Source organism: Herbidospora yilanensis (assembly GCF_001570565.1).
GTDB classification, from domain to species: domain Bacteria; phylum Actinomycetota; class Actinomycetes; order Streptosporangiales; family Streptosporangiaceae; genus Herbidospora; species Herbidospora yilanensis.
In genome coordinates this window covers 1-56,336 of record NZ_BBXE01000040.1, presented here as the reverse complement: position 1 = coordinate 56,336, position 56,336 = coordinate 1, and the positions used below count along the sequence as shown (strand labels likewise).

Below are 56,336 nucleotides of genomic sequence, written 5' to 3'. Positions count from 1 at the left end.
CCATATGACCACGATCCCCGCCATAGCGGCCAGAAACTGTCCTCTTCTCCATGGCGGTGCCGCGCCCGCCGGAAGGCGGGCGCGGCACCGGTGATCAGAGGGACTCGTTGCGGGTGAAGCGGAACAACGCGGTGTGCGAGGCCGCCGCGCCCTCCCCGGTGTCGACGTGGAGCGTCAGGCACTTGTCGAGGTAGGACGGCGGGGTGCGCCAGACCACCTGGTAGCTGCCGTACCCGAGGACCTGGAGCACCGAGGCGCCCTCGGCGGGCACCCGCTCCTGGCCGGTGGGCAGGCCCGTCCGGCAGTCGAAGGGGCTGACCGTCAGGGCCGCCGTGGTGAGGCCGTTGACCGGGGCGCCGGTCGCGTCGGTCAGCCGCCACTTGACCTGGATGCCCTGGCCGGCCTTGGCCACGTTGACGACGCCGTCGTTGCGCACCGGCGCGGCGAAGCCCGTGAAGACGTACACCACCGAGTAGGTCGCCGACACCGGCGGGGTGACGTTGCCCTCCTTGTCCTTGGCCCCGGCGCACGTGGCGGTGTAGACGCCGACCCCGGCGGCTGTTCCGCCGGTGAGCGTCAGCGTGGCCTCGACGGCCACGCCGGAGCCCCGGTCGACGGTGACGCAGCCGGCGGTGGGCGCGCCGCGCAGCCGGTAGATCGCGCCGTCGGTCACGCCGGTCACGCCGACCTGCGGTCCGGCCGAGTCGGGGCCGGTCCACCGGACCGTGAGCGTCTTCTCCACGCCGTCGGCAACGGCCCGGCCGCCGTGGTCCTGGAGCAGCGGGTCGACCACGACCTGCACCTCGCCGGAGCGCTTCTCGCCGGTGAACCGGAACGCCATGGCCAGCTTCTCGGCCGGGTGGGGGTGACCGGCCGGCGGGAGCTGCGGGGACACGGCCGTCCACTGGCCGCCGACGGCCGCGCCGTCGGGAGTGGTGACCGTGAGCGCGCCGGAGAGCGCCTGGGCCACCCTGGTCGGCTGGCTCATGGTGACCGTGAGACCGGTGTCGTCGGCCTCGATCCTCTCGACCTCGGCCGGTTCCGCGCGGAACAGGTTGACGTCGACGTCGGTGTGCGGGGGCAGCACCTTCAGCACCCGCGACTCGGCCGGCAGGTAGCCGTCCTTGGTGTAGACGACCTTCCACCAGCCTTCGGGCACGTCCCAGCCGTAGCGGCCGTCGGCGTCGGTGACCTGCGGGTTCTGATCGCCGTAGACCGCCGCGTCCCACGGCCGCCACGGCCCTTCCGGGGCGGGGGCGCGCAGCAGCGTCGCGGTGACCCCTTCGACGCGGCGGGCGTCCAGACCCTCGTAGAGGTGACCGGACGGGTCGAAGCGGTAGTCGATGTCGGCGTCCGGCTGGGGGGCGTGCGGGTCACGGTAGGAGGCGTCCCGCTCGGACCACCGGCATTCCTCGTCGCTGTTCATCTCGCGGCGGAGCGCCTCGATGTCGTTGTTGAGCGGGATCTCCAGTCCCTTGCCGATGCCCCAGCTCACCGCCCAGATCGCGACGGTGCCCAGGCCGAAGGTCGCCGGGGCGAGCGCCAGGCCGACCACGGCCGACACCCCGGTGTAGACGTCGAGCATGACGGCCCGCCGCATCAACTGCTGCAGGTGGTGGCGGTAGACGGCGCCCTGCGACCCGTCCCTGCACCGGTTGGCCATGTCCATCATCTTGTTGAGCTCGGTGTACTTCTCGTCGCTGCTCTCCGCCGAGTTGACGGCGTCGATGTTGGTGATGTTCCAGAAGGCCGTCTGGAAGACGACGCGTGCCGGTCCGCTGACGAACCCGGCGGCGTTCAGCGACCTGACCAGCGGCGAACCCGGCGACTGGCTCGCCAGCACGCCGATGTCGACGATCGCCGCCGCCTCGCTGGTGTAACGGCCGGTCGTGGCGATCGTCAGGGGGTCGCTCCCCGACAGGACGGGCTCGTAGACGGGCACGCCGGAGGCGCGGGCCGCGGTGACGGCGGCCGGGCCGGGCTCGTAGTCGGGCAGCGGCTCGACGATCAGCTTGACGCGCCCCTGCGCGGCCGGGCCCATTTTCGGCACGGGCACGGTGAACTCCTGGCTGACGGCGTCGCCGTCGGTCACCGGGTCGCCGAGCACCGCCGCCCGCGGATCGAAGAGGCCGTCGTCCGGGCCGGGCGCCGGGGGGATCGGCAACAGGGGCCGGTCCTGCTCCGCCGCGTAGCTGATCGTCAGGTCGCCGACCTCGTGCGCCTTGGTCTTGGTGGTCAGGGTGTAGACGTTCTCCCGGCCCTCCACGGGCGTCAGGGGGAGGTCGAGTGTGCCGAGCCGGGCCCGGGGGTGGGCGACCGGGCCGCTGAACTCCGCCCGGACGGTGACGGCCAGGGACGGGTTCCACACCCAGGGGAACCGCGCGACGCCGTCGGCCGGGCGGAAGGTCTTGGTCATGCCCGTCTGGGACATGGTCACCTTCTCCAGCACGCCGGCGTACGGGTCGACGACCACGGTCACCGGGTCGGCGGTCAGCACCGCCGAGCCGACGGCGGCGGAGGCGCGCAGGACGTGCCGGACGGCCTCGTCACCCGCGCCGAGGTCCACGATGGCGTGCCACCGGCCGCCGTCGCCGGCGTCGGCCTCCGCGACCACCGTGTCGCCGTCGCGCACGACGACGCGCGCACCGGCGGGCGCCAGCCCAGAAGCGGTCAACCGCCCGGTCTGGCTCGCCGACGGCGCCCGCAGCGTGACCGTGCCCACCCGGACCCCGGCCGATCCCACGACCTCGGTGAGCTCGCCGGAGGACACCGACAGGGAGAACGGCGACTCTCCCCCGGCGGTCGCCGGAGTGCGGACGTACACGTCGATCGTGCGGGCCGGCGCGGCCGGGAACGGGATCACCACGGCGTTCTCCTCGCGGGTGAACGCCACCGGCTTCCCGTCCCGCAGCACCGCGTCGTCGGGCACCGTGACACCCGGCGGAAGCGTCAGCCGGGCGTCGCCGCTCCGCGTGGTGTTCTGGAACTCGACGTCGGCGCGCAGGTGGGCCAGCTCGCCGGGCAGCACGGCGTCGGTGACGGCGTCGAAACCGCTGCGCTCACCCCGGACGAGGGTCGACATCGGGGCGAGCCGAAGGTCGCCCAGGTCGAGCTGCTCGCCCGCCTTGACCGTCACGAGCCGCTGGACCGAACCGCTGAGCTTGTCCCGGCACGCGACCACGGTGAGCACGTAGGTGCCCGCGGCGGGCGCGGAGACCCCCAGGCCCGGACCGGCGAAGTCGGCGACCGCCGAGGCGTGCTCGCCCTCGATCCGCGAGCAGGTCCGGCCGGTACGCGGGGTGCCGTCCGGTTCGAGGACACGCGCGGTGATCCTGGATGTCTCGTGGATCTCCACGGTCAGCGGGATGTCGGGCGACTCCCCCGCGACGGCCTCGGCGCACGCTTTGCTCAGGCCCCGGTAGGAGCCGTCGGCGCAGAAGGTCACCGCCGAGCCCGGGGGCACGTCGACCGGGACCTCGCCGTCCCAGGCGATGAACCGGCGGCCACCGGCCAGGACCTCGGGCCTGAGGGGACCGGCGGTCTCGGTGTTGAGCTCCTGCTCGGTCCGGTCGCCGTCCATCGAGACGATGAAGACCTTCGGCCGCACGACGTAGCCGGACACGTCGGGGAAGACCAGGTCCACGGGGGCGTCCGGCCCGGCCGCGACCTCGGCGGTCGTCCGCCCCGCACGGGTGGCCGTGGCGACGGTGCGCGTCGCGAACACCTGGGCCGACCAGGTGCCGTCGGCGGCCGACTCGACACGCGTGGGCACGCCGACCCCGGCGACCGTCTGCCGCAACGTCACCGCCGCCCGGAGCGGGCGGCCGTCGTCGTCCTCGACCGTGCCGCGCACGGTCACCTTGGGCAGCGCGGCGGCGGTCACCGCGACCGCGTTGGCGCCGGGCACCAGGGTCACCGTCCGGTCCGGCACGGCGGCCAGGCCGTGGGTCGCGAGCGTCTGGGCGGGCACGCCGACCTCGGCGGTCACGTCGGTGGCCGCGTCGAGGGCGCCGAACGTCACCCGCCCGTTCCCGTCGGTACGGCCCGACCGGGCCCCCGTCCTGGTGGTGAGCACCACCGGGACGTCGGCCAGCGCCACGTCGCCGGCCCGGCGCAGCGTCAGGGTCAGCGACGCCGGCGCGTGCGGCGCGGCGGTCACGTCCACCGCCTGCCCGGAGGCGACCGCGACCGTCTTCGGCGGGGTGCCGTCGAGGCCGTCGGAGCGGCGCGTGGTGATCTGGTGATCGGCGGCCGGCGCGACCGGCACGGCGAGGGTGCCGTTCGCCTTCAACTGGGTCACGTACCCGGTCCGGGTGGTGTCGCTCCACACCTGGAGGCGGACGCCGTCGGCCTCCCCGCCGGGGACGGTGACGCCGATCCGGACCAGCCCGCCGACCGTGGCGGGCAGGCCGGCGACCGGCTGGGAGAGCGAGTGCCCGGCGCCGTCGGCGAGCCGCGTGACACCGGAGACGATCTCGGTCACGCCTTCGGGCAGCGGCCACGAGCCCCGGTACCGCCCGGCCCGCTCCTCCGCGAGCGGCACCGTCACCGGCTTGGCGGGGTCGTCGGCGGTGCGCACGACGAGCTCGGCGGTGGCGGTGAAGCCCGCCGCGCCGACCACCGCGAAGGTGGCCTCGCGGCCGAGGGCCAGCACCGCCGACCCGGCCACCTTGGGCAGGTTGGCGGCCGTCTCGTCGACGGTCAGCCTGTCGACGCGCACCCGCGCGTCCTTGGTCAGCCGGAGCTGCTCGGTGCCGCGCAGCACCGCGACGGCGTAGGTGTACTCCGTGTCGGCGGCGACCGTCGTGTCGTGGTGGGTGGTCGCGCCGGGGGCCAGGTCGACCAGCTTCACGCCGTCGCGGAGCACCCGGTAGCCGGTCAGGCCGGCCGTGTCCGACGCCTCCCACTGGAGGCGCACCATCGCGCCGGGCCCGGCCACCGCGGAGAGCGGGGCCTCGCCGGGCGGCACGTCGCCCAGCAGGGTGACGCTCCTGGTCAGCGGGGCCGAGGCCCGGCCGGCCGTGTCCCTGGCGACGACCGCGACCTCGACGGTCGAGCCGGGGGTGAGTCCCGACGGCGTCGCCCGCGTCGTGGGCGCGGTCACGGTGGCGACCTTCGTGCCGTCCACGCTGACGTCGTAGGTCGCGACCGTGGCGCCGGCGGGCGGCCACGAGAGCGCGACGCTGGTGGTGCCGGGTTCGGCGGCCAGCTCGGCGTTCTGCGGCCAGACCGGCGCGGGGGCGTCGGCCGGGACGGCGCGGTAGAGGCGCGAGGGCTGCGGCGTGTCCGTCCGGGGCGCCACGAACGCGGAGCTCGCGGACAGGAAGACCAGGGTGGCGGCGTCGCCGCTCATCGTGTACGCGTTCACGTAGTCGGGGTAGGTCACCATCTCGCCGGGGAGGGGGTCGGCGATCCGGCCGTCCAGACCGGCGCTGACCAGCACGGGAGCCTGGCCGGCCTGGGCCTGTTGGGTCCACATCGCGCCCGCGCGCCGGAACGCGACGGTGCCGCCGTCGGCGCTCAGCAGCGCGGCCGTGGGCGGGTCGTCGGAGGAGAAGGCCGCGTCGCCGGAGACGTACGGGGCCTTCTCCGAGGCCGCCAGCGTCACGTCGGCCGACGGGCCGGTGACGAGGTCGGCCACCACGACCCCCGCGCCGACGCCGCCGAAGGCGGTCCGGCGTCCGGCCTGGTCGAGGTTGGGGACCCAGGCCGTGTGCTGGGCCTGGCTCAGTTCCCGGCCGCCGGGCAGCCGGTCGCCGGAGGCGGCGTCGAAGCGCAGCAGCGCCCGTTCGTCGCCACCCACGTTGACCGCGAGCACCTTCCCGTCACCGGACAGGGCGAAGCCCTTCAGGTCGGCTTCGCCGTCCGAGAGGTCCTCCGGGCGGACGACGTGCGGCACCGGCGCGGCGTCGGCCGGCAGGGTGACCAGGAGCACGCCCTCGGGCGAGGTGCGGTCGTCGTACTCCGGCAGCGGCAGCGAGAGGCCGGCGGCCAGCCGCCTGCCGTCGGCGCTCAGGGCGAGGTCGCGGAGCCTGTGGTGCGAGACCGGCACGCCGAGGTCGGGGAGCTGGACCCATACGGTGGCGTCGGTGAGCCGGTCCCTGACGAAGATCGCCTCCCCGATGAAGGGGTCGGCCGAGGGCGGCAGCCGCAGGTCGGCGGCGTTGGACCCACTGGCCACGAAGGCGACCGTCCGGCCGTCGCCGCTGATCGCGGCGTCGATCACCTGGGGCACGGGCAGCCCTTCGAGGTCGAGGCCGACGACCTCCTCTCCGCCGTCGCGCAGGTCGGTGGCCACCAGGACCGGTGGATCGTCTCCTCGTGGAGACAGGTGTAAGGCGGTGGCGCCGTCGGCCGACAACGCGAGCCGTCCGGGATGGATCTCCAGGTCGGGCACCTCGGCCCGGTTGTCGATCTGGTAGGCCCTGGCCGACGGCTCGGCGGGCGCGGCCGCCAGGGCCGCCTGCGGCACCGTTCCGAGCTGGACGACGGTGCTGAGCACCAGCGTCCCGACGAGAAGCGGCAGGGCACGAAAGGACTTTCGCACGGGAATCTCCTTGTGATCGGCGATCACCGCGACGATGTCAAGCAACCCTTGGGACCTGATTGGACGAGACTTGGGACCGTTCCCAGACGCTCCAAGCGTCAACAAGGGGTTGACGATTCTCGTAGCGTCAACCTACTGTTGACGCATGAGCGATTACCCCATCGTACGGCTGGACGATCTCATCACCGGGATCAAGGCGGCCAACCCCAACGTCCTCGAACAGCTCTCCGGCGCCGTGCTCATGGCCGAGCACATGAGCGACGTCGCCGACCATCTCATCGGCCACTTCGTCGACCAGGCCCGCAAGTCGGGGGCCTCCTGGACGGAGATCGGCCGCAGCATGGGCGTCACCAAGCAGGCCGCGCAGAAGCGGTTCGTGCCCAAGCTGGAGGAAAACCAGCAGCAGTTCTCGCGGTTCACCCCCCGCGCGAAGACGGCCATCGGCGAGGCCCAGCGGCTCGCCAAGGACGTCGGCCACTTCACCGCCGGACAGGAACACCTGCTGGTCGCGATGCTCGCCGACGCCGACGGCCTCGCCGTGAAGGCCCTGGTCTCGATCGGGGTCGACCTCGACGCGGCCCGGGAGGCGGCGCGGAACGCGCTGCCCGAGACCGGCGAGGCGCTGCCCGTCAACGCCGAGCTCGGCGAAGACAACAAGCGCCTCCTTGAGCTCACGTTCCAGGAGGCCCTGCGGCTCGGGCACAACTACATCGGCACCGAGCACATGGTGCTCGCCCTGCTGGGGGGCGGGAATCCGGTGCTCACCGGACTCGGCGTGACCAAGGAGCGGTTCGAGGAGGCGGTGGTCGGCCTCCTCAAGGGCTTCACGCCGAAGTAGTCCCCGGATGACCGAACCCCGGCAGGGGGTGATGGCGTCCAATGGGATTGTGGACATGGCGTTGCGGGCCGGGGATCCCCGGTCGATCGGGCCCTACATGGTGGTCTCCCGGCTCGGCGAGGGGGGTCAGGGCGTCGTCTACCTGGGCGAATGGAACGGGGAGCCGGTCGCGGTCAAGGTGCTGCGGCACGGCGCCGACGACGCGGCGGTCCGGGAGGTGAACTCCACCCGGCAGGTCGCGGGGTTCTGCACCGCGCGCATCATCGACGTGGCGCTCGACCACGATCCCCCCTACATCGTCAGCGAGTACGTCGCCGGGACCCCCCTCGACCGGGTGCCGCCCCGCAGGGGGGCCGAGTTGCAGCGGATCGCCATCGGGACCGCCACGGCGCTGGTGGCGATCCACCGGGCGGGGGTGGTCCACCGCGACTTCAAGCCGGGCAACGTGCTGCTGGCCCCCGACGGGCCGAGGGTCATCGACTTCGGCATCTCGCGGCTGAGCCACAGCGAGACCACCGGGCGGGCCATCGGCAGCCCGCCCTACATGGCGCCGGAGCAGTATTCCGGGGAGCGGGTCACGGCCGCGGCCGACGTCTTCGCGTGGGGCGCGACCATGGTGTTCGCGGCGACCGGGCGGGTGCCGTTCGAGGGCGACAACATCGCGGCCGTCGCCTACCGGGTGCTGCACGCCGAGCCCGACCTGACCGGGGTGCCGCGCGCGTTGCTGCCGCTGGTGCGGCGCTGCCTCGCCAAGTCGCCCACCGAGCGTCCCACCTCGAAGGAGGTGCTGCTCAGCCTGCTCGGGCACGACGAGGAGGACGACCTCGACGCGCTGGAGTCGGGCCGGTTGGAGGCGACCCGGCCGGTCGCGGGCCGGGCGGTCCCGTGGCGGGCCGGGGCGGCGGTGCTGGCCGGCCTCGCGGTGATCGCGGCGGCGGTCGTGTTCTGGCCGCACGGCGACCGGCCGCCGGAGACCCAGGCCGAGCTCGCGGCGGCCCTGTCGGAGGTGTACCGCAGGACGCCGACGGCCTCGTTCACGAGCGAGGGCGGCATGGGACAGGGCGACAACCTCGCCCGGTCGCGAGGCGCCGTCACCGTCGCGGGCGATCCCGGGTTGCCACACGACGACTTCGTCGCCGACATCACGTACGGGAGCGAGGAGACCCGGCGCTACACCATCACGGACCGGCGGGTGGTGGAGACCGGGGAATCGCTCGGGGAGTTCGGCGACGGGAGCAACGAGCCGCCGATCCTGCTGATGGCCTCGGCGGGGCTCACCATGATCCGGTCGCTCGTCGTGCAGGGCAACGTGACGTTCGAGCGCGAGGGCCGGGTCTACCGGGGGATCGTCCCGGGCAACCTGACGGGCGACGCGCTGAAGCTGCTGCTCGTCGAGTACGCCGGCGACGCCGTCGACCGGTCGCTGGTCACCTACACGCTGACGATCGACGAGCACGACCGGCCGGTCTCGTTCGTGCTCGACGTGGGCCGGCCGCTCGGGGACGCGGGGCTGTTCACGACGACCTTCCGGTCGACGTACACCGACTTCAGGAGTCGGTGAGCGCGGCCGAGGTCGCGACGACCGCCTGGAGGTGGCGGCGCATCGCCAGGGCGGCCATCTCGGCGTCGCCCTCCTTGATCGCCTCGTAGATGGCCCGGTGCTCGGCGCGGGCCTGCGCGGCCCGGCCGGGCGAGGCCGACACGGCGAGCGCCTGGTCCTGGAGGACCGCGCGCAGGTCTTCGACCAGGCGGGAGAAGAGCGGGTTGCCGGTGGCCTGGGCGATGGCGATGTGGAACCGGGCGTCGATCTTGTTGCGCTCGGCCGGGTCGTCGTTGTCCTCGAACGCGGCGACCAGCTCGGCCAGGCCGTCGAGGTCCTCCTGAGTACGTCGTTCGGCCGCCAGCCGGGCCGCCGGGACCTCCAGGTAACGGCGCACCTCGTTGAGCTGCGACGGCAGGTACTGCCCGCTGAGCAGGTGGGACTGCACGCGGGTGGCGGCGACGAAGGTGCCCTTCCCGGCGTAGGACTTCGTCAGGCCCAGGGCGTTCAGGCTGTGCAGGGCCTCCCTGATGACCGAGCGGCTGACCCCGAACGACGCCGCGAGCTCGGCCTCGGAGGGCAGGCGGTCGTCGACCGCGAAGTGACGCGACTCGATCAGTTCGATGAGCTGCGTGCGCACGTGCTCCGCCGCGCTCTTCTGCTCGACAGGGACGACCTTCATTCCGGGTAGGTCCTTCTTCATCTCGGGGCCAGGGTTCTCGTCTCCCACCGTGCCACGCAGGGCCGCCCCGCGGCGATATGCATCGTACGGCCGGACACGTCCATGATCACACCGGCGATCGTCGCGGTGCGCTCACGTTCGTGCACATTCTCGTCGGGATGCTGGCAGACGCTCGACGGTCTGTCCTGGTGGTCGGCGAGCACCTTCTTGAGGTCGTCGACCGACAGGCTGGGCCGTTCGCCCAGGCTCTCGGTGACGTTGCGCAGCCGCGTGAACGTGTGGGGCTTGCGGCGCGCGTACAGATCCTCGCCTGTCAGGTCGGCGGATCGGAAGTGGTTGGCGTGCGTGATCTGGCCGTCTTCGGGGGTGAGAATCCGCACACCGTCGGGGCGGGGGACCGTTTCGAGGTCGGCGGCGAAGCCGGTGTCGTCGGCGAGCAGGTAGTTGGCCGACAGGGCGCGCTCGGCGGCGGCGATCGTGGCGGCGGCCTCCCGGCCCGACCCGCTGTCGAGGGCCGCGCGCAGCAGCACGTGGTAGGGCACCCCGATCCGGCCTTCGTCGCCGTCGCTGACCAGGGTGTTGGTGCACAACCCGACGCCCGCCTCGTTCATGCCGACCTTGGCGAGCAATCCGGCCTCGACCAGCGTGACGAACGAGGGGCCGTCGTCGCGGGTGACCTCCAGGAGCATGGCGGTGTCCATCGAGTGGAGCAGCCAGTCCCAGTTCTGCGCGATGAGCGTGGTGCCGGTGGCCGAGCGGTCGGGGAGCAGCGTCAGCGACGTGCACTCGTGGGGCATGTCCCGGTCGCCGGCGTGGAACATGATCTCGCTGCGGGTGTTGAGCGCGAGGATCTCCTCCACGTCGACGCCGGCGCCTTCGGCGATGCCCCGCATCTCGGTCAGGGACGCCGGCGAGAAGTCCCCGACGACGTCGCGATATCGGGCGGCGTGGGCGCACACGGTGGCCCAGTCCCATCCGGCGTAGTGCTCGAAGACCCGCTGGTAGGCGGAGATCGAACGGTGGATCCGGGTGCGGGCCAGCGCGCCGTACCGCCTGCCGCGCTCGGCGGGCGGTCCGGCCACGCGGACCACTGGGAACTCCCCAGGAAAGTGCATGGAACGGGCCGCTCCCTCACGTGAGGCTGGACAACCGTCCAGGGTGCCTGGCTGTCAGACATGTTGATTGTGGGAGCGCGGGTCCAAAAGTGTCAACTCGCCGGTTTTTCGGGCATAACGCCTTGCCAGAACTCAAAACACAGGTTCATGATGTCAGGCAGCCCTACAGGTTGGAGTTGTGGTGACATCTGTGCTGATAGCCGGTGGCGCGAGCGGCATCGGGGCCGCCACGGCGGCCCGGCTGCGCGCGGCGGGCGCCGACGTGCACGTGGCCGACATCGACGCGGCCGGTGCCGCCGAGGTCGTCAAGGCCCTCGACGCCCACCCCGGTTCGGGGACGGCGAGCCACGTCGACCTGGCCACGGCCGACGGACCCGCCCAGGCGGTCGCCGACGCGGTCGGGGCGCACGGCCGCCTGGATGCCATCGTCTTCTGCGCGGGGCTTCTCGTCGAGACCGAATTGGCAAATTTCTCCGCGTCCGAATGGGACCGGACGATGGCCCTCAACCTCCGGGCGCCCTTCTTCATGACCCAGGCCGCGGCCCCCCACCTGGCGGCGTCCGCTCATGGCCGGGTGGTGCTCACCGGCTCGACCGCCGCCTTCCGCGGCGGCGGCGGAAGTTTCGCGTACGCCGCCTCCAAGGGTGGTCTCGTCGCGCTGACCAGGTCACTCGCGGTCGCGATGGGCCCCGATGGCGTCTGCGTCACCTGCGTCTGCCCCGGCTGGATCGACACCCCGTTCAACGACCCCTACTGGAAGCGCGTGGGCGGCAAGGACGGCGGGAACGTCGCGGCGCTGGAATCGCGCATCCCCCTGGGCGGCCAGGGGGTTCCGGACGACGTCGCCGCCGTCATCGAGTTCCTCCTCTCCCCCGGCTCCCGCTACCTGACCGGCCAGGCCGTCGTCGTCGACGGCGGCCTCCTCGCCTCGTGAGGCCCCCGGAAATGACCCGCACCCGACTCGCCGTCCCCGAACGCCCGCTCACCTCCTGAGGCCGCACAGATGATCCGCACCGAATCCGTCGTGACCCTCGAACTCGCCGAACGCCTGATCAAGGCCGCCCGCGACGACGCCGGGAAGCCGATGGCCATCGCCGTCACCGACCGCCACGGCAACCTCGTCGCCGCCGCCCGGATGGACGGCGCCTCGCACGTCGCGCTCACCCTCGCGATCGACAAGGCGTTCACCGCCGCCGCGTTCAACGCGCCCACCGACGCGTGGGGCGAGGTCACCCAGCCCGGGGCGGCCGACTGGGGCCTGACCTCGGCGCTCGCCGGCCGGATCGTCATCCTGGCCGGCGGGTTCCCGCTGCGGTCGGACGGCGAGCTCATCGGCGCCATCGGGGTGAGCGGCGCCGCTCCCCAGGTCGACAACGAAACAGCGCTGACGGCCCTGCGGGCCTGCGCCGAGGTCGTCGACTCCTTCGCCTCATCCCATCCCGCCGATTAAGGAGTCCGAAGAATGTCGCTGGCCCAGCAGAAGGTCGTGGTCCTCGCCTACCCCGGCTACCAGGAGCTCGACTTCTGGTATCCGGTGCTGCGCGGCCGCGAGGAGGGCGCGACCGTCCACATCGTGGCCGCCGCCGCCGCGGGGGCGGAGAGCATCCTCGGCTACCCCGTCATCCCGGACGCCGACGCCGCCGACCTCGATCCCGCCTCGGTCGATGTGGTCATCGCCCCCGGCGTGGCGCCGTGGGACCTCCCCCAGCCGAGCGGCGCGCAGGTCGCCCTGGTCACGGCCGTGCACGCGGCCGGCGGGCGGGTCGCCTCCGTCGGCAACGGCGCGTCGGTGCTCGCTCAGGCCATCGGCGACCAGACCGAACGGGTCCTCTCCGCCGACGGCACCAACGACCTCGCCGAGTTCTTCGCCACCATTCGCAGAGGAGTCTGAATCCGATGGAAGTCTTCAGGACCGTTCTGGGCGACGTCTCACCCGAGACGTCGGGCCGGTTCCTCACCCACGAGCACCTCCTCTACGGCTACCCGGGCGCGGAGCTCGACCACCGGACCGTGCTCGACTACGAGAACAACGTCGCCTTCATCGCCAAGCAGGTGGCCGACGGCATGAGGGACTGGGGTTTCGGCACGCTCGTCGACATGACCCCGCCGGAGGTCGGCCGCCACCCCGAGCTGATGGCCGAGGTCGCCCGCCGGACCGGCATGAACGTCATCGCCATCACCGGCTTCTTCCCCGAGCGGATGGGCGTCCCCTACTACTGGCGGCGGCAGACGGTCGAGGAGCTGACCGACTTCTTCGTGAAGGACCTGACCGAGGGCATGGTCTTCGCGTGGCGGCAGACGCCCTACAAGGCGGGCGCCATCAAGATCGCGACCGGGCAGGAGAGCGTCACGCCGCAGCCGAGCCCGATCGGGCCCAACGGCCGCCGCATCCACGACGTCGAAGACCGGGTGATCCGGGCCGCCGGGCGGGCCTCCCGCATCGTCGGCTGCGCGATCAACACCCACACCGACCCGATGGACTACCGCGTCACCAACCCCGGCATCGAGCAGCTCGACATCCTCGAAGAGGAAGGCGCCGACCCGGCGAAGGTGATCATCGGGCACGCCTTCGTCGAGCCGGACGAGGGCCAGCTCCACGAGATCCTCAACCGGGGCGCCAACCTCCAGCTCGACCACATCGGCATCCCGTGGCGGGTCGACACCGTCGAGGAACTCGACGAGCGCATGGCGAACGCGTTCGTGGGCCTGATCAACGAGGGCTTCACCAGCCAGCTCGTGCTCTCCTACGACCGCTGGTTCTACAACCCGCGCTCCGACGTCACGGAGTCGGACCCGCAGCTCGCCAACGAGCGCGTCGACCTCGGTTACATGTGGACCTCGTTCATCCCGCGCCTGAAGAGCAAGGGCGTGACCGACGAGCAGATCGACGCGATCACCCGCGACAACGCCGCCCGCATCTTCTCCATCAAGGTCTGAGGGACAACGTGGAACTGTCACAGGCACGGATCGTCGTGCTGGTCGAGAACCTCTACCAGGAGCTGGAGCTCTGGTACCCGGTCCTGCGTTTCCGCGAGGACGGCGCGCAGGTGCGGGTGGTGGGCCCGTCGACGGACGAGGTGTACGCCAGCAAGATCGGCTACCCCGCCCGCGCCGACCTCACCGTGCAGGACATCGACCTCGACTCGGTCGACGCCGTGATCATCCCGGGCGGCTTCTCGCCCGAGTACCTGCGGCGCAACCCCGACATGGTGAAGCTGGTCAGGGACGCCGACGCCCGCAACCTCGTCGTGGCGGCCATCTGCCACGCGGGCTGGATGCTGGCCACCGCCGGGATCGTGTCGGGACGGCAGGCGACCTGCGTGGCGACCATCAAGGACGACGTCGTCAACGCCGGCGCCCTGTTCAGGGACGAACCGGTCGTGGTCGACGGCAACCTGATCACCTCCCGGCTGCCCAACGACCTGCCGGAGTTCTGCGCGGCCATCAAGGACGCGCTCGAAGCGCGGGAGCCGGCCAAGGGCGGCCCGCTCCCGGCCCTCAACGAGCCGCCGAACTCCTCGCCCGCCTACACGGCGACCGCGATCATGAAGAACCGCGCGGCGGGCCCCGGCTCGTCCAACTACCGGGCCTACGCGGTCCTGGACTCCTAGTCATGCGCGTCGACGTCCACCACCACGCGATCTTCCCGGCCTACGCCGAGGTGCTGCGGGGTCTCGGGATCGGGGCCCAGCCGGGCATCGGCCTGCCCGAATGGTCGGTCGGCGCCTCGCTCTCGATGATGGACGACCTGGAGATCGACCTGGCGGTGTTGTCCGCCGGGTCGCCCGGGTTCTTCTTCGACGGCGACCAGGCGCTCGCCCGGGAGTTGTGCGAACGCACCAACGCCGACCTGGCCGCGACGGTCGCCGAGCACCCGGGGAGGTTCCGGGCGTTCGTGGCGGTGCCGCTGCCGTCGGTGGGCGACGCGCTGCACACGATCGAGCGGTGGGCCGGTCACGACGCGTTCGTCGGCGTCGGCCTGCTGACCAACTACGCGGGACGGTATCTGGGCGATCCCGCCTTCGAGCCGGTGCTGGCCGAGCTCGACCGGCGGGGGGCGGTGGTGCACGTCCACCCCCAGCTACCGGTCCACTACCCGGCCGCCGAGATCGGCCTGCGCCCCTCGCTCATCGAGTACGTCTTCGACACCACCCGGGCCATCGTCAACCTGACCCTGAACGGCGCCCACGACCGCTATCCCGGCATCACCTGGATCTTCTCCCACTGCGGCGGAACCGCCCCCTACCTGGCCGGACGCCTCGCCATCGCCGAACCGCTGCCGGAACTGGAGCAGGTCGGCGAGGGTGGCACCTACCGGGCGCTGCGGGCCTTCCACTACGACTTCGCCCTCGCCACCACCCCGTACGCGCTCGGTTCCGCGCTCAAGCTGGCCGGGCCCGACCGGTTCCTCATCGGCTCGGACTTCCCGTTCGTCGACGCCAAGACGGTCGCGGCCTGCCTCGGCGAAGCGGCGGAGGTCCTGGGCCCCGACCTGACCACCGTCGCCGAGAGCAACCCCGCCCGGCTGTTCCCGAACCTGAAGGGGTGAGACAGTGCCGCAGTTCGACCTCCCGCTCCCCCAACTCCGCGAATACCGCTACCCGGAACCGGAGCCGGCCGACTTCGACGACTTCTGGGAACGCACGCTCAAGGGACAACCGCCGCTCGACGTCGCCTTCGACCCCTTTGACGCCGGTCTGACCACGGTCGACACCTGGGACGTCACGTTCACCGGCTACGGCGGCGACCCCATCAAGGGGTGGCTGCTGCTGCCCGGCAACAGGTCGGGTCCCGTTCCGACGGCGGTCGAATACCTCGGGTACGGCTCGGGCCGCGGCATCCCGATCGAGTCCCTGGCCTACGTGTCGTCGGGTTTCGGCCACTTCATCATGGACACCCGGGGTCAGGGCAGCTCGTGGCGGGCCGGCGACACGGGAGACCCGTCGGCGACCGGCCCGGCCGTGCCGGGATACCTGACGCGGGGCATCCTCGATCCGGACGACTACTACTACCGCCGCCTCTACACCGACGCCGTGAGAGCGGTCGACGCGGTCAGGCGGCATCCCGACGTGGCCGAGGTGGCCGTCACCGGCAGGTCCCAGGGCGGCGCGTTGTCGCTGGTCGTGGCCGGTCTCCGTGACGACGTGCGGGGCGCGGTCCCGCACGTCCCGTTCCTGTCGGCCTTCCGCAGGGGCACCGCCGTCACCGAACGGGAGCCCTACGCCGAGATCGTGCGCTGGTGCTCGATCCACCGCACGAAGTGGGAGCGGGCGTTCGCCACGCTCGCCTACTTCGACGCCACCGCCTTCGCGGCGCGGGCGACCTGCCGGGGGTCGTTCTCGGTCGCGCTGATGGACGGCGTCTGCCCGCCGTCGACCGTCTACGCCGCCTTCAACGCCTACCAGGGCCCGAAGGACATCACGGTGTGGCCGTACAACAACCACGAGGGCGGCGGTCCCGAGGACCAGCTCAGGACCATCCGCGTGCTCCGCGAACTCTTTCGATAACACCAAATCGTGACAAACGGAGCCTTGTTCGGCTCTGTAACACGAGGCAACATTTCAAACCTGCCAGACAAGCAGGCAGCCTGACCGGCTGCTGGGAAAGGGGTCGGCGTGAAATCAGCTCTGCTGTACGGCCACAACGACCTGCGGGTAGAAGAAAGGCCCGACCCGAAGGCGGGCGAGGGCCAGGCCGTCATCAGGATTCACGCCTCGGGCGTCTGCCCCAGCGACATCCGCAGCTACACCGCCGCGACGGCCGCCAAGCGCGACCCGTGGACGCCCGGCCACGAGATCGCCGGTGTCGTCACCGAACTCGGGAGCGGCGACACCGGCGACCTCAAGGTCGGCGACCGGGTCGCGGTCGACTGGCGCGGTGTCTGCGGCCGGTGCCACCCGTGCCGGAAGGGCGCGGCGAACTTCTGCGAGAACCTGATCAAATATCCGATCGCCGGGTTCGCCGAGGCGACGGTCATGCCGGTCGAGCAGCTCAGCAAGCTCCCCGGCGGCGTCAGCTTCGAGTCGGCGTCGTTCGCCGAGCCGCTGGCCTGCGTCGTCAACGCCCACCGCGCGCTGCCGCTGCCTCTCACGGAGAACGTGCTGGTCGTCGGGGCCGGCCCGATCGGCCTGCTGCACACCCAGGTGGCGCGGGCCAGGGGCGGCCGGGTCATCGTCACCGACATGAAGGCCGACCGGCTGAAGGTCGCCCAGCAGCTCGGCGCCCACGACGTCGTCGACGCCGCCGGCCAGCGCGAGGCGGTCCTCGACCTCACCGACGGACGCGGCGCCGACGTCGTGATCGTCACGGTCGGCATCCCGGCGGTCATCGAGGCCGCGTTCGGCCTGGTGGCGAAGAACGGCGCGGTCAACCTGTTCGCCGGCACCCACCCGAAGGGCGCCATCGCCCTCAACCCGGACGTGCCCCACTACGACCAGGTCGCCATCAGCGGCAGCCACGACTTCATCCCCGACGACTTCGCGACGGCGCTGCGCCTGCTCCGGTTCGGCCAGGTCGACGTCGCCCCGCTGATCAGCCACCGGTTCCCGCTCGACGCGGTCGCCGAGGCGTTCGAAACCACCAAGCAGCAACTCGGCCTGAAGTCGCTGGTCGTGTCCGAAGGAGAGAAATGAGCACCCACTGGCCCCGTCGTCGCATGCACCACGTGTTCGCCCCCGACGGGCGGGCCGTGATCGCCGCCATGGACGCCGGGATCACCAAGGGCGTCGCCCCCGGCCTGGAGCGGGGCCGCGCGGCGGTCAAGCGGATCGTCGACGGCGGCGTCGACGCCATCCTGGCCACCATCGGCCTGGCCCGCGCGGCGGCCGACGAGCTCGGCGGCACCGGCCTCATCCTGGCCCTCGACAGCGAGATCCCCTCGGCCGGCTACGGCGTCGAGCAGGCCGTGCGCTGGGGCGCCGACGCGCTGGAGCTCAAGGTGTTCCCGGGCAACCCCGAGGTCACCAAGATGGGCGAGCTGCGCGAGCTCTGCGCCGAGGCCGACCGGTGGGGCATGCCGGTGATGGCCGAGCCGATCCCGGTCGGGTTCAAGGCGCTGGAGGCCCACACGCTGGCCAACATCGCCCACGGCGCGCGGGTGTCGGCCGAGGCGGGCGCCGACTTCGTGAAGGCCCAGTACACCGGCACGCCCGAGGAGTACCGCGAGGTCGTCGAGGGCTGCCTGGTCCCGGTGCTCGCGCTCGGCGGGCCGATGAAGCCGACCCAGCTGCACGCGCTGCAGATGGCCCACGACGCCATCCAGGCCGGGGCGAGCGGCGTCGTCTACGGCCGCAACATCGTCGAAGCCGAACGGCCCGACCGCATGGTCGCCGCCCTGGTCGAGATCGTGCACGGCGGCGCGAGCGTCGACGTGGCCGCCAAGCACCTCAACATCCCCCTGTAAGGAGCTCGAAAGATGATGCGTGCCGCCGTCTTCCACGGCGGCCGGGACATCCGGATCGAGGAGATGGCGATCCCGCTGCCCGGCCCCGGCGAGGTGCTCGTGCGGGTCGGCGCGGCCGGTGTCTGCGGCAGCGACGTGCTGGCCTTCCGGGGTCAGGGCCCATGGCAGCACAGCCCCGACAAGCCCGGCCGGGACGGCCACGAGCTGGCCGGCGAGATCGCCGCGCTCGGCGCGGAGGTCACCGGCCTGCGGGTTGGCCAGCGGGTCGCCGTCGAGCCGAAGCACCTCATCGCCTGCGGCCAGTGCCCGCCCTGCCGCAACGGCCGGTCGCACCTGTGCCGCAGGCGCGGCTACGTCGGCGACGTCCACGTGACCAGCGAGGGCTTCGCCGAATACGACCTGGCCCCCGCCGAGCGCGTCCACGTGTTGCCGGACTCGGTCTCCCTCGCGGCGGGGGCCATCCTCGACTGCTACGCGTGCGGCGTGCACACCTACGACCTGGTGAAGACGCCCGCCGGGAGCAGGGCGGTCGTGCTGGGCAGCGGCACGATGGGCCTGACCATGGGCCAGGTGCTGCGGGCCCACGGAGTGGAGGTCCTGCTCACCGGCACGGCGAAGGAGTTCCTCGACCTGGCGCTCGCGGCGGGCGCGGCCGACGAGGTGGCCTTCGCCGCCGAGGCCAAGCGGGCCGTCGAGGACTTCACCCATCACAAGGGCGCCGACCTCGTCGTCGACGCCGTCGCCGTCCCGGACGTGACGCTCCAGCAGGCGGTCGAGTCGGTCGCCGAAGGCTCCCCGGTGTGCGTGCTGGGCGTCTACCCGACCCCGCCGCGCCTGGAACCGCACGTCGCGTACGTGCGGGAGGTCTCCATCCACTGGTCCAACAGCTACGGCCCCGGCGCCTACGCCGAGGCGCTGCGGCTGGTGGCCGGAGAGCAGGTCACGGCCGATGCGCTGATCACCCACCGGTTCCCGCTCGACCGGATCGTCGAGGCGTTCACCGCCGCCGACGAGAAGGAGCGGTCTCTCGCGATGAAGGTCCTGATCGAGCCCTAGAAGGGGGGTGACCGGCATGCACGTCCTGGCGATCGACCAGGGGTCGAGTGGCGCGAAGGCCGCCGTCGTCGACGGCGAGGGCCGCATCGTCGCCATGACCTCGCGGCGCACGCCGGTCGACCACCCCGGCCCGACCGCCGTGCAGGCCGACCCGGAGACGTGGTGGCGGGCATTGGTCTCGTGCGTCTCCCGGCTGCCGCTGGACGGCGTGCGGGCGGTGGCGATCTCGGGCTTCATGCACACGGTCGTGCCGGTCACCGACGAGGGCAAGGTCCTCGGGCCCGCGTTGTTGTGGCCCGACCAGCGTCCGGGCGGGCCGAGCGCGGCCGACCGGGTGGCGTGGTGGGCCGGGCGCGACCCGCTGGCCGTGCTGGCCCGGTGGTATCTGCCGGTCAAGGACTTCCTGCGGATGCGGCTGACCGGCGAGGTCGCCACCGACCGCTACGAGGCGAGCGGCACCGGCTTCCTGCGCGACGGCGCCTGGTCACCGGCGGTCGCCACCGAGGCGGGCATCTCGGCCGACCGGCTGCCCCCGATCGGCGAACCGCTCGACATCGCCGGAGCGGTCACGAAACAGGCCGCCGCCGTGACCGGGCTCCGCGAGGGCACCCCGGTCGTCATGGGCACCGGCGACTGGATGGCCACCCTGCTCGGCTCGGCGGCGGTGCTCCCGCGGCGGGCCTGCGTCTATCTCGGCACGGCCGGCGCCGTGGGCGGCTTCGCGTCCGCGCAGTCCGCCGCCGCGCTGACCGACCCCCTGTGTTTCGCCGCCGCGACCTCGACGGGGTCGGCGCTCGACTGGACGGCCGAGCTGACCGGCACCGGAGCCCCCGAAGCGGTCGCCGCCGCGGAGTCGATCCCGCCCGGCTCCCGCGGGGTGGTCTTCCTGCCCCACCTGATGGGTGAGCGCGGCCTGGGGCACGACCCTTCCGCGCGGGGGTCCGTGCACGGTCTGACCCTCGCCCACGGCGCTCCGGATCTGGCGAGAGCCGTACTGGAGGGAACCGCCTTCTGGCTCCGGGTCATCGCCGGGGCCGCGCTCGACCAGCGGGACCCGGCGGAGCTGGTCGCGGTCGGCGGCGGCGCCCGCGGTGACCTCTGGCTGCGCATCCTCGCGGCCGTGCTGAAGCGGGACCTGACGGTCCCCGAGACGACCGAGGCCGGGCTCCTGGGCACGGCCATGATCGCCGACCGGGCGTTGTCCGGACAGGCGTCCCACGAGCGGTGGACACGGGTCGCCAGGACCGTGCCCGCCGATCCGAACCTGGCGAACGTGTACGAACCGCTCTTCGAGGAGTTCCTCCACCTGGAGGAACGCCACCGGTAGCCCACGGGCTGCCCGACCCAGGACCAATGCGCACGGGGGGCGCTCATACACCGCTTTCGCGACCGCCATTGCCAGGAGAAGAAATGCAACGACCGTGGAAAAGCGCACTGAAGGTCATCACCGCCACGTCGGCGGCGGCCGCACTCATGCTCGCCTCGGCCTGCGGCGGGGACGACGCCGCGGAGGGCAACGCGACCGGTGAGGTCGCCGGCCCCATCGACGTGTGGATGGGCGACCCGATCGGCGCCGCCCAGCAGCCGACGATCGTCCAGCTCGCCAAGGACTACGAGACCGCCCACCCCGGCACGAAGGTGAACCTCCGGTTCCTCGGCGCCGACGCGCACAAGACCTACCTGACCAGCATCGCCGGCGGCACGGTGCCGTGTGTGGCGCTCATCGGCAACACGTGGAGCCCGGAGTTCGCCGGCCTCCAGGCCCTTGAGCCGATCGCGCAGGACCCGGCGTCGATGAAGGGCGTCTACACCCAGAGCATGATCGACTCGACCGTGCTCGACGGCGTCTCCTACGCGGTGCCCTACGACACCGGCGTGCGGGCGCTCATCTACCGCAAGGACCTCTTCGACAAGGCCGGCCTGGCGGCCCCCAAGACGTGGGACGAGGTGCTGAGCTCGGCGACGAAGGTGCAGCAGGACAACCCCGGCGTCAACGGCTTCGGCATCATCGGCGGCAACCAGTGGTACTGGCTGCCGATGATCTGGAACTGGGGCGGCGAGATCGCCACCCAGGAGGGCGGCGCCTGGAAGGCCAAGGTCGACTCGCCCGAGGCGGTCGCGGCCTTCACCTTCTACGCCGACCTGCTGACCAAGCACAAGCTGGCCCCCGAAGGGGCGGCCACCTGGCAGGGCGCCGACGCGTCCAAGGCGTTCGCGCTCGGGCAGATCGGCATGATGGTCGGCGGTTCGTGGGACCTGAAGACGATCCTCGCGCAGAACCCCGGGATGGAGCAGCAGCTCGCCACCGCGCCGCTGCCCGCCGGCCCCGGCGGCAACAACGACACCTTCGCGGGCGGCAGCAACCTGGCCATCTTCAAGGGGTGTGACAACAAGGCGACCGCCAGGAGCTTCGTGGACTTCCTGATGAAGACCGAGAACCTCGTGCCGGTCACCACCAAGATCGGTCTCCTCCCGGCGACCGTCGACGCCCTGGAGAAGGAGCGCACCAGCGGTTCGTTCTCCACCCCGCTGCTGCGGGCCTACGCCGAGCAGGCGCCGAACACCCGGTCGATCCCGCCGGTGGCCACCTGGGGCAAGGTCGAGGGCACCGGGGCCATCGTCAACGCGATGCAGGCGATCATGAACGGGCAGAAGACGCCCGAAGCGGCCATGCAGGAACTGGCCTCGCAGATTGACGCCGCGATCGGACAACAATGACCTCTACCACCAGCAGGCGGGCACGGCACACGGTCGCGCCCGCCCGCGCGGGAAGCCGGACCCGGTCCCGGTGGGACCGGTTCGGCCTGCCGAGCCTCCTGCTCGCCCCCCTCCTGGCGGTGATCCTGGGAGTGGTCGGCTACCCCATCGTGCGGACCGTCTGGCTCTCGTTCCACGAGGGCGAATACCTCATGACCGGGGCCTTCAACGGCGTCGACAACTACACGGAGATCTTCGGCGACCCCTACTTCCTCGCCGCGCTGCTCCGCACGACGATCTTCGCGGTCGTCTGCGTGGTCACCACCCTGCTGATCAGCCTGGCCATCGCGCTCGTCCTGGACGCCGGGTCGTGGGCGGCCAGGATCGTCACGGTGGTCGTGCTGCTGCCCTGGGCGATGCCCCGGGTGGCCAGCGGCATCATCTGGAAGTGGATGTTCAACGACCAGTACGGCATCGCCAACTGGCTGCTGGTCTCCCTCGGCTTCGACTCGTTCAAGGGCTACGCCTGGTTCAACGACGGGTTCGCCTCGCTGGTCGCCATCACGATCGCCGTGGTCTGGCACTCGGTGCCGTTCATCGCGATCTCGATGCTGGCCGGGCTGCGCGCGACCCGGGGTGAGGTGCTGGAGGCGGCCAGGGTCGACGGCGCGGGCTTCTACCAGCAGCTCGTCAGGGTCCGGCTGCCGATGATGAAGCCGCTGCTGACGATCCTGGGCGTGATGTCGACGATCTTCGCGTACCAGTCGTTCGACCACTTCCTGGTGATGACCACCCCGCCCGGCGGGCCGAGCCACAGCACCGAGGTGTTGTCGCTGCTGACCTGGCTGCAGGCGTTCACCGTGCTCGACCAGGGGGTCGCGGCGGCGATGGCCGTCGTCACGTTCCTGCTGTTGGCCGGGATCACCGCCGTCTACGTGAAGTTGTCGAAGGAGGGCACATGACCCGGAGGCTGATCGTCTACCCGGCGATGGTGCTCATCTGCGCGGCGAGCCTGTTCCCGTTCTTCTGGATGATCGTCACCTCGCTCAAGCCGGACACCGAGATCTTCACGGTGTCCCCGCAGTTCATCCCGCACGAGCCGATCCTGTCGCGCTACACCGAGTTGTTCTCCGGGGCGATCCCGCGCCAGTTCCTCAACTCGCTGCTGGTCGCCGGGGCCACCACGCTCATCACCGGGCTGATCGCGCTGCTGGCGGGCTACGCGCTGGCGCGGTTCAACGTCCCGATGAAGCGCTACCTGCTGATCGTGATCCTGTCGATCCAGATGCTGCCGCAGACGGTGCTGGTCATCCCGCTGTTCGTGGTGCTGCGCAACACCGATCTGCTCGGCACCTACCAGGGGCTCGTGTTGTCGCACCTGGCGCTGACGGTGGGGCTGGCGACGTACATGCTGCGGAGTTTCTTCATGGACATCCCGGTCTCTCTGGAGGAGTCGGCGATGGTCGACGGGGCCTCGCGGATGAAGGCCGTGCGGCTCGTCGTGTTCCCGCTCGTCTGGCCGGGGCTGGCGGCCAGTTCGATCTACGGGTTCATCACGTCGTGGAACGAGCTGATGTTCTCGGCGACGTACATGCAGCAGTCGTCCAGGGAGACGCTCCCGGTCGCGCTGCAGCAGTTCTTCTCCAGCTACTACTCCGACTGGGGCGGCGTCATGGCGGCCAGCGTGATCTTCACGATCCCGGTCGTCGTGTTCTTCCTGCTGGTCCAGAAGCGCCTCATGCAGGGCATGGTCGCGGGCGCGGTCAAGGGTTGAGAAAGGGTTGTGTCTGATGTTGAAGCTCGGGGTCCTCGGGGTCGGGGCGATCGCCACGGTCGACTACGGGGTGCTGCCCAACCTGCACCACATCGCCGACAAGGTGGAACTGGTCGCGCTGTGCGACCCGGTGGAGGAGCGCACCGCCGCCGCCGCCAAGACGTACGGCGCGCGGGAGACCTACGCCACGCTCGACGAGATGCTCGACGCGTCGGACATCGACCTGGTGCTCAACCTGACCCCCATCCCGGCGCACGGCCCGACCTCGCTGAAGATCCTTCAGGCGGGCAAGCACCTGGCGACCGAGAAGCCGCTGGCCACCACGATGGAGGAGGCCGACGCGCTCATCGACCTGGCCGCCGCGAGGGGCCTCAAGATCGTCTGTTCGCCGCCGAACATGCTCTACCCGAGCCGGATCGAGGCGGCCCGGCTGATCCGCGAGGGGGTCATCGGCAAGGTCGCGTTCGCCAAGGTCCGGGCCAGCCACGGCGGCCCGGCCTCGATGATGAACTGGCCGACCGACCCGTCGTGGTTCTACCAGGAGGGCTCGGGCCCGCTGTTCGACGTCGGCGTCTACGGCATCCACGAGATGCTCGGCCTGCTCGGCCCGGCCAAACGGGTGTCGGCGTTCTCGGGCGTCACCGAGCCGACCCGGGTGGTGCGCTCCGGCCCGTACGCCGGCAAGGAGATCACCGTCACCACCGACGACAACACCCTGATCATGCTCGACTTCGGCGGCGGCACGTTCGCCGTCGTCGACGGCACCTTCAACGTGAACGCCGCCAAGGGCCCCCGCCTGGAGGTCTTCGGCCGCAAGGGCACCCTGAACCTGCCGAACAACCTGCCGGTGAACGGCGGCCGGGGCATCGACCTGTTCCTGCTGGAGGCCGCCGCCGGGCTGAGCGGCTGGGTCGACCTCGACCTCGCCCACCTGGAGCCGGCCCAGCGGCGCGTCGACAAGCTGCGCCGCGCCCTGCTCGTCGACCACCTCGCCGACGTCGTGAACGGCACGGCCGAGGAGGTCATGGGCGGCGACGTCGCCCGCCACGCGCTGGAGATCATGCTGAAGGCGCACGAGTCGGCCCGGACCGGTCAGGCACTGGAGCTCACGACCACCTTCAACCGGTCGTGACGACCAGCAGGGCGATGTCGTCTTCGTGGGCGCGGACGTCGACCAGCTCGGCGATGAGCCGGTCGGCGACCGCGTCGAGGTCGGAGAGGTGCCGGGTGCCCTGCCAGAGCGCCTTGAGGGCGCCCATCCCGGCGTCGATCGCCCGGTCGCGCCGCTCGACCAGGCCGTCGGTGTAGAGGAGCAGCCGGGCCCCGGGCGGGAAGTGCACCTTGTGCTCGACGTAGTTGTAGTCGACCACGCCCAGCGGCGGCCCGGCTCCGTCGTCGAGGAACCGGTGGGGCCCGCCCGCCACGTCGAGCAACATCGGGAGCTGACCGGCGTTGGCCCAGGTCAGGGTCTCGGCGTGGGCGTCGTAGACGGCGAGGCAGCAGGTCACCAGGCGGGCCTGGTCGGCGGCCCGTAACACCACGGCCGCCTGGCGCAGGATCTCGCCCGGCGACATGTGGCTGACCGCCAGGGCGCGCACGGCCGTGCGCATCTGCCCCATCACGGCGGCGGCCTGGATGCCCTTGCCCATCACGTCGCCGACCACGAGCGCGACCCGGCCCTCGTCGATCGGGATGAGGTCGACCCAGTCGCCGCCGACGTCGATGCCGCGCGCCGGGTGGTAGCGCCAGGCATGCCGCACGCCGTGGACGTGCGGCAGCGGGGACAGCAGGCTGCGCTGGAGCTCCACGGCGGCGTCGCGATGGCGCTGGTAGAGGCGGGCGTTGTCCATGGCGACGGCGGCCTGCGCGGCCACGCCGGAGGCGAGCTGCTCGTGGCGGGCGGTGAACATGCCCGGCTCGGGGTGGCCGAAGAAGAACCCGCCGAGCACCTCGCCCGACGGGGAGATCACCGGCACGGCGAGATAGCTGCGCACGTCGAGGTGGCCCTCGGGCATGCCGTGGTGGGGCGGGTTCTGGCCGTAGCGGGGGTCGGCGCGCACGTCGTGCATGCGGATGACGCCCTCGCCCCGGAACGTGGGGTCGAACACCTTCGTGTTGCGCGGCATCGGGAAGCCCTCAAAAGCGCTTCGGGGCACGCCGGAGAGCACGTACAGGAAGTAGCTCTGGCCGTTCAGGTCGTAGACGTTGTAGAAGAACGAGCCGAAGGCCGCCCCGGTCAGCGAGGTCGCGGCGTCGCAGGCGGTGCGCACGATCCGGGGGAGGTCGAGGTCGGCGGCGAGCGCGCGGCCCACCTCGTGGAGGGTCTCGACGAGCCGGGTCTCCTCCTGGAGGCGGGCGATCAGGTCGTCGAGCTCGTGGGTCATGAGCCGGCCCGGTGCTCGGAGAGCAGGTTCAACGCCTCCTCAGCGTTGTCGCGGACGGCGAGCACGGTGAGGCTTCCGGTCAGTCTGAACAGCCGGTCGAGCGGCTCGGTCACCCCGGCCAGCACCATCAGCCCGCCCAGTTCCCGGGCCGCGACCGTCGAGACCAGCAGCACCCGAAGGCCGCTGGAGTCGCAGAAGGAGACCTCCGACAGGTCGGCCGCGATGTGGGTGTTTCCTGAGGTCAGCAGGTCGTTGACCACCGCGTGCAGTTGCGGCGAGGTGGTCACGTCGAGGTCGCCGGAGACCGTCACCAGCGGCCCGGCCGCCTGGCGCGTCACGGCCACCCCGAGGCGCTGCCGCGCGCCGTCCCGGGGCTTGATGGAGTCGTCGTCGACGTTCATGCGCATCTCCACCCGGGAGCCGCCGTCGCCCTGCTCGATCGTGAGCTGGTCGCAGACCTCGCTCATGAGCCACAGGCCGAAGCCGCGACGGCCGTCGAGCGAGGGCCGGGCGGGGTTGAGGTGGGCGGGCGTGAGCCGACCCGCCAGGTCGGTCACCTCCACGACGATCTGACCGTCTTCCAGCCAGATCCGGACGGTGCCGAGCCCGTCGCCGTGCTCCAGCACGTTGACCACCGCCTCGTTGACGGCGAACACGAGGTCATGGAGGCGGGCTCCGGTGAGCCCGGCACCCGAGGCGAACGCGTCGATGCGGTCACGCATCGACCCGACGTCGTCGGTGATCGGCCAGGCCCCGGGCAGGTTCACGGGCACCCCAACGAGCTTCGCACCATTACACGACTGTATCGCGGGCTTCGTTACCGCACCTGGATCCCCGTGAGGACGATGGTGACCAGGTCTTCGGCGAACCCCTCGGGCACGACCGCCGGGGCGCGCAGGGTGACCTCGTGGCAGGCCCCGATGATCATCGTCGCGGCGGCGCCGACCGGCGTGTCCGCCGCGATGGCCCCCGCCTCCCGCTGCCGCCGCAGATAGGCGGCGAGCTGGTCGCGCAGCCCCTGCCCGCCGGCGGCCGGGTTGCCGAGCCCGGTGAACCGTTCGAGCACCTCCGGCGCCACGTTCTCGAACGCGGGAACGATGGCCAGGTGCAGGTCAAGAGCCCTTCTCGTGTACGCCAGCAGCGCCCGCCCCACCTCCTCATCGTCGTCGGGCAGCGGCGGCAGACCCCGTTCGGCCGCCCGCACGTGGCCGTGGAGGCCGAGGGCGAGCAGTTCCTCCTTGTCGGCGAAGTGGTTGTAGAGCACCCCGGTGGCCACCTTCGCCTCCCGGGCGATCTCGCGCACGGTCAGCCCCGCGGTGCCGCGCCGGGCGATGAGCCGTGCGGCGGTGCCGATCAGGTGGTCACGCAGGTCCACCCCGGCGTCGACGGCCTGCGCCCGGCGCGGCGCCATCACGGCCGCACCGCGCCGACCAGCAGCGCCTCGCCGTTGAGCAACACGCCGTCGGGGGTCTCGAAGGCGCGCAGCCCCGGGAGCAGCCTCTCGGCGGCGCCGTCTCCGGCCTGATGCCGGATCGGGCCCCAGGCCCCCAGGAACGCGGCCGCGTCGGCGGCGTCGGCGCCCCAGTTCTGCGGCGCGTCGACCGGGCGGGCGACGACGCCGGTGAATCCGGCTTCGGTCAGCACGCGGCCGACCGTCTCGGGGTCGCCCAGCGCGAGCGGACCGGTGCCCGGCTCGGGGTCGGGCAGGCCGAGGGCCGAGACGACCTGGGCCAGGTCGCCGTAGCCGCGCATCGACAGGAACGTGAGCCGCCCGCCCGGCGCGAGGGCCCGGCCGATGTTGGCGAAGGCGGCGACGGGATCGCCGAAGAACATGATCCCGAATCTACTGACGACCAGGTCGAACGACGAATCGGGGAACGGGTGGACCTGCGCGTCGCCCTGGACGAAGTCGACGTTTCCGCCGCTCGCGAGCTCGCGGGCGGTGGCGAGCATCGGGCCGGACAGGTCGATCCCCAGGGCGGAGGCCGCCGTGCGGGCGGCCAGCCGGGTGGTGCGCCCGGTGCCGCACCCGACGTCGAGGACGCGGTCGCCCGGCCTGACGGCGTCGAGGAGGAACGGGTTGAAGGCGTCGTTGACGGCGTTGTAGCGATCGTGGTGGGCGGCCCAGTGGGCACCCTCGTAGCCGTTCCAGGCCTCGGCCTGATGGGTGTTCGCGATGAATGAACGCATGTTCATGAACGTACGTTCATAACGGCGGCCCGGTCAAGTGGTATGAATTGGCGCCATGACGAGGGCCTTGACCGAAATGCCGGTTATGCCGCTGACCAGGCGGCACGCCGAAGTGACGGCCTCCGCCGTCGCGCTTCTCGTCGGGTTGTGGAACGTCTGGGTGCCCTCGTTCTGGCGCGACGAGTCGGTGTCCGCGCTGGCCGCCTCCCGGCCGATCGGCGAGTTGTGGGACCTGCTCGGCCACATGGACCGGGTGCACGCCCTCTACTACCTGCTGCTGCGGCCGGTGGCGTGGATCTCCACGTCGGAGCTCGCGCTCCGGTTGCCCTCCGTGCTGGCCATGGCCGCCGCGGCCTACGGGATCGCCGCGATCGCACGCCACCTGGCCTCCGCCCGCGTGGGCCTGCTGGCCGGGCTGGTCTTCGCGGCGCTGCCGATGGTGACCCGGTACGCCCAGGAGGTCAGGTCGTACGCGATCGTGACCGCGCTGGCGGTGCTGGCGACCTGGTTGCTGGTGACCCGGCGCTCCCACGTGCTCTACGCGGTCGTGATCGTGCTGCTGGGGTGGTCGCACGTCTACGGGCTGCTGCTGGTGGTGGCGCACGTCTTCGTCGCGCCCGACCGCAGGCGCTTCCTGCGGGCGATGGCGATCGCGGCGGCGGGACTGGCACCCCTGGCGGTGCTGGCGGCGGGGCAGCGGGGCGTGCAGCTCGGGTGGCTCCAGCCGCCCACGTGGGCGGCCCTGCCGGAGCTGGCCCAGGAGGTCATGGGCAGCAGGTGGGCGATCATCCCGCTGCTGGGGCTGGCCGCCTTCGGGGCGCGGGGCACGCTGGGCCGGGTGGCCGGGGCGTGGGCGCTGCTGATCCCGCTGTCGATGCTGATCTCGCTGGTCTATCCGATCTACAGCCCCCGCTACGTGTTGTTCGCCCTCCCCGGGCTGGCCCTGCTGGCCGGGGCGGGGCTCGACCGGCTGCGCCCGAGACCGCTGACGTGGATCGCGCTGGCGCTGCTGGTCGCGCTGACGGTGCCCAGGCACCTGTGGCTCCGCGCGCCCGACCACCGGCCCGACGACCTGCGGTCGATGGCCGCCGCGCTGCTCGAACGGGTGCGGCCGGGCGACCGGGTGCTGTACGTCGATCCCACCTATGAGTGGTTCGTCGGGGTGTACGCGGAGCCGTACCGGAAGCTGATCGAGCAGACCGGGCAGCATGAGCGGGTCTGGGTGGTGTCCGGCGGCCGGAAACACCAGAACAGCGCCTTCGTGGAGACCGACCCGGGCTATCTGAGCCTGCAGAGGCACTACCGAGCCCGCTACTACAAGGACTTCGGCTACTCCTGGTTCGCCCTCTACGTGCCCAAATGAGAAGGGCGCCCCACCCGGGGGCGCCCTTCACGAGACGGATCAGCCGAACTGACGGCGGCGGCGCAGCAACATCGCGCCGCCACCGGCGGCGGCCAGGCCGAGCGCCAGGTAGAGGCCGGCGCCGGAGGCCAGCGGCGCCTCGTTCGGCGGGTCGAGCGTGGCCGGGCCGCAGGTCGCCGAGCTCAGGATGACGTCGCCGACGCCCGACAGCGCCCGCACGCGCATGCCGTGGACGGTCAGGCTCCCGTCGGGATTGCTGATCTGCTCGTTGAGGCGGACCTCGATGACCGGCAGCAGCGGCGGGAACAGGAGCGTCGTGTTCGGCGCCGGGTTGTTGTTCAGGGTGGTGCCGAGCACCTCCCCGTCGGCGATGACCGTCGAGCCCGTCGTGGGCACGCCGGTGGCCGCGGTGCACTCCGCCCGAACGGCGCCCGCGCTGAAGCCGACGCCGAGGAGCGTGGCGCTCAGGCCGTCGACCGACGCGCGCGCCGATTCGGTGCCGACGGTGGTGTTCTGTTCGACCTCCACCGCGACGACGCCGGTCGACACGGTGCCGACGTTGACCGACGCGACCGTGGCGGTCGGGTTGCCGAGGTCCGCCACCGGCGCGGGACCGAAGTCGAGCCCCAGCGGCAGGGCGATCGAGGCGCCGTAGGCGTTGACCGTGTCGCTGCGCGCGTGGGCGGTGCTCGTCGTTCCCGCCAGCAGCGTCGTCACCGCCGCCAGAGAAACGGCGAAAGTACGTCCGAGAAACATATACAGGCCCTCCGCGGGCTTCCTAAACAAGTCGGTGGCGCTCCAAGTTATGCGGGCGCCGAGCGGGAAACGGTAAGGGACGTGTCAGTTCACTCCAGAGAGTGAGTGTGGTGTCCCCGGAACGGCTCCATTCGCTCGTTAAATTGAGCGTCGAAGAACAGGAGCCGAAATGGTGACACGCGGAGCCGTCCGCCGGGAAACGTGCCAGATCGTCGTCGTCGACGAAGCCCCGCTCGCGCATCTCGCATTGCGCGCCTTTTTCCGGCAGGCCCCCGCATTCACGGTCGCCGCCTCCGCCACCACCGAGGCGGAAGGCCGCCGAATGATTTCCCGGTTCACGCCGGAAATCGTGATATTCGAGACAAGGATCGGCGACGACTGCGGCCTGGAACTGTGCCGCTGGATCGGCCTGGAGCATCCCGGGGTGATGCCGGTGGTGCTCACGTCGGTCGACGACGTCAACCTGGCGCGCGCGGCGCTCGACGCGGGCGCGCACGCGTACCTGCTGAAGTCCTCGCCACTGGAGGACCTGCTGTTCCACCTGGAGCGGGTGGCCGAGGGCCAGGTCATCGTCGACGACCGGCTCGGCCGCTCGGCCGCCGGGCGCGGGGGCCACCGCACCCGGTTCGACCTCAGCCCGCGCGAGCACGAAGTGCTGGAGGAGATCATCCTGGGCCTCGACAACCGGGCCATCGCCGGGCGGTTGTGCATCGCCCACGAGACCGTGAAGACCCACGTCAAGTCGATCCTGCGCAAGATCGGCGCACGCGACCGGGCACACGCCATCGCGGTCGTGCTCGGCGACGCGCGGACCGGGTGCGGCTGGTGAAGCGGGTCTGCGTGGTCGTGGGCACCCGTCCCGAGGCGATCAAGCTCGGGCCGGTCGTCCCGGAGTTGCGGGCCTTCGCCGAGGTCGACGTCGTCCACACCGGCCAGCACGGCGCGGTGGTGGGCGAGGTGCTCGCGCTGTTCGGGGCCGGGATCTCCCGGGAGCTGCGCCGCGAGGCGGCCACGCTGCCCGTGCTGACCGCCGAGGTCGTGCTCGGGCTCGACGAGGTGTTCGGGCAGCTCAAGCCTGATCTCGTGGTCGTCCAGGGAGACACGACGTCGGCGTTCGGCGGCGCGCTGGCGGCATACCTGCGGCGGATTCCGGTCGCCCACGTGGAGGCGGGGCTGCGCAGCCATCGCGCCACCCCGTTTCCCGAGGAGGCGAACCGGCGGCTGATCGCGCCGCTGGCCGATCTGCACCTCGCGCCGACGGCCTCCGCCCGCGCGAACCTGCTCGCCGAGCGGATCCCGGCCCACCGGGTGGTGGTCACGGGGAACACGGTGGTCGACGCGCTGGCCGCCGTGCTGGCCGACCGGCCCGCGCCCCGGGACCGGCCGCTGGTGGTGATCACCGCGCACCGCCGCGAGTCGTGGGGGGAGCCGATGCGGCGCGTCGCCCGCGTCGCCGACCGGCTCGCCGCCGACCATCCGGGCGTCGACTTCGTCGTCGCCACCCATCTCAACCCGGCGGTACGCCAGGTGTTCGACCAGGTGGTGCGCCCCCGGGCCAACATCCGGTGCGTGCCGCCGATGCCCTACCGGGAGTTCGCCCGGCTGCTGGCCGTCAGCGCGCTGGCGATCACCGACTCGGGCGGCGTCCAGGAGGAGGCCGCCGCGCTCGGCCTGCCGGTGCTGGTCATGCGCGACTCCACCGAACGCGTCGAGGCCCTCGACGACGGCGGTGCCCACCTGGTCGGCACCGACGAAGAACTGGTCACCAAGACCGCCGGCCTGTTCCTCCAGTCGGCCGTGGCCGGCCGGGTCAGGCACGTCGCCCCCTGCCACTACGGCGACGGCCACGCCGCCGCCCGCGTGGCCAGGGCGTGCGCCGAATTCATCCATTCCGAGAACTGAGGTGTCATTGTGTACGGATCCTGGGGGCACGGTCCCCGCTGGCAGACCGGTGTCCCGTTGGCCGTTCTGCCGTTCACCGGAATTCCCCTGGCGATGATCATCGCGCTGGCGGCCGTGCTCATCGTGGGCGGCGCGCTGCTCTTCAGAATGCACAAGGTGCGATAGTCGCCGAAATGGCCCGGGAATCACATTTCCCGGGCCACCGGCGTGCCCGCGACATGGGTCTCGGCATTTCTCCGGGTTTTCGCCCAGCCGCTCCGGCCGCGAATGATCCGCCAGAAGGCGCGCCATGAAGTGAGGTAGAAGTTGTAAATATAGAAGGCGTAGGCGATCCCGTAGAGCAGGCTTTTGCCGAGCCCGACCCGGGGTTCGCAGCGCCACCAGTAAAGCGGCCCCCAGATGATGAACGGCAGAATGCCGAAGGTGGCGTAGACGGCGAACAGGATCCAGCCGCCCTCGGCCAGCCACCACGTCATCCCGGCCGGGTCGGCGATCACCCGGCCGGCCAGGTAGATCATCGGGATCGGGTAGACGAGTGTGCCGAGGAGCTGCATCCACGGCTGCGACAGGTAGTAGAGCACTTCGAGCGCGCCGAGGCTGCTGAACCGGGCCGACCGCCAGATCTCCGGCAGGTATTTCGCGCACTGCATGGTGCCCTGCCCCCAGCGGGTGCGCTGGGTGATGAGCCGCCGGAACGACCAGAGGCCCTCCTGCTCGACCCACGTGTCGGGGGTGTACTCGTTGCGCTCCCCCGCCAGCAGGAGTTGCACGCCCAGCTCGAAGTCCTCCAGCAGCGAGCCGCCCCACGGCCCCTGCCCGCCGGCCGCGACCTTGTCGAGCGCGCTCAGCCGGGTGAGCTGGCCGTTGCCGCCCATCGCGACCGTGCCGCTGCGCCGCCGGCCGAGCTGGATCGCCGAGATCGGGCCGCGGAACTCCAGGTCCTGCATCCGGACCAGCAGCCGCCCGAAGGCGTTCCGGAACCGGCCGCGCTCCGGGCACGGGGTGCGGTCGTCGCGGTTGATCATCCACACGTCGATCTGGACCGCCCCGATCGCCGGATCGGCGAACAGCTTCTCGCCCGCGCACACGCTCAGCATGTTCGGGGCGGGCCGCCCGTCGGCGTCCAGCACGCAGACCACGTGCCGGGTGCGGTCGGCGTCCGGCGGGAGGAAGTCGTCGAGCGCGCGGTAGGCGGCGTTGAGCGCGTCGCCCTTCCCGGTCCGCGCCTCCGGCCGCTCGCGCGACACCAGGTGGATCCGGGCGTCGCCCCGGGCGATCTCCTCGACGATGCGGGCCGTGTCGTCGTCGGAGGCGTCGTCGACCACCCACACGTTGACGTGGGAGAACCGTTCACGCAGGTAGCGCAGGGTCGGCCCGATCACGGCGGCCTCGTCGCGGCACGGGATGAACAGGTGCCACTCGAACGCGGCCGGGTTCCCCGCCGGGTCGGGCCGCTGCCGCAGATAGGGCCGGACGATCGTCAGGACGTAGGTGAGGAAGGTGACGCTGAGGAACAGCGCGAAGGCCTGGGTCAGCCCGAGCAGATAGCCCATCAGCGCCGCACCCCCCGCATCGTCAGCAGCGTGTACGCCACCAGCGCCGCCCCGATGCCGAACACGCTGATCACCGAGCCGACCATGGTGTGCCCCCAGTAGTAGCCGGGGTCGAAGCCCAGCCCCTTGATCAGCACCACGAGGGCGAGGATGCGCACCTGGTTGGTCGCGAACAGCACCACGACGGCGACGGCCAGCGCGACCAGCGGCCAGCCGCTCGCCCGCCGCGACAACCAGAGGACGAGGATCGTGATCCCGAGCAGCGGCACGATCAGGAACCCCGACGTGCACTCGGGCGAGATCCGCAGCCCGACCGCGTCGCCGGTCTCCTCGTTGAACGACAGGATCGCCATCACCGAGTTGACCGCCGTCTCGGTCCGCGCCACCAGCGCGACCACATGGGAGGCCAATACCGCCTCCCAGCCCCGCATCCGGTCGTCGACCAGCAGCACCGCCAGGAGCAGCGCCCCCAGCACCCCCGAAAGGGCCACCCGAACGGCCATGTTCCCCCCTCTAGAACGACCTGCAACCTAGCCCTCGCTCAGGTCCGGCCACCTCAGCCGCGCGTGGCGGCTCACTCGGCAGGGTCAGTCACCGCGCGTCCTCGCGCCCCCGGACTGGCCGGCTTGTTACGGTGCCGCGAGTTTTCCCTGACGCCCCCGAGGAGGTCCCGTGGGCAAGACCGTGTTTCTCTGGGGCAGATTCACCGTGCTTCTGGTCGCGACGGCGTGCGCCGCCCCGGCCGCCACGCACCCGAGCGCGGCCATGCCCGTCGGAAGTTGTCACGTGATGTCCCAGCCGGAGGAGCTGTACGCCCTGAGCGACGTCCGGCCCCCCGTCCCGTGCACCCAGCCGCACCAGACCGAGACCTACCTGGTCACGCAGTTGACCGGCCCGCTGGCCGACACCCCGATCCGGCCCCCGCACGAACTGCTGGTCCCGATGGTGACGGCCGGCTGCGACTACCGCCCGATCCGCCCCTACCTGGCCGCCGGCCCGCACGACGCCCAGTGGGGCGTCTCGGTCTGGGGCCGGGTCCCGACCCCCGACGAGTGGGCCGCCGGCGACCGCACCCTCCGCTGCGACCTGCTGGTCCCGACCACCCACCCGAACGGCGGCCCGGTCCTGACGGCCCCGTTGCGCGGCATCATGAACCGCCCCGAGTCGGCGGCCATCCGCCGCTGCAACCTGGACGGCCGCGACGTCCAGTGCGCCCTGCCACACGAGTGGGAGTGGGTCGAGCCGCAGGGGCTGACCAGGAACCGCTGCCGCGCCAACGCGGCGATGTTCGCCGGGCGGCTACGGGGGCTGCGCATCCGGCTCGGCCCGGACCGGTCGTGCTGGGTGGGCCGGGAACGCCACCACATCACGGTCGGAACCCTGCGTGAAGGGATGGCGGCATGACCCTCGACCAGCAGGACACCGGCGGCCCGGTGACGTGGGGAGACCGCTACCCCGAGGTCGCCGGGCCACAGAAGCGCGGGTTGGCCCGGCTGCTGTCCCGGGCCCGCCTCGGGAGACGTCCGGGCGACGGCCCGACGACCACCAGACCGCAGAAGCGCCGATTGCCCTGGCTGCCTTCCATGACCCGCCCCGGGACACGTCGGGGCGACGGCCCGACGGTCGCCAGGCCGCAGAAGCGCCGATTGCCCTGGCTGCCTTCCATGGCCCGCCTCGGGAGACATCTGGCTCAGACCGGTCGTGCGGAGACAGAACCCCGCGCCGGCTCGGCGCCGCTTCGGCGGAGTCGGCTGATCCCGGGGTTCCGGCGGGCCGGGGTCCGGCGTCATCCGCTGGTGGCGGTGCTGGTCGGAATCGGGTGGGCGGCGGTCATGCAGGTCCGGCTGTTCCTCGGGGGACACGTCGGGCTCGCCGGGTTCGGCGAGAACCTGCCGTGCCGGCTCGGGCTGGCCAACTTCCGGAACCCCGCGCTGGCCGGGTGGGAGCACGTGCAGCCGACCTGGACCGCGCACGCGTGGACCGGTGAGAACTGCCCGCCCGAATTCTCGACCGCCTTGCTCGCGCAGGCCGCCGGGAAGTGGCTGACGCCGCTGCTGGGCTACCCCGGCGCGTTCGACCTGCGTGCGCTCGGGGTGCTGTTCGCGCTGCTCGTCGGGGTGATCTGCGGGCTGCTCGTGGCCGTCACACCCGGTCGGCCGCTGTTCCGGGCCGGGTTCGCCTCGGCGGTCGGGCTCCTGTACGCCGACGCCGGGTTCGCCGGGTATCTCATCTCCCCGTACGCCGAACCGACCGCGCTCGTGGCGGCCGGGTTCCTCGTCGTCGCGCTGCTGTTCCTGTGGGAGCGGCCCACGGTGCCGAGGGTGCTGGCGACCGTCGTCCCGGCGCTGCTGCTGGTCGGGGCGCGGCCGGAGTACGTGACGTTCGTGCCGGTGATCGCGTTCGCGCTGCTGTGGGTGCGGGGCCGCCGCATCGTGGCGCTCATGGTCGCCACCTGGATCGCCGGTCTCGGCATCTTCCACACCGTCACCGAGGCCAGGTTCGACGACCACAAGGCGGTGTTCCAGACCATCCTGCACGACGACCCCACGGCCGCCGCCGACCTCGCCTCGCTGGGCCTGGACCCGAAACTCGCCCCCGCCGCCGGCCTGTCGCGCGAGGACCCGGCGTGGGCCGGGTTCGCGGACGCGTACCACCGCACCGCCCACCCCTCCCCCCTCCAGGTGGCCGGGTTCTACGCCACGCATCCGTGGCACGCCGTCCGTACCGTCGGATGGGGTTTCCAGGGCGTCGCGGGTCTGCGCCCCAACTACCTGGGCTCCTATCCGGAGGGCACGGGGAGGCCGGAGGGCGAGCAGGAGCACCGGGTCGTCGTCTACTCGACCGTCTGGGAGGTCTTCCGCAAGGGGCCGCTGCTGGTGCTGGTGCTCTGGCTCGCGACGGCCGGCGCCGGGTGCCTGGTGGTGCGCCGCCGCTCCCTGACCCCGTCGGAGAAGACGCTCGGACGCCTGGCGGTGGTCCTGCCGCTCGCGGCGCTGGCCCAGTTCGCCGTGGTCGTGCTCGTCCACGGCCGGGTGGAGACGGTCCGGCACATGGCGATGACGAGCTGGCTCACCGCGATGTGCGTGCCGGTCGCGGCCGTGGCCGTCACGCTGGTGCTGACCCGGCTCCGCCCAGTCCCGCGCTGGCAACACCGTCACTAATCATGCGCATCGATTCTTTCTCAAATGCACGAGATAAAACGTTGATGCTCCGCCTCATCCCGTATGTGAGAAACTAACGGGGCCCGAAGGGCGTCTTCGCGTTTCGCTCTCGGAGGTCATGAGAAATGGCTCAGGTGTCACTGCGTCCGCAGAAGACGGCCATGCTGGTCGCCCAGCGCATCGTCGCGGACATCAACCGCCGGGGCAACACCATCGGCGACCGCCTTCCGCCCGAACGCGCCATGCTCGACACCTATGAAGTGGGCCGCGGCACCCTCCGCGAATCGCTGCGTTTCCTCGAACTCCAGGGTGTGCTTTCGCTCAAGCCCGGCCCCGGCGGCGGCCCGGTCGTCCAGCGGCCCGACGCGACCAGCCTCGTCACCACGCTGACCCTGCTCCTGCAGTTCGAGAACGCCCCCTTCCGCACGGTCGCCGAGGCCCGCGCGGCACTGGAGCCGATGATGGCCCGGCTGGCGGCCGAGAGAATGGCCGACGAACAACTCGCGGCGCTCAAGTCGAGCGTCGACGACATGCGCGCCGGCCTCTCCGACCAGAGCGTGTTCCTGGCCGAGAACAAACGATTCCACGACATCATCGCCCACGGCTCGGGCAACACCATGTTCGGCTACCTGATCGACGCGCTACTGGGAATCCTCGACGGTTCGGCCATCGGAATCGACTATCCGGAAGTGCGCCGTTCGGCCGTCCACCGCGCCCACGTGAAGATTTACGAGGCCATCCGCGACCGTTCCCCGGAGAAGTCCGCGGAGGCCATGGCGGCCCACATCGACGAGTACGTGAAATACGCCGAACGCAAATTCCCCGAGGTGCTGGCCGCCCCGATCGTGTGGGGCACGGTCTAATGCACGCCGATCTCCAGCCGTGAGATCCGCCCGGAACCGTCGAGCTCGAACCGGTGGTCGAGGTCGACCGGGCTCCCCGGGAAGTTCCCCTCGACCCGGCAGGTGACCGTGGTGTCGTCGCCGCCGATCGGGGTGGAGGTGTAGTCGAACTCGGCGGAGGTGCGCCCGAGCCACTCCCTGATCGCCGCCCGGCCGTGGTGGTAGTGCCCGTCGTCGGTCACGTGGGCGTCGTCGGCGAAGGCGACCGCGGCCGCGGTCGGGTCGTCGCTCTGGGAGAGGGCGAGGTAGGCGCGCACGGCGTCGGGACGCATGGGCTGTTCCTTTCAGAAGGTGGGGACGGTGCCGCCGTCGACCAGGTAGTCGGCGCCGACGACGCTCGCGGCGGCGTCGGAGACGAGGAAGCCGACGACCTCGGCCACCTCGCCGGGTTCGGCGAACCTCCCGAGCGGGACACCGCCGAGTGAGTCGTACGGCGACGCCCAGGCCGCCTCGACGTCGCCGCCGAGCCGGGCGGACAGCCGTTCGGCCAGGCGGTCGGCCCCCTTGGCGACCATGCCCGGCACGACCGCCCGGTCGAGCCGGACCGCCGCCAGCAGGTTGAGGTCGAGCTCCCGCCGCCAGGTGTCGTCGTCGAGCGCCGCGAACCCCCCGGCGGGCGCGCTCGACCCCCCGGCGACGTGCACCAGGATGTCGGGCGCCGGCGCCTCGGCCGCGATCGCGGCGCCCGCGCCGGGCGAGGAAAGGTCGGCGACGACGACCCGGTCGGCCGCGCTGTCGGGGGCGGCGGAGCGCGCGACGGCGACCACCTCCGCCCCGGCGGCCTTCAGCCGGTCGACGACGGCGGCGCCGGTGCCCTTGGTGCCCCCGGCGACCAGGGCCAGGCGTCCGTCGAGGGCGAATTCCGGCAGGTGACCGACCTGGGCCGCTCACTGCGGCCGGTCCTGGTCGCGATGGCGGCCTGGCGCAACTCCCGGCTCGCCCCCGGCGACCGTGCGATGATCCTCGTCGACCGCCGGACGGGCCGCGAGGCCGAGCCCGTGGTCGTCGACGCCCTCACCGGCACCCGCGCCGACGGCGACGACCACGTCTTCGCGGCGGGCCCGATCATGCGCCGCCGCTACGAGGGAACGGTCGTTTCGCCGGGGAACGTCGCCGACCTCACGTAGACCACCTTCGCCCCCCGGCGAGGGCTGTCGGGAGCGAAGTCGATCAGACCTTTCCGCCGCAGCCGGGTGAGCCGATTCCGGGCGGTCGCGATGTCGCAGTCGAGGTAGTTGCGGACGTCCTCGTTGGAGATGCGGCCATGCCGTTCCAGATGGCGGATGAGCTTGTTGTCCTCGGCGTCGATCCTGTCGACCCGGTAGCTGATCGCGGCTCGCATCCCGGCGACGGCCGAGGGCGTCAGGGTGTAGCTGGGGAACTGGTTCCGCGCCGTCCCCTTGGTCGGCTGCACCAGATCGACCTCGCCCATTCGGCGCAGTGTGCGATCGACGTCGCTCACATTCCGCTGGAGCCGGCTGGACAGGGCGTTCGCGTTCATGCTCTTGGTATGCCGGAGGGCGGTGAGGACCATCAGGACGTCCAGATCACCGGAGAGATTCGCCGGGAATCCGGGGCCGTTGAGGAAGCGTGCGAACGCCTCGTCGCCCCGACCTCCCGGCAGGGTCACCCGGAACCGGGGACCGTCTTCGAGGATCGGCGGCTCCTTCCCCAGGCGGGCGATCTCGCGGAACGCACGGTCCAGGCCGAGGCCGGCCATCTCCGCCAGCCTGAGGCGGGACATGTTCTCGGCCAGCAGCCGGTTGCGCGGCGCCGAGGCGTCGTGCAGCAGCCGGTCGACCCGGAGCGTCGGCAGGAGCCCTCCGGGGCTGGTGACGACCAGTTCGTCCGGGGTGTGGATCACTTCGACCACGCCCGGCGCCTCCCAGTCGCGGTGGACGAAGGCGTTGGCGATGACCTCGCGCAGCGCGTCGGGCGGATAGTCGACCAGTTCCACCTGCACCGCGCCCACGCGGATGGTGTTCACCTTGGCCAGCACCCGCACCGCCGCGATCAGCGATTCGAGCAGGATGACCAGCGGCTGCTCGGAGTGCTGCTCGGTGTGGCGGATGAGGATCGTCGGCTCGCCGCCGGGGGACTCCCTGGTCTGCAGGGTCACACCCCATCCCGGGCTGACGCGGCGTAGCGCGTCGGGCCTGCCGTAGAGCAGGATCGCCGCCCGGGTGATCTGGCCGTCGCGCAGGAGTCCCGTGGCCTGCAGAAAGGCCTCGGTGTCGGCCTCCGCCCGGTCGGCCAGGTCGTCGTGGCCCCACCGGCGCAGCAGCATGGCGCCCCGCTCCAGCGCCGCCAGAGACAGGGATTCGAGGCCCATTCCCGACGGCTCGGCCGTCCAGTCGTAGTTCTCCCGGAGCGCGCGCAGCCCTTTCAACTGGTCTCCGGCCAACGGCAGACACCGATCGTGGAGCCGGATCTTGTAGACGCCCTTACGGGTGCTGTGCACCCCCACTCCTTTGGGGACGACCAGGATGAAAACGCGTTTACCGGCGATCTCCCGGACCTGGGGGCGTACGGTGATCGCGGGCGCAGTGTTCTCGAAGATCGACCGGACCAGTTCTTCGATCTCGTAGGCCGACGGCACCCCGGCGATCGCCGCCTCGGCGGTGGGGGCCCGGTTCTTCACGCCGACGACGATCGCTCCGCCCTCGCCGTTCGCGAAGCAGACGGCGGTCTCGGCCAGCATCTCCCGGAAGTTCTTTCTCGCCCCCGGGACCCCGCCGTTCGTGGTGTCGGGCGTCTCCTTGAAGTCGACGTCGGCCGATTCGGCCTGGCCGGCATCCCAGTTGTCGCCGATCAGAGAGAGTGCACGATCGGCGGCCTCGAGCAGCGAGTCCATCGGGCAATGATAGCTCGTATGATACGACGCTACCTGTCGAACAGAATCATATGGCGTATCACACGAAAACGAATCGGGCCGGTCCGCGTGATGCGGACCGGCCCGTTCAGATCTCAGGTCAGACCAGGTCGAAGCGGTCGAGGTTCATGACCTTGACCCAGGCCTTCACGAAGTCGGCCACGAACTTCTCGCCGGCGTCGTCGCTCGCGTAGACCTCGGCCAGCGCCCGGAGCTCGGAGTTCGAGCCGAACACCAGGTCGGCGCGGGTGCCCGTCCACTTGACCTCGCCGGTCGCGGCGTCGCGGCCCTCGAAGGCCGTCTGGTCCTCCGACGTCGCCTTCCACGTCGTGCCCAGGTCGAGCAGGTTGACGAAGAAGTCGTTGGTCAGGGTGCCGGGGCGGGTGGTGAGGACGCCCTGGGCCGACTGGCCGGTGTTGGCGCCGAGCACACGCAGGCCGCCGACCAGGACGGTCATCTCCGGCGCGCTCAGGGTCAGCAGGTTGGCGCGGTCGAGCAGCAGGTATTCCGCCGGGTAGCGGTTGCCCTTGCCGTAGTAGTTCCGGAAGCCGTCGGCGGTCGGCTCCAGGGCGGCGAACGACTCGACGTCGGTCTGCTCCTGGGTCGCGTCGACGCGGCCCGGGGTGAACGGCACCTCGACGGTGTAACCGGCGTCGCGGGCGGCCTGCTCGACGGCGGCCGAACCGGCCAGCACGATCAGGTCGGCCAGGGAGACCGGCTTGCCGAACGACGCCTTGATGCCCTCAAGGGTGGAGAGGACGCTGGCGAGCTGGTCGGGGTCGTTGACCTCCCAGCCGATCTGCGGCTGGAGACGGACACGGGCGCCGTTGGCGCCGCCGCGCTTGTCGCTGCCGCGGAACGACGAGGCCGAGGCCCACGCCGCCGAGACGAGCTGCGGGACCGACAGGCCCGAGTCGAGGATCTTCGCCTTCAGGGCCGCCGCGTCGGCGGCGTCGAGGAGCTCGCCCTCACGCGCCGGGAGCGGGTCCTGCCAGAGGAGCACCTCGCTGGGGACCTCCGGGCCGAGGTAGCGCACGACCGGGCCCATGTCGCGGTGGGTCAGCTTGTACCAGGCGCGGGCGAAGGCGTCGGCGAACTCGGCGGGGTTCTCCAGGAAGCGGCGGGAGATCTGCTCGTAGATCGGGTCGACGCGCAGGGCGAGGTCGGTCGTCAGCATCGTCGGGGCGTGCTTCTTGGCCGGGTCGTGGGCGTCGGGGACGGTGCCCTGGCCCGCGCCGTCCTTCGGACGCCACTGGTTGGCCCCGGCGGGGCTCTTGAACAGCTCCCACTCGTAGCCGAAGAGGATCTCGAAGAAGTCGTTGCTCCACTGGGTGGGCTTGGTCGTCCAGATGCCCTCAAGACCGCTGGTGATCGTGTCGGCGCCCTTGCCGGTGCCGAACGTGTTGCGCCAGCCGAGGCCCTGCTCCTCGATCGAGGCGGCCTCGGGGTCGGCGCCGACGTGGTCGGCCGGGCCGGCGCCGTGGGTCTTGCCGAAGGTGTGGCCACCGGCGATGAGGGCGACGGTCTCCTCGTCGTTCATGGCCATGCGGCGGAAGGTCTCGCGGATGTCGCGGGCGGCGGCCAGCGGGTCGGGGTTGCCGTTGGGGCCCTCGGGGTTGACGTAGATGAGGCCCATCTGGACGGCGCCGAGCGGGCTCTCCAGGTTGCGGTCGCCGGTGTAGCGCTTGTCGTCGAGCCAGACCGACTCGGGGCCCCAGTAGACGTCCTCCTCGGGCTCCCACACGTCGGCGCGGCCGCCGGCGAAGCCGAAGGTCTGGAAGCCCATGGTCTCCAGGGCGACGTTGCCGGTCAGGATCAGCAGGTCGGCCCAGGAGATGCTCTGGCCGTACTTCTTCTTGACCGGCCACAGCAGGCGGCGGGCCTTGTCGAGGTTGCCGTTGTCGGGCCAGGAGTTCAGCGGCGCGAAGCGCTGCTGGCCGGCGCCGGCGCCGCCGCGGCCGTCGTGGATGCGGTAGGTGCCCGCGCTGTGCCACGCCATGCGGATCATGAAGGGGCCGTAGTTGCCGAAGTCGGCGGGCCACCAGTCCTGGGAGGTCGTCAGCACCTCGGCGATGTCGCGCTTGACGGCCGCGAGGTCGAGGCCGTTGAAGGCGGCGGCGTAGTCGAAGTCGTCGCCGAGGGGGTTCGCGACGGCCGGGTTCTTCGCGAGGATCTTCAGGTTGAGCCGCTCAGGCCACCACTGGCGGTTGCCGCCGCCCTGGGTCGGGTGGGCCGCGCGCACGTGCGCGACCGGGCAGGCGCCCTCGTCCTTCGCGTCGGTGACGATGGCGTCGTGGTTCTCGGACATCGAAATCCTTTCGGACTATGTCAGCTCGCAGTGGCGGAACAGCTGGGGCAGCGGCCCCAATAGATGACCTCGGCCTCGTCGATCGTGAAGCCGTGGGTCTCGGACGCGGTCAGACAGGGCACCTCACCCACCGCGCAGTCGACGTCGGCGACGACGCCGCACGACCGGCAGACGATGTGATGATGGTTGTCTCCGACGCGTCCCTCGAACCGGGCCGGGCTACCGGCCGGTTCGATCCGGCGGACCAGCCCCGCCGCGGTCAACGCGTGCAGGGCCTCGTATACGGCTTGGAGGGAGACGTGACCGACCCGGTCACGGACGCCCGAGGCGATGTCTTCGACGCCGAGGTGGTTGCCACCCCGCACGGTCTCCAGCAGCGCGACCCGGGCTGCCGTCACCCGCAGTCCCGCCCCGCGCAACTCCTCCGCGATGGTCTGGCTCTTGGGTGCCGTCATGACGTCCAACCTACCGCCCTAAACACGAACGATACAAGTTTATGAATCGTCCAACCAAAGGATCCCGGCTCATGCCCCGACTCGCCGTCCTGATCGTGCTCGCCCTGCTCACCGGGTGTGGCATCGCCCCCGACAGCCCGCTCGCCGACCAGTGCGACACGGTGCCGCCCGGCACCGAACGGGTCGTCCTGCCGGCCGGACACGACGTGCGGCTGGGCGCGGCGGTGGTCGGGCCGCCCGACGCCCAGGTCGGGGTGGCCGTCGCCCACGGGGCGAGTCACACGCTCTGCGACTGGCTGCCCACGGTGTCGGCGCTCGCCGGGAGGCTGAACGTACGGGTGATCGTCCCCGACCGCCGCGGCACCGGCTCCAGCGAGGGCGACGGAGAAGTCGGCGAGCTGGCCGCCGACCTGCAGAGGGCCCTGACCTGGCTGCACGACCAGGGCGCGACGAAGCTGGCCGCCCTCGGCAGCTCCTACGGCGGCCCGATCGCGGTGCTGGCCGCCCAGCGGGCGACCACCCTGCCGATGTGCGTCGCGGTCGCGGTCTCCCCGCTGACCGGCATCGAGGGCGGCGTGGCCCCGCTCGCCGAGAACAAGCCGGTCCCGAGCCTGTGGACGGTCGCCGAGACCGCCTTCGGCGCCAACGCGACGGCCCTGTTCGAGAAGGTCCCCCAGTCGACGAGGGGGCGGCTCAAGATCCTGCCGGTCGAGGACCACAGCCTCGCCCTGCTGCGCGGCCACCCCGAGGCGATGACCTTCGTCGAGGACGCCCTGCGCACCTGCTGACTACAGGTGCGCGCCGAAGAAGGCCGAGACGAGGGCGTCGACCTCCCGGGCCCTGTCGGTCTGGGGAGCGGGGTCGACGCCCGGCTCGTCGGCCAGGGCGTGGCCCATGCCCGCGATCAGAACGAGCTCGGTCGGCGCGGTCCGCATCGCCACCAGCGCCTCGGCCGGGGTCCGGAACGCCCCGGCCACGTCGTCTTCGCCGACCACGATCAACATCGGCGCGGAGCCCAGATCGTCGGCTCTGGCGGGGAAGTCGAGCCGGCTGGCCACCTCGTCCGCGGGCGGGCTCCAGTCGTAGGTCATGCCGTAGTGGACGCTGAGACCGTCGATGACCGCGCGCAGGCGGGTCACCGGGCTGAGCAGGGCGATCGCCGGCACGTCGAAACCGCCCTCGGCCAGGACGAGCTGGGCCACCGCCGCGCCGGCCGAGCCGCCCATCAGGGCGACCCGGTCGTGGCCGATGCCGAAGCGCTCGCGCAGGTCGGCCCAGGCCGCCGGGAACTCGGCGGCCGCCCCGGAGACGATCGGCCAGTGCACGTCGAGCACGACGTCGCCGCCCATCAGCGACTCCAGCCCGCCCTCGGGGGCGCGCGCGCCCGAGAGCGGCAGGCCCAGGTAGAACCGCCAGGCGTGGCCGAGGTCGCGCAGCGGGACGGCCGCCGCGAACGCGGCCTCGGTGCGGGGCGCGTCGAGCAGGTGCCAGGCCACCACGACCGGGCTGTCCGGCCGGGGTTCGGCGGGGCTCAGCGCGGCGAACGGGACTCCGGCGGCGACACCGGTGACGATCACGTCGGTTCCTCTCGGCCGTTGACGGGCGGGCCGTGCGCGGCCCGCCCGCACACGCTTCGCGTCAGGCCACCCGCGAGCGCGTGGCGCTCCAGGTGTTGCACGACCCCGGGCTCGCGGTGCTCCAGCCCCGCTTCAGCCAGTAGGCGTTGTTCGGGCCGCTGCCGTGGTCCGGCGGCGCGCCCGCCTTGTCGCCGCCGTTCTTGCGGTACCAGTCGAACTCGTAGTCCATGTTCTGGGCGATGCCCGGGAGCGAGCCGCTGACGCTGCGCAGGAACGCCCCCGCGAAGCACTGCGCCTGGAGTTCGAGGCGGCGCGAGGTCTCGTTCCCCGGCACCTGCAGCGAGTAGGCCCGGATGCCGGCCAGCCCCTGGATGTGGTGGCCGTATTCGTGCGCGAGCAGTTCCGCGCCCCACAACCCGTAGCCGTTCTTGACCGGCGTGTTCCACAGGTAGATGTAGAGCGTCTCGGAGTTGTAGCAGTAGTAGCCCACGAACCGGGCCGGGAACTTGCCGCACGAGGTGTTGCCGCGGGTGTTGACGACCACCATCTTGGGCGCACGGAACTTCTTGCCCGCCTGGGCGAACGACTTGCGCCAGGCGGTGGCCAGGCAGGTGTTCACCTTGATCAGGTAGGCCCGATATGAAGCACGGCTGCCGGCCCGCGGCGACCCCGCGCCGCAGTTGACCGTGCCGAACTTCGTCTTGTACAGCGGATTCGCCGTCGCCACGGACTTGGGCACGAACGCTTTGGCCTCGGCCTGAGCCGGAGAGGCCAGCACGGCCCCCGCCGTGATCAGCATGGCGGCGACAACGAAGTAGCGGGTAATTCTCGTCACGAGTCCGAAATGGTAGGGCTTATGACATAGATCCAAGCTGCGAACACCTCAACCTGACACATCCAGGACAGCCCCGACGATGGCGTCCGCGTCGATCCCGTGGTACCGGTAAACCGACTCTAGATCGCCGGACTGCCCGAATCGGGTCACTCCGAGATGACGCGCCTTGACGTTGTTGATTCCGCCCAGGAACGCCAGGGTGTGCGGGTGTCCGTCGAGGACGGTGACCATCGGCGCGGCGCGGTGCGCCGGGAAGGCCGCGTCGAGCACCCAGGTCGCGCCGTCCTCCCGCCCCGCCTTGGCCTGCGTGGCGGTGAACAGCAACCCCGGGCTGGTGACGCAGACGACGTCGGCGCGGATCCCGAGCCGCTGCAGCCGCTCGGCGGCCGAGAGCGCCTCGGGGACGGTCGCGCCCATCGCCGCGATGGTGACCGCCGGGTTGTCCGGGGCCTTGCGCAGCAGGTACGCGCCCGCGACCGCCTGCCGCCGCCGCCGCTCCCGGACCGCCGGGTCGGCGGGCACGTCGGCGAGCGACTGGTCGACCGGGCGGGTCGACAGGCGCAGGTAGGCCGACCGGCCGTCGGGGCGGCCCAGCCGGGCGAGCGAGGCCAGCAGGGTCCACTCGACGTCGATGGCGAACGCGGGCTCGTACGTGACGCACCCGGGCTGTTCCAGGCCGAGCGACGGCGTGGTGATCGACTGGTGCGCGCCGCCCTCCGGGGCCAGCGTGACCCCCGAGGGGGTGCCGACCAGGATCGACTGGCCGCCGGCGTAGATGCCGAACGACCACGGCTCGTGGGCGCGCTGGACGAACGGGTCGTAGAGCACCCCGATCGGCAGCAGCGGCTGCCCCCACCGCGACCAGGTCGCGCCGAGTTCGCCCAGCAGCCCGACGAGGTTGGTCTCGGCGATGCCGAGCTCGATGTGCTGGCCGGTGGGCCGCTCGCGCCAGTGCAGGATCGTCTCGGGGTCGTCGGCGAACCAGTCGACCTGCTCGGTCGCCGACCAGACCCCAACCTTGTTGACCCAGCCGCCGAGGTTGGTCGACGAACTGACGTCGGGGCTGAGGGTCACGACCCTGCGGGCCGCCTCGGGGGCCGACCGCGTGAGGTCGAGCAGGGTGCGGCCCAGCGCCGCCTGGGTGGTCGCCGTGCCGGCCGGGATGCGGCCGAAGTCGGTCGGCACCTCGGGCGGGGCCATCGTCGCGACCGGCGGGCGCTTCAGCGCGGCGCCGACCTCGGCGCAGAACCGGCCCTCGGGCGAGTCGGCGGGGAAGGCCGCCCAGGGGTCGCCGGGGTCGGCGCCGACCCGCTCGGCGAGCTCGGCGAGCTGCTCGGCGGTCAGCAGCGAGCTGTGGTTCTGCGGGTGCCCCTCGACCGCGAGGCCGTGACCCTTGATCGTGTACGCGAAGATCACCGTCGGCCGGGTGTCGTCGATCGCCGCGAAGGCCTGGTTCAGCGCCGGGAAGTCGTGCCCGCCGAGGTTCCTGATCGCCCAGGTGAGCGTGTGGTCGTCCAGCGTCTTCAGGAGCGCGTCGATCTCCGGGTCGCCGGCCGGAAGCCGCTCGCGGAGCTGGTCGGGGGTGCAGCGCAGCAGCCGCTGGTATTCGGGGTTGGGCATGGTGTCGACGCGGGCGCGCAGCGCCTCGCCGCCCTCCTCGCGGAACAGCGACTCCAGCAGGTCGCCGTACTTGACGGTGATGACCTGCCAGCCCGCCGCGGCGAACATGCCCTGGAGCCGGGGGGCGCCCAGCGCCGGGACCACCCGGTCGAGCGACTGGCGGTTGAGGTCGACGATCCAGACGATCTCCCCCAGGCCCGCCACCATAGGGTCGCCGATCGCCTCCCAGACCGCGCCCTCGTCGAGTTCGGCGTCGCCGACCAGCGAATACTGGCGGCCGACGCCGCCGCCGCCCGACGTCATCGAGTCGACGTAGCGGCGGGCCAGCGCGCCCCAGATCGGGGCGGTGGCGCCGATGCCGACCGAGCCGGTGGAGTAGTCGACCTGGTCGGGGTCCTTGGCGCGGCTGGGGTAGGACTGGAGGCCGCCGAACTCGCGCAGCGTCGTGAGGTAGCGCTTGTCGAGGTCGCCCAGCAGGTAGTTGACGGCGTGCAGGACCGGCGAGGCGTGCGGCTTGACCGACACGCGGTCTTCGGGCCTCAGGTGGCGGAACCAGAGCTCGGTCATGATCGAGACCATCGACGCCGACGACGCCTGATGCCCGCCCACCTTCAGGCCCGTGCGGTTGGGACGCACCCGGTTGGCGTGGTGGACGATCGCCATGGAGAGCCAGAGAACCCGGCGTTCGACGGCTTTAACGACATCAGTGTCGTTCGACCACAATTCTCGCTTCACGGGCGAAACTATGGCATCAACCAGCACTAACGTCTAACTACGGGCGCTTGGCGCGGCTGCCCTTCGCCCGCGCGGCCGGCACCCGCTCCAGGGCCTCCCGCGACTCCTTCAGCGCGATCGCGCTCTCCACCAGAGAGATGGTCGAGGACACCATCACCTCGAACAACTCTCCGGGCGACACCCCGCGCGCCCCGCGCGCGGCCTCCAGCCGGGAGGTGGCCGGCGCGCCCTCCAGAACCTTGGCGCCGACCTCCTGCAGGGCGCTGGTCACCGCGAGCAGTTCGAGGCTCTCCGTCACCGGCGCGATGATCCCGAGCGGCACGCCCTCGCGCTGCAACCGCGCCACGAGCGCCTCGGCCTCGGGGGTCGCGCCCAGCGAGGCCCGGCGCAACATGACGGGGATCAGCCCCGGATGGGCGACCAGGGCGGCGCGGGTGCGATGGGCCGTCAGCGGTAACCAGACCCGCCAGCTCGGATGGTCGGGAATGGGGAACTCGACGCTTTCCAGCGCGAGCTGGGTGACCCCGTCGAGAATCTCGTCCTTGTTCCGGAAGTGGTGGTAGAGGGATGCCCCGTTGACGTTCAGGGCCTCGCCCAGCCGGCGGATGCTGAGAGCGTCGAGCCCCTCCTCGTCGACGATCGCCAGCGCCGTTTCCAGGACCTTTCTCCGGGAGATCAGCGGGACCTTGGGCCGGGCCATGGCACCTCTTCTACTCTGTGAACTTTTGCTTAGAGGGTAACGCCCAACGCCGTTAGACAATGGCCCATCTGTTTACCGCCGCGTCCATTTGCAGAACACCGGTGAAATCGAATTCTCATCCACTGCGACCTGCGAAAACAAGCCGGATCACCACGTTCGGTAAGCGCCGGGGCCGGATTCACGGATATTCATGACCGGCCTCCCGTCCATCGGCCAAAGAAGAGGGCGCCGAGGCGGGGTTAAGCAGCTGTTGATCACGGTACGTCACCAGGTAACGCCGTTCACCCCGGCGCGAACATACGAAAGAGGCGACATGAAACCCTACGGCGTTTGGGCCCGGGAGTTCCGGACCGACAACCCGGCCGAGGTCGGGCAGGCGGCGGCCGAGCTGGAGAAGCTCGGCTACGGCGCGCTCTGGGTCCCCGGCGGGACCGACAGCGGTCTCGACACCGCCGAGAAGATCCTGGTCGCCACGACCGACGTCACCGTCGCCACCGGCATCACCAACATCTGGTCCACGCCGGCCCGCGAGGCCGCCGAACGCACCCGCGCCCTCGGCGCCGCCCACAGCGGCCGGTTCCTGCTCGGCCTCGGGGTCAGCCACGAGAGCATGGTCGACCGGTTCCGCCCCGGCGCCTATCGCAAGCCGCTCACGGCCATGACCTCCTACCTCGACGAGCTCGACAAGGAGGGGGTGACCCCCGACCGCCGGGTGCTGGCCGCGCTCGGCCCCAAGATGGTGGAGGTGGCCAAGAACCGGGCGGCGGGCGCCCACCCCTACCTCGTGACGCCGGAGCAGACCGCCGCCGTCCGGTCGGCGATCGGCCCCGGCCGCCTGGTCGCGCCCGAGCAGGGCGTCGTCCTGGAGACCGACCCGGCCCGCGCCCGGCAACTCGCCCGCGAGGCCCTGCACCCCTATCTGGCCATGCCCAACTACGTGAACAACTGGCTGCGCGGCGGCTTCACCGACGACGACGTGAGCGGCCGGGGCAGCGACCGGCTGATCGACGCCCTGTTCGTGTGGGGCACGCCCGAGCAGTGCGCCGCCCGGCTCAACCAGCACCGCGACGCGGGCGCCGACCACGTGTGCCTCCAGGTGCTGGGCACCCCGGCGGGCGAACTGCCGATGACGCAGTGGCGCGAACTGGCGACGGTGCTTTTCTAGACGTCCGGCGGCGGGCGGCGCCCTTGATGACTGGGATCCCACCTTAATGGTCAGAGACCCTCGCAAAGGCGACTATGGGCTGAGACGGTGACTACCGAGCGAAGGGGGCGCGCATGCACCTGGCTGTCGACATCACCGACATCGGCCAAGACACCGTGATCATGTCACTGGTGGGCGAACTCGACATGTTCACCCAGCCGGTCGTCGAGGCCACCCTGATCGGGCTGCACGCCCGGAACGTCACCCGCGTCGTCGTCGCCGCGGCCGGCCTGACCTTCAGCGATCTCGGCGGCATGCTCACCCTCTGCCGCGCCGACGAACAGTTACGCGGCCGGGGCGGCGGCCTCACCCTCGCGGCCCCCGCCCGGCAGGTCCTCCGCATCAACGCGCTGCTCGCCACCGAGGGGTTGCGGGTCTTCCGCTCGGTCTCGGAGGCCCTGGGCGTACGCCTCGCGCGCCACTCCCACCGCACCCACCGGGCCTAGGAGAGCTCGACCACCACGTTGGTCGACTTGACCACGGCCACCGCGACCGCCCCGGGCTCCAGCCCGAGCTCGTCGGCGGCCTGACGGCTCATCAGCGACACCACCCTGAACGGCCCGGCGGCGATCTCGACCTGGGCCATCACGGTGTCGCGCACGACCTCGGTGACGATCCCGCGGAACCGGTTGCGGGCCGACGAGGTGGCTCCGCCGGTCTCGCCGGCGACCTGGGTGCGTGCGAAGGCGGCCAGGTCGGGCCCGTCGATCAGCCGCCGGCCGTGTTCGTCGCGGCTGGCGGCGAGCCGCCCGGAGTCGACCCAGCGGCGTACGGTGTCGGCGCTCACGCCGAGGATCGCCGCGGCCTCACTGATCCTGAACGTGGCCACGCGCGACAGCCTATTCCGGGTGGGCGTGCAGCCGTCGCAGCGCGAAGGCCAACTGCAGCCGGAAGCGCCCGTCGGGCCCGCGCACGTCCCAGCCGAGCAGGTGCTCGGCCCGCCCGAGCCGGTCGACCAGGGTGGAGTGGTGCAGGGTGAGGAGCGTGGCGGCGGTCCGCAGGCTGGTCGAGGTGACGACCGCGTGCAGCGTCTCCAGCGCCCACGCGGGCAGCCCGCCGAGCGTGACCACGTCGGGCGAGGGCGCCGTCGCCGGCCCGACGGCGGCGGCCACGACGGCCAGGCCGCCGAGGTCGTCGTAGTGCACCACCCGTGGCCCGAGCACGTCGTCGGCGAACCGGAGCGCGACCTTCGCGTCGGCGTAGGACCTGGGCAGCCGCCCGACCGGCACGACCGGCCCCACCCCGGCCCTGACCCCGCCCAGCGGGTGACGGGTCTCCCCGTGCGGCTCGACCAGCACGACCCCGTCGGGCAGCGCGATGGCGCGGGCGCGTTCTCCGAGGCGCAGCCGCTTGGCCGCGTGTGAGCGGGCGGTCTCCCCGGCGGAGGCGTCCACGACCAGTTCCACCAGCGCGGGATCGGGCGCCCGGCCCCGCGTCCGGTCGAGCACGTCGCGGGCCAGCGCCACCCCGCGCTCCAGCACCATCAGGTCGACGGGTGAAGGCGGACTGGGCTTCTCCAGAATGAGCTCGACCTCCCCGGACCGCACACGCGGCCAATCGAGGTTCTCGTCAGAGGGGTGGTCGTCGCGGTGGCCGTCGGCCAGGAGCCGCAGGAAGACGCCGCGCTCCTCGTCGACCAGCCGGGCGGCGCAGCCCGCCAGCACCGCGACCCCGCGCACCGTCGCCTCCAGCCCCGCCCGCCCTTCGGCGAGCCGGTCGAAGTAGGCGATGACCTGCACGGCGGCGCTGGCGTCAGGGTCGAGCGCGGCCAATCTTCCGACGAGCTCCCGCATCTCCTCAGTTTCCCTCAGCGGCCGACCGGAACACGCGGAGGATCAGTGGCCCAGCAGCCGCCGCAGCCAGTCGAGCCGGGCGTGCTTGGCCCGCTGCGACAGGGCCGCCTGCGGGACCATCCCGTCGAAGCCGTGGAAGCCGCCCGGCCAGACGTGGAGTTCGGCCTGGCCGCCCGACTGCCAGATCGCGGTCGCGTAGGCGACGTCCTCGTCGCGGAAGGTCTCGGCCGAGCCGACGTCGACGAACGCGGGCGGCAGGCCCGACAGGTCGGTGGCCCGCGAGGGCGAGGCGTAGATCGACACGTCCGGGCCGCCGCGGCGGTCGCCGAGGAGGGCCGACCAGCCGGTCTCGTTGGAGGTGTGGTCCCAGACGCCGAGCCCGGACATCTGGTGGCTGGAGACGGTGTCGTTGCGCTCGTCGAGCATCGGGCAGATGAGCATCTGGCCGAGCAGGCCGGGGCCGCCCCGGTCGCGGGCCAGCAAAGTGGTGCCCGCCGCCAGGCCGCCGCCGGCGCTGCCGCCCGCCACGACGATCCTGGCCGGGTCGATCCCCAGGTCGGCGGCGTTCTCGGCGAGCCAGACCAGGCCGCGGTAGCAGTCTTCGACGGGCGCCGGGTCGGGGTGCTCGGGGGCGAGGCGGTAGTCGACGCTGACGACGACCAGGCCGAGTTCGACCGCCCACGCCAGCGGGTCGGCCAGCCCGAACCGGTGGTCGCCCATGATCATGCCGCCGCCGTGGATCCAGTACACGGCGGCTGCGGGCGTCGGCGCGGCGACCGGTCGGCAGACGACCACCGACACCCCGTCGCCGAGGTCGACGTCGGTGAGGTCGACGATCCCGCCGAGAGTGAGGTCTTCGGCGGGGGCGAGGCCGGTCATCCCCTGGCGCAGCAATGGGATCATTTCGGGTGTGAGCGACGACGGCATGTTCTGCGAGATGACCGTGAGCGCGGCGGCGAGCTCGGGGTCGAACGGTACGGCTGTCATGCTCACATCCTGATCAAAGGTGCCGTGAGCCCCAAGCGCCATGCGGTGGGCGATTCCCGACGAGTGGCGGGAACAGCGCATGTTGAGTAGGCGTACTCATTCTCCCGACCTACAAATAACCGGATATTGGCGACATGGGTGTTGAATTGCATAAAACCGCTCGCGAGCGCTCCAGGCCCGTGCAGGTCCTTGTCGCCGGCGTCGTCGGCGCGGCCGTCATGCCGCTCACCGGCGCGATCGGCCGGCTCCTGTCCTCCAGCGGACTCGGAGAGGCCATCTGCTCGGGCGGCCTGGAGTGCATCCTGCCGGTGGTCCTCACCGCCTACGCCGTCGCGACGGTGGCCGCCTGGGCCGCCCTGGCGCTGCTCGGCGTCCGGCCGGCCTGGCGGGTGACCCTGGGAGGGTCGGTGTTGTCGGCGGTGGTCGTCGTGGCGACCCTGCGCCTCGACCCGCCGGGCTACTTCTGGATCATCGCCGCGGCCACCGCCGCCTGTTTCGCCCTCGCGGCGTGGGTCAGCTCCAGGAGTAGCGCAGGATCTGGCCGATATTCCGGAACCCCGGCAGATGCGCCATGATCCACATGGCCACGCGGCCACCCAGCGGATAGTCCTCGACACCCGGCATGTCGACCATACGCTGCGCCTCCCGCAGCGTCAGCCCGGGATGCCACGACTCCAGCGTGCGCGGGTCGTCGATGGCCCAATGGAGGGTCGCGCCCGTCTGCCGGACCGGCCGGTTGAGCTTCTGGAGCCGGATCCCGGTCGAGCTCTGGCAGTCGAAGATGAGCTCACCCGTCGCGAACCTGCTGGTCAGCCGCTCGATCAGCCGTCGGCCGTCGTCCTCGCGCAGGTACATCGACAGGCCCTCGAACACCACCGCCGTCGGGCGGTCGTCGGGCACCGCGCCCAGCCACTTCTCGCTCGTGACCGACGACGCGATGGTGTGGTAGTCGCCGTCCGGCCGGTCGATCACCCGGTCGCGCAGCTCCAGGACCTCCGGATAGTCGAGGTCGAACCAGCGCACCAGGGGGCCGGGGTCGATCCGCTGGGCCCGGGTGTCGAGCCCGCAGGCCAGGTGGAGCACGGTCGCGGTGGGGTGCCGCCGGAGGAAGTCCCTGGTCCACTCGTCGATGCGCAGGGCCCGCAGGGCGACCCCGGCCGCGGTCATGGGCGTGATGCCGGTTTTGGCGAAGTCGTAGTCGATCCGCTCGACGGCCTGCTGCGCGACCTCGTCCTTCAGGATCGAGCGGGGAGAGCGACTGTCGAGAGCTCGGCTCCACAGGGTGGCGAGCATCGTCTCCTGGGCGCCGGCGAGTGAGATTTTCTCGCGGTCCATTACTCCATTGTGTACGTTCGCAACGTGGCAGATCGTCTGGATGTATGGACATATGAAATAGATGGCGAATTAGAGGCCGCCTACGACCATTCCGTCACTGACGATGAGCGCGCCGCCGCAGGCCGTGAGACCGTCGCCCAGCACCTGCGGTCGCTCGTCACCGCCAACAAGATCAGAGCGGCCGAGAACTGGTCGGAGAAGCTGCCGCCCGACGCCGAGATCAGGCGGGTCTGGACCCCGCGCGACCCCGCCGCGCTGCGCGCCCGGCTCGACGACGACGACCTCGCCGTCTGGTCGGAGGACGACGTGCTGCACGTCGTCTGGCGCGGCGCCTGCGAACACCCCCGGATCTCCGGCGGCGTGCAGTTCCTGATGTGGCCGGTCGACGGCGCCGACGACCTGTGGGAGGCATCGCTGCGCATCCGCCGCCTCGACGAGTCGGTGATCAGCGTGTACGTCTGCCCCGACGCCCCCACGATGGTGGCGGAGCGGGAGTGGCGCGGGAAGCTGGCGCCGCCCGCGCTGCCCGAGGTCTCCGAACTCCGGGGCACCCTTGAGGAGCACCGCCTCACCTTCCTCGGCGAGCCCCGCACCGTCGCTCTTTATGTTCCGCCCGGAACCGACGGACTCATCCCCGCGGTCTGCCTGGCCGACGGTCAGATGCTGGCCGCGTTCGCCCCGGTCGTCGAGGCGGCGATCGAGGCCGGCACCTGCCCGCCGGTGGCCGTGGTGGGGATCTTCTGCGCCGAGTCCGGCACCGGCGACCCGAGGTCGCACGAGTACCTCCCGGCCCACGACCCCGAGCGGTACGCCGCCCATCTGGCCTTCGTCACCGACGAGGTGATCCCGTGGGCCGACGAGCGTTTCCCCGCCTCGGGCCTCTGGCTGACCGCCGGGGCGTCGAGCGGCGCGGTCTGGGCCCTCAACGCGGCCCAGCGGCGTCCCGACGTCTTCTCCGGCGCGCTCGGGCTCAGCCCCGGCATCCCGCCGGAGACCGAGCTGCACGCCCTGACCAGGAGCTACGTCGGCGGCGGCACCCTCGAATCGGGTTTCCGGTGGGCGGCCGACGACTGGGCCACGAAGCTGACCGCCGCCGGCGCGAAGGTCCGCCACGTCGAGTGGGCCGGCGGCCACGACATCTACTGGTGGGCGCAGCACTTCCCGCCCGCTCTAACCTGGCTGACCGTACGCCCTGAGTGAAGTTCGCCAATCGCGTATTCGGTACCCATCACTCCAATTACCGCGTTCTATGGAGTAACAGGGCCCCCCGGACTCCATGGAGCGGCGAGATGTTCGAAAGGTTCACCGACCGAGCGCGGCGGGTGGTCGTCCTGGCCCAAGAAGAGGCCCGGATGCTCAACCACAACTACATCGGCACCGAGCACATCCTGCTTGGCCTCATCCACGAAGGCGAAGGCGTCGCCGCCAAGGCCCTCGAAAGCCTGGGCATCAGTCTCGAAGGCGTCCGCCAGCAGGTCGAGGAGATCATCGGCCAGGGGCAGTCGGCCCCCTCCGGCCACATCCCCTTCACCCCGCGTGCCAAGAAGGTCCTTGAGCTGTCACTGCGCGAGGCGCTGCAGCTCGGCCACAACTACATCGGGACCGAGCACATCCTGCTCGGGCTCATCCGCGAGGGCGAGGGCGTGGCCGCCCAGGTCCTCGTGAAGCTGGGCGCCGACCTCAACCGGGTCCGTCAGCAGGTGATCCAGTTGCTGCACGGCTACCAGGGCGGCAAGGAGGCCGCGGCCTCGGGCGGGACTCAGGAGAGCGCCCCCTCGACGTCGCTCGTCCTCGACCAGTTCGGCCGCAACCTGACTCAGGCCGCTCGCGAGGGCAAGCTCGACCCGGTCATCGGGCGCGAGAAGGAGATCGAGCGGGTCATGCAGGTGTTGTCCCGCCGCACCAAGAACAACCCGGTGCTCGTCGGTGAGCCCGGCGTCGGCAAGACCGCCGTCGTCGAGGGCCTGTCCCAGAAGATCGTCAAGGGCGAGGTGCCCGAGACGCTGAAGGACAAGCACCTCTACACCCTCGACCTGGGTGCGCTGGTGGCCGG

At 71.6% G+C, this 56,336-nt stretch carries 54 protein-coding genes; 31 read left to right on the top strand and 23 right to left on the bottom strand.

Features of this window, described 5'->3' with window-relative positions; all coding sequences use genetic code 11:
- Positions 1–94: 94 nt before the first annotated feature.
- The gene (locus tag AW273_RS30620) at positions 95–6,547 is read right to left on the bottom strand and encodes a PxKF domain-containing protein (protein WP_157556344.1); all 6,453 of its coding nucleotides are present in this window, start codon (positions 6,545–6,547) and stop codon (positions 95–97) included.
- Positions 6,548–6,692: 145 nt separating this feature from the next.
- Here AW273_RS30620 and AW273_RS30615 point away from each other — a divergent pair, with 145 nt between their 5' ends.
- Both AW273_RS30615 and AW273_RS30610 read left to right on the top strand, forming a co-directional pair.
- The gene (locus AW273_RS30615) at positions 6,693–7,385 is read left to right on the top strand and encodes a Clp protease N-terminal domain-containing protein (RefSeq protein WP_062355779.1); all 693 of its coding nucleotides are present in this window, start codon (positions 6,693–6,695) and stop codon (positions 7,383–7,385) included.
- A gap of 7 nt (positions 7,386–7,392) precedes the next feature.
- Positions 7,393–8,946: a serine/threonine-protein kinase gene (locus tag AW273_RS30610; protein WP_083950170.1), complete on the top strand. Its 1,554-nt coding sequence runs from the start codon at positions 7,393–7,395 to the stop codon at positions 8,944–8,946.
- Here AW273_RS30610 and AW273_RS30605 read toward each other — a convergent pair.
- A complete protein-coding gene (locus AW273_RS30605) occupies positions 8,933–9,607 on the bottom strand; it encodes a FadR/GntR family transcriptional regulator (protein ID WP_062355773.1) in 675 nt (224 codons plus the stop codon). The genes AW273_RS30610 and AW273_RS30605 overlap by 14 nt on opposite strands.
- Before the next feature lie 17 nt (positions 9,608–9,624).
- The gene (locus AW273_RS30600; RefSeq protein ID WP_063910160.1) at positions 9,625–10,722 is read right to left on the bottom strand and encodes a C45 family autoproteolytic acyltransferase/hydrolase; all 1,098 of its coding nucleotides are present in this window, start codon (positions 10,720–10,722) and stop codon (positions 9,625–9,627) included.
- Between the two features lie 181 nt (positions 10,723–10,903).
- Here AW273_RS30600 and AW273_RS30595 point away from each other — a divergent pair, with 181 nt between their 5' ends.
- The 15 genes from AW273_RS30595 (at position 10,904) to AW273_RS30525 (ending at position 24,783) form a co-directional block, all read left to right on the top strand.
- On the top strand, positions 10,904–11,656 hold the full coding sequence (locus AW273_RS30595) for an SDR family NAD(P)-dependent oxidoreductase (RefSeq protein ID WP_063910164.1): 753 nt from the start codon (positions 10,904–10,906) through the stop codon (positions 11,654–11,656).
- Positions 11,657–11,725: 69 nt separating this feature from the next.
- Positions 11,726–12,172, top strand: coding sequence for a GlcG/HbpS family heme-binding protein (locus AW273_RS30590; RefSeq protein ID WP_062355764.1), 447 nt, complete (start codon positions 11,726–11,728; stop codon positions 12,170–12,172).
- 12 nt (positions 12,173–12,184) lie between these two features.
- Entirely contained in the window at positions 12,185–12,613 is a 429-nt protein-coding gene (locus AW273_RS30585; RefSeq protein ID WP_062355761.1) for a DJ-1/PfpI family protein, read from the top strand.
- A 5-nt stretch (positions 12,614–12,618) separates the two neighbouring features.
- Positions 12,619–13,659: a phosphotriesterase family protein gene (locus tag AW273_RS30580; RefSeq protein WP_062355759.1), complete on the top strand. Its 1,041-nt coding sequence runs from the start codon at positions 12,619–12,621 to the stop codon at positions 13,657–13,659.
- An 8-nt stretch (positions 13,660–13,667) separates the two neighbouring features.
- A complete protein-coding gene (locus AW273_RS30575) occupies positions 13,668–14,333 on the top strand; it encodes a type 1 glutamine amidotransferase domain-containing protein (protein WP_157556342.1) in 666 nt (221 codons plus the stop codon).
- Positions 14,334–14,335: 2 nt separating this feature from the next.
- Positions 14,336–15,271: an amidohydrolase family protein gene (locus AW273_RS30570; protein WP_062355756.1), complete on the top strand. Its 936-nt coding sequence runs from the start codon at positions 14,336–14,338 to the stop codon at positions 15,269–15,271.
- A 4-nt stretch (positions 15,272–15,275) separates the two neighbouring features.
- The gene (locus tag AW273_RS30565; RefSeq protein ID WP_062355753.1) at positions 15,276–16,229 is read left to right on the top strand and encodes an acetylxylan esterase; all 954 of its coding nucleotides are present in this window, start codon (positions 15,276–15,278) and stop codon (positions 16,227–16,229) included.
- 108 nt (positions 16,230–16,337) lie between these two features.
- Positions 16,338–17,354 (top strand): alcohol dehydrogenase catalytic domain-containing protein, encoded by a 1,017-nt coding sequence (locus tag AW273_RS30560; RefSeq protein ID WP_062355750.1) that lies wholly within the window; start codon positions 16,338–16,340, stop codon positions 17,352–17,354.
- Complete coding sequence (locus tag AW273_RS30555) at positions 17,351–18,124, top strand: class I fructose-bisphosphate aldolase (protein ID WP_063910159.1); 774 nt, start codon at positions 17,351–17,353, stop codon at positions 18,122–18,124. The genes AW273_RS30560 and AW273_RS30555 overlap by 4 nt, the downstream gene beginning before the upstream one ends.
- Before the next feature lie 12 nt (positions 18,125–18,136).
- A complete protein-coding gene (locus AW273_RS30550) occupies positions 18,137–19,180 on the top strand; it encodes a zinc-dependent alcohol dehydrogenase (RefSeq protein WP_062355744.1) in 1,044 nt (347 codons plus the stop codon).
- 16 nt (positions 19,181–19,196) lie between these two features.
- Positions 19,197–20,507, top strand: coding sequence for a xylulokinase (locus AW273_RS30545; RefSeq protein WP_157556340.1), 1,311 nt, complete (start codon positions 19,197–19,199; stop codon positions 20,505–20,507).
- An 83-nt stretch (positions 20,508–20,590) separates the two neighbouring features.
- Positions 20,591–21,898, top strand: a complete 1,308-nt coding sequence (locus tag AW273_RS30540; protein WP_062355738.1) for an extracellular solute-binding protein — start codon at positions 20,591–20,593, stop codon at positions 21,896–21,898.
- Positions 21,895–22,839, top strand: a complete 945-nt coding sequence (locus AW273_RS30535; protein ID WP_062355735.1) for a carbohydrate ABC transporter permease — start codon at positions 21,895–21,897, stop codon at positions 22,837–22,839. The genes AW273_RS30540 and AW273_RS30535 overlap by 4 nt, the downstream gene beginning before the upstream one ends.
- Complete coding sequence (locus AW273_RS30530) at positions 22,836–23,651, top strand: carbohydrate ABC transporter permease (protein ID WP_062355732.1); 816 nt, start codon at positions 22,836–22,838, stop codon at positions 23,649–23,651. The genes AW273_RS30535 and AW273_RS30530 overlap by 4 nt, the downstream gene beginning before the upstream one ends.
- A gap of 16 nt (positions 23,652–23,667) precedes the next feature.
- Positions 23,668–24,783 carry a Gfo/Idh/MocA family protein gene (locus AW273_RS30525; RefSeq protein ID WP_062355729.1) on the top strand — a complete coding sequence of 372 codons (1,116 nt, stop codon included), beginning with the start codon at positions 23,668–23,670 and terminating at the stop codon, positions 24,781–24,783.
- On the opposite strand, the gene AW273_RS38215 is transcribed toward AW273_RS30525, so the two are convergent.
- Genes AW273_RS38215 through AW273_RS30505 form a run of 4 tightly spaced genes read right to left on the bottom strand, consistent with a single transcriptional unit; the run spans position 24,770 to position 28,225 of the window.
- A complete protein-coding gene (locus AW273_RS38215) occupies positions 24,770–26,035 on the bottom strand; it encodes a PP2C family protein-serine/threonine phosphatase (protein WP_062355726.1) in 1,266 nt (421 codons plus the stop codon). The two genes, AW273_RS30525 and AW273_RS38215, sit on opposite strands and share 14 nt — an antisense overlap.
- Positions 26,032–26,802, bottom strand: a complete 771-nt coding sequence (locus AW273_RS30515) for an anti-sigma factor antagonist (protein WP_157556336.1) — start codon at positions 26,800–26,802, stop codon at positions 26,032–26,034. Before AW273_RS30515 ends, AW273_RS38215 begins: the two co-directional genes overlap by 4 nt.
- 50 nt (positions 26,803–26,852) lie before the next feature.
- Positions 26,853–27,446 (bottom strand): TetR/AcrR family transcriptional regulator, encoded by a 594-nt coding sequence (locus AW273_RS30510; protein ID WP_062355720.1) that lies wholly within the window; start codon positions 27,444–27,446, stop codon positions 26,853–26,855.
- Positions 27,446–28,225 (bottom strand): class I SAM-dependent methyltransferase, encoded by a 780-nt coding sequence (locus tag AW273_RS30505; RefSeq protein WP_062355874.1) that lies wholly within the window; start codon positions 28,223–28,225, stop codon positions 27,446–27,448. Before AW273_RS30505 ends, AW273_RS30510 begins: the two co-directional genes overlap by 1 nt.
- An 85-nt stretch (positions 28,226–28,310) precedes the next feature.
- On the opposite strand from AW273_RS30505, the gene AW273_RS30500 reads away from it, so the two are divergent.
- On the top strand, positions 28,311–29,588 hold the full coding sequence (locus AW273_RS30500; RefSeq protein ID WP_062355717.1) for a glycosyltransferase family 39 protein: 1,278 nt from the start codon (positions 28,311–28,313) through the stop codon (positions 29,586–29,588).
- A 39-nt stretch (positions 29,589–29,627) separates the two neighbouring features.
- Here AW273_RS30500 and AW273_RS30495 read toward each other — a convergent pair whose 3' ends face one another.
- On the bottom strand, positions 29,628–30,305 hold the full coding sequence (locus AW273_RS30495) for a choice-of-anchor P family protein (RefSeq protein WP_062355714.1): 678 nt from the start codon (positions 30,303–30,305) through the stop codon (positions 29,628–29,630).
- A gap of 208 nt (positions 30,306–30,513) precedes the next feature.
- On the opposite strand from AW273_RS30495, the gene AW273_RS30490 reads away from it, so the two are divergent.
- Genes AW273_RS30490 through AW273_RS37585 form a run of 3 tightly spaced genes read left to right on the top strand, consistent with a single transcriptional unit; the run spans position 30,514 to position 32,411 of the window.
- A complete protein-coding gene (locus AW273_RS30490; protein ID WP_062355711.1) occupies positions 30,514–31,173 on the top strand; it encodes a LuxR C-terminal-related transcriptional regulator in 660 nt (219 codons plus the stop codon).
- On the top strand, positions 31,170–32,246 hold the full coding sequence (wecB, locus tag AW273_RS30485) for a non-hydrolyzing UDP-N-acetylglucosamine 2-epimerase (protein ID WP_198168443.1): 1,077 nt from the start codon (positions 31,170–31,172) through the stop codon (positions 32,244–32,246). Before AW273_RS30490 ends, wecB begins: the two co-directional genes overlap by 4 nt.
- A 9-nt stretch (positions 32,247–32,255) precedes the next feature.
- Complete coding sequence (locus AW273_RS37585) at positions 32,256–32,411, top strand: hypothetical protein (protein WP_157556332.1); 156 nt, start codon at positions 32,256–32,258, stop codon at positions 32,409–32,411.
- A gap of 20 nt (positions 32,412–32,431) precedes the next feature.
- On the opposite strand, the gene AW273_RS30480 is transcribed toward AW273_RS37585, so the two are convergent.
- Both AW273_RS30480 and AW273_RS30475 read right to left on the bottom strand, forming a co-directional pair.
- A complete protein-coding gene (locus tag AW273_RS30480; protein ID WP_062355704.1) occupies positions 32,432–33,799 on the bottom strand; it encodes an XrtP-associated glycosyltransferase in 1,368 nt (455 codons plus the stop codon).
- Entirely contained in the window at positions 33,799–34,302 is a 504-nt protein-coding gene (locus AW273_RS30475) for an archaeosortase/exosortase family protein (protein WP_063910158.1), read from the bottom strand. Before AW273_RS30475 ends, AW273_RS30480 begins: the two co-directional genes overlap by 1 nt.
- A 169-nt stretch (positions 34,303–34,471) precedes the next feature.
- Between AW273_RS30475 and AW273_RS30470 the strand changes: the two genes are divergently transcribed.
- The 3 genes from AW273_RS30470 to AW273_RS30460 all read left to right on the top strand — a co-directional run bounded on the left by AW273_RS30470 (position 34,472) and on the right by AW273_RS30460 (position 37,823).
- Positions 34,472–35,203, top strand: coding sequence for a septum formation family protein (locus AW273_RS30470; RefSeq protein WP_062355697.1), 732 nt, complete (start codon positions 34,472–34,474; stop codon positions 35,201–35,203).
- Complete coding sequence (gene wsfD / locus AW273_RS30465) at positions 35,200–36,960, top strand: glycan biosynthesis hexose transferase WsfD (protein WP_157556330.1); 1,761 nt, start codon at positions 35,200–35,202, stop codon at positions 36,958–36,960. The genes AW273_RS30470 and wsfD overlap by 4 nt, the downstream gene beginning before the upstream one ends.
- A gap of 125 nt (positions 36,961–37,085) precedes the next feature.
- Positions 37,086–37,823 carry a FadR/GntR family transcriptional regulator gene (locus AW273_RS30460; RefSeq protein WP_062355690.1) on the top strand — a complete coding sequence of 246 codons (738 nt, stop codon included), beginning with the start codon at positions 37,086–37,088 and terminating at the stop codon, positions 37,821–37,823.
- On the opposite strand, the gene AW273_RS30455 is transcribed toward AW273_RS30460, so the two are convergent.
- Together AW273_RS30455 and AW273_RS35860 are read right to left on the bottom strand one after the other, a co-directional pair.
- Positions 37,820–38,134: a nuclear transport factor 2 family protein gene (locus tag AW273_RS30455; RefSeq protein ID WP_062355687.1), complete on the bottom strand. Its 315-nt coding sequence runs from the start codon at positions 38,132–38,134 to the stop codon at positions 37,820–37,822. The genes AW273_RS30460 and AW273_RS30455 overlap by 4 nt on opposite strands.
- A 12-nt stretch (positions 38,135–38,146) precedes the next feature.
- A complete protein-coding gene (locus AW273_RS35860; RefSeq protein ID WP_269750271.1) occupies positions 38,147–38,698 on the bottom strand; it encodes an SDR family oxidoreductase in 552 nt (183 codons plus the stop codon).
- A 33-nt stretch (positions 38,699–38,731) separates the two neighbouring features.
- Between AW273_RS35860 and AW273_RS38210 the strand changes: the two genes are divergently transcribed.
- Entirely contained in the window at positions 38,732–38,989 is a 258-nt protein-coding gene (locus tag AW273_RS38210) for a hypothetical protein (RefSeq protein ID WP_198168441.1), read from the top strand.
- Here the strand turns inward: AW273_RS38210 and AW273_RS30440 are convergent.
- The 3 genes from AW273_RS30440 to AW273_RS30430 all read right to left on the bottom strand — a co-directional run bounded on the left by AW273_RS30440 (position 38,941) and on the right by AW273_RS30430 (position 43,497).
- The gene (locus AW273_RS30440; RefSeq protein WP_062355681.1) at positions 38,941–40,716 is read right to left on the bottom strand and encodes an RNA-binding domain-containing protein; all 1,776 of its coding nucleotides are present in this window, start codon (positions 40,714–40,716) and stop codon (positions 38,941–38,943) included. The genes AW273_RS38210 and AW273_RS30440 overlap by 49 nt on opposite strands.
- A 118-nt stretch (positions 40,717–40,834) precedes the next feature.
- Positions 40,835–43,042: a catalase/peroxidase HPI gene (gene katG, locus AW273_RS30435; protein ID WP_062355678.1), complete on the bottom strand. Its 2,208-nt coding sequence runs from the start codon at positions 43,040–43,042 to the stop codon at positions 40,835–40,837.
- 20 nt (positions 43,043–43,062) lie between these two features.
- Complete coding sequence (locus AW273_RS30430) at positions 43,063–43,497, bottom strand: Fur family transcriptional regulator (protein WP_062355675.1); 435 nt, start codon at positions 43,495–43,497, stop codon at positions 43,063–43,065.
- A gap of 71 nt (positions 43,498–43,568) precedes the next feature.
- On the opposite strand from AW273_RS30430, the gene AW273_RS30425 reads away from it, so the two are divergent.
- The gene (locus AW273_RS30425) at positions 43,569–44,285 is read left to right on the top strand and encodes an alpha/beta hydrolase (protein WP_062355673.1); all 717 of its coding nucleotides are present in this window, start codon (positions 43,569–43,571) and stop codon (positions 44,283–44,285) included.
- On the opposite strand, the gene AW273_RS30420 is transcribed toward AW273_RS30425, so the two are convergent.
- From AW273_RS30420 to AW273_RS30405, 4 genes are all read right to left on the bottom strand, one after another.
- Complete coding sequence (locus AW273_RS30420; RefSeq protein WP_198168440.1) at positions 44,286–45,074, bottom strand: alpha/beta hydrolase family protein; 789 nt, start codon at positions 45,072–45,074, stop codon at positions 44,286–44,288.
- 61 nt (positions 45,075–45,135) lie between these two features.
- Entirely contained in the window at positions 45,136–45,909 is a 774-nt protein-coding gene (locus AW273_RS30415; protein WP_157556328.1) for a neutral zinc metallopeptidase, read from the bottom strand.
- Between the two features lie 48 nt (positions 45,910–45,957).
- Positions 45,958–48,192, bottom strand: a complete 2,235-nt coding sequence (locus AW273_RS30410; protein ID WP_062355666.1) for a thiamine pyrophosphate-binding protein — start codon at positions 48,190–48,192, stop codon at positions 45,958–45,960.
- 109 nt (positions 48,193–48,301) lie between these two features.
- Positions 48,302–48,964, bottom strand: coding sequence for a TetR/AcrR family transcriptional regulator (locus AW273_RS30405; RefSeq protein WP_062355663.1), 663 nt, complete (start codon positions 48,962–48,964; stop codon positions 48,302–48,304).
- A 313-nt stretch (positions 48,965–49,277) separates the two neighbouring features.
- On the opposite strand from AW273_RS30405, the gene AW273_RS30400 reads away from it, so the two are divergent.
- A complete protein-coding gene (locus tag AW273_RS30400) occupies positions 49,278–50,129 on the top strand; it encodes an LLM class F420-dependent oxidoreductase (RefSeq protein ID WP_062355660.1) in 852 nt (283 codons plus the stop codon).
- Positions 50,130–50,242: 113 nt separating this feature from the next.
- Positions 50,243–50,614 carry an STAS domain-containing protein gene (locus tag AW273_RS30395; RefSeq protein WP_062355657.1) on the top strand — a complete coding sequence of 124 codons (372 nt, stop codon included), beginning with the start codon at positions 50,243–50,245 and terminating at the stop codon, positions 50,612–50,614.
- Here AW273_RS30395 and AW273_RS30390 read toward each other — a convergent pair.
- From AW273_RS30390 to AW273_RS30380, 3 genes are read right to left on the bottom strand one after another with little or no spacing between them, the layout of a single operon-like run.
- On the bottom strand, positions 50,611–50,997 hold the full coding sequence (locus AW273_RS30390; RefSeq protein WP_062355654.1) for a TOBE domain-containing protein: 387 nt from the start codon (positions 50,995–50,997) through the stop codon (positions 50,611–50,613). The two genes, AW273_RS30395 and AW273_RS30390, sit on opposite strands and share 4 nt — an antisense overlap.
- A 10-nt stretch (positions 50,998–51,007) precedes the next feature.
- The gene (locus AW273_RS30385; protein ID WP_062355651.1) at positions 51,008–51,961 is read right to left on the bottom strand and encodes a helix-turn-helix domain-containing protein; all 954 of its coding nucleotides are present in this window, start codon (positions 51,959–51,961) and stop codon (positions 51,008–51,010) included.
- 42 nt (positions 51,962–52,003) lie between these two features.
- A complete protein-coding gene (locus AW273_RS30380; RefSeq protein ID WP_062355648.1) occupies positions 52,004–52,948 on the bottom strand; it encodes an alpha/beta hydrolase in 945 nt (314 codons plus the stop codon).
- Between the two features lie 179 nt (positions 52,949–53,127).
- Between AW273_RS30380 and AW273_RS30375 the strand changes: the two genes are divergently transcribed.
- On the top strand, positions 53,128–53,523 hold the full coding sequence (locus AW273_RS30375; protein WP_062355645.1) for a hypothetical protein: 396 nt from the start codon (positions 53,128–53,130) through the stop codon (positions 53,521–53,523).
- On the opposite strand, the gene AW273_RS30370 is transcribed toward AW273_RS30375, so the two are convergent.
- Positions 53,462–54,283 carry a class I SAM-dependent methyltransferase gene (locus AW273_RS30370; protein ID WP_062355642.1) on the bottom strand — a complete coding sequence of 274 codons (822 nt, stop codon included), beginning with the start codon at positions 54,281–54,283 and terminating at the stop codon, positions 53,462–53,464. The two genes, AW273_RS30375 and AW273_RS30370, sit on opposite strands and share 62 nt — an antisense overlap.
- Positions 54,284–54,307: 24 nt before the next feature.
- Between AW273_RS30370 and AW273_RS30365 the strand changes: the two genes are divergently transcribed.
- Positions 54,308–55,483: an alpha/beta hydrolase gene (locus tag AW273_RS30365; RefSeq protein WP_157556326.1), complete on the top strand. Its 1,176-nt coding sequence runs from the start codon at positions 54,308–54,310 to the stop codon at positions 55,481–55,483.
- Positions 55,484–55,572: 89 nt separating this feature from the next.
- The coding region (locus tag AW273_RS30360; protein WP_275935606.1) for a Clp protease N-terminal domain-containing protein at positions 55,573–56,336 on the top strand (764 nt) is incomplete at its 3' end.

Excerpts from the sequence above, each read along its gene's own strand:
- AW273_RS30615 (WP_062355779.1), top strand. The coding sequence starts at position 6,693 with ATGAGCGATTACCCCATCGTACGGCTGGACGATCTCATCACCGGGATC.
- AW273_RS30610 (WP_083950170.1), top strand. The coding sequence starts at position 7,393 with ATGACCGAACCCCGGCAGGGGGTGATGGCGTCCAATGGGATTGTGGAC.
- AW273_RS30605 (WP_062355773.1), bottom strand. The coding sequence starts at position 9,607 with ATGAAGGTCGTCCCTGTCGAGCAGAAGAGCGCGGCGGAGCACGTGCGC.
- AW273_RS30600 (WP_063910160.1), bottom strand. The coding sequence starts at position 10,722 with ATGCACTTTCCTGGGGAGTTCCCAGTGGTCCGCGTGGCCGGACCGCCC.
- AW273_RS30590 (WP_062355764.1), top strand. The coding sequence starts at position 11,726 with ATGATCCGCACCGAATCCGTCGTGACCCTCGAACTCGCCGAACGCCTG.
- AW273_RS30585 (WP_062355761.1), top strand. The coding sequence starts at position 12,185 with ATGTCGCTGGCCCAGCAGAAGGTCGTGGTCCTCGCCTACCCCGGCTAC.
- AW273_RS30580 (WP_062355759.1), top strand. The coding sequence starts at position 12,619 with ATGGAAGTCTTCAGGACCGTTCTGGGCGACGTCTCACCCGAGACGTCG.
- AW273_RS30570 (WP_062355756.1), top strand. The coding sequence starts at position 14,336 with ATGCGCGTCGACGTCCACCACCACGCGATCTTCCCGGCCTACGCCGAG.
- AW273_RS30555 (WP_063910159.1), top strand. The coding sequence starts at position 17,351 with ATGAGCACCCACTGGCCCCGTCGTCGCATGCACCACGTGTTCGCCCCC.
- AW273_RS30550 (WP_062355744.1), top strand. The coding sequence starts at position 18,137 with ATGATGCGTGCCGCCGTCTTCCACGGCGGCCGGGACATCCGGATCGAG.
- AW273_RS30545 (WP_157556340.1), top strand. The coding sequence starts at position 19,197 with ATGCACGTCCTGGCGATCGACCAGGGGTCGAGTGGCGCGAAGGCCGCC.
- AW273_RS30540 (WP_062355738.1), top strand. The coding sequence starts at position 20,591 with ATGCAACGACCGTGGAAAAGCGCACTGAAGGTCATCACCGCCACGTCG.
- AW273_RS30535 (WP_062355735.1), top strand. The coding sequence starts at position 21,895 with ATGACCTCTACCACCAGCAGGCGGGCACGGCACACGGTCGCGCCCGCC.
- AW273_RS30530 (WP_062355732.1), top strand. The coding sequence starts at position 22,836 with ATGACCCGGAGGCTGATCGTCTACCCGGCGATGGTGCTCATCTGCGCG.
- AW273_RS30525 (WP_062355729.1), top strand. The coding sequence starts at position 23,668 with ATGTTGAAGCTCGGGGTCCTCGGGGTCGGGGCGATCGCCACGGTCGAC.
- AW273_RS38215 (WP_062355726.1), bottom strand. The coding sequence starts at position 26,035 with ATGACCCACGAGCTCGACGACCTGATCGCCCGCCTCCAGGAGGAGACC.
- AW273_RS30510 (WP_062355720.1), bottom strand. The coding sequence starts at position 27,446 with ATGGCGCCGCGCCGGGCGCAGGCCGTCGACGCCGGGGTGGACCTGCGT.
- AW273_RS30505 (WP_062355874.1), bottom strand. The coding sequence starts at position 28,225 with ATGCGTTCATTCATCGCGAACACCCATCAGGCCGAGGCCTGGAACGGC.
- AW273_RS30500 (WP_062355717.1), top strand. The coding sequence starts at position 28,311 with ATGCCGCTGACCAGGCGGCACGCCGAAGTGACGGCCTCCGCCGTCGCG.
- AW273_RS30490 (WP_062355711.1), top strand. The coding sequence starts at position 30,514 with ATGGTGACACGCGGAGCCGTCCGCCGGGAAACGTGCCAGATCGTCGTC.
- AW273_RS30480 (WP_062355704.1), bottom strand. The coding sequence starts at position 33,799 with ATGGGCTATCTGCTCGGGCTGACCCAGGCCTTCGCGCTGTTCCTCAGC.
- AW273_RS30475 (WP_063910158.1), bottom strand. The coding sequence starts at position 34,302 with ATGGCCGTTCGGGTGGCCCTTTCGGGGGTGCTGGGGGCGCTGCTCCTG.
- wsfD (WP_157556330.1), top strand. The coding sequence starts at position 35,200 with ATGACCCTCGACCAGCAGGACACCGGCGGCCCGGTGACGTGGGGAGAC.
- AW273_RS30460 (WP_062355690.1), top strand. The coding sequence starts at position 37,086 with ATGGCTCAGGTGTCACTGCGTCCGCAGAAGACGGCCATGCTGGTCGCC.
- AW273_RS30455 (WP_062355687.1), bottom strand. The coding sequence starts at position 38,134 with ATGCGTCCCGACGCCGTGCGCGCCTACCTCGCCCTCTCCCAGAGCGAC.
- AW273_RS30440 (WP_062355681.1), bottom strand. The coding sequence starts at position 40,716 with ATGGACTCGCTGCTCGAGGCCGCCGATCGTGCACTCTCTCTGATCGGC.
- katG (WP_062355678.1), bottom strand. The coding sequence starts at position 43,042 with ATGTCCGAGAACCACGACGCCATCGTCACCGACGCGAAGGACGAGGGC.
- AW273_RS30430 (WP_062355675.1), bottom strand. The coding sequence starts at position 43,497 with ATGACGGCACCCAAGAGCCAGACCATCGCGGAGGAGTTGCGCGGGGCG.
- AW273_RS30425 (WP_062355673.1), top strand. The coding sequence starts at position 43,569 with ATGCCCCGACTCGCCGTCCTGATCGTGCTCGCCCTGCTCACCGGGTGT.
- AW273_RS30410 (WP_062355666.1), bottom strand. The coding sequence starts at position 48,192 with ATGGCGATCGTCCACCACGCCAACCGGGTGCGTCCCAACCGCACGGGC.
- AW273_RS30405 (WP_062355663.1), bottom strand. The coding sequence starts at position 48,964 with ATGGCCCGGCCCAAGGTCCCGCTGATCTCCCGGAGAAAGGTCCTGGAA.
- AW273_RS30400 (WP_062355660.1), top strand. The coding sequence starts at position 49,278 with ATGAAACCCTACGGCGTTTGGGCCCGGGAGTTCCGGACCGACAACCCG.
- AW273_RS30395 (WP_062355657.1), top strand. The coding sequence starts at position 50,243 with ATGCACCTGGCTGTCGACATCACCGACATCGGCCAAGACACCGTGATC.
- AW273_RS30385 (WP_062355651.1), bottom strand. The coding sequence starts at position 51,961 with ATGCGGGAGCTCGTCGGAAGATTGGCCGCGCTCGACCCTGACGCCAGC.
- AW273_RS30380 (WP_062355648.1), bottom strand. The coding sequence starts at position 52,948 with ATGACAGCCGTACCGTTCGACCCCGAGCTCGCCGCCGCGCTCACGGTC.
- AW273_RS30370 (WP_062355642.1), bottom strand. The coding sequence starts at position 54,283 with ATGGACCGCGAGAAAATCTCACTCGCCGGCGCCCAGGAGACGATGCTC.